Origin of the sequence: Mameliella sp. CS4 (assembly GCF_019392335.1) — a bacterium.
GTDB lineage: Bacteria > Pseudomonadota > Alphaproteobacteria > Rhodobacterales > Rhodobacteraceae > Antarctobacter.
Map to the genome: position 1 here is coordinate 1 of NZ_JAHXRQ010000025.1, position 55,123 is coordinate 55,123.

The 55,123-nt window shown below is 60.5% G+C and carries 59 protein-coding genes and 3 pseudogenes; 46 read left to right on the top strand and 16 right to left on the bottom strand.

Annotated elements, in window-relative coordinates:
* Window positions 1-274 precede the first annotated feature (274 nt).
* Window positions 275-841 (top strand): Crp/Fnr family transcriptional regulator, encoded by a 567-nt coding sequence (locus KZZ07_RS22050; RefSeq protein WP_219517317.1) that lies wholly within the window; start codon window positions 275-277, stop codon window positions 839-841.
* Between the two features lie 5 nt (window positions 842-846).
* Here KZZ07_RS22050 and KZZ07_RS22055 read toward each other — a convergent pair whose 3' ends face one another.
* The 7 genes from KZZ07_RS22055 to KZZ07_RS22085 form a co-directional block, all read right to left on the bottom strand.
* Entirely contained in the window at window positions 847-1,299 is a 453-nt protein-coding gene (locus KZZ07_RS22055; RefSeq protein WP_219517319.1) for a DUF411 domain-containing protein, read from the bottom strand.
* The gene (locus KZZ07_RS22060) at window positions 1,296-2,207 is read right to left on the bottom strand and encodes a sterol desaturase family protein (RefSeq protein ID WP_219517321.1); all 912 of its coding nucleotides are present in this window, start codon (window positions 2,205-2,207) and stop codon (window positions 1,296-1,298) included. The genes KZZ07_RS22055 and KZZ07_RS22060 overlap by 4 nt, the downstream gene beginning before the upstream one ends.
* 6 nt (window positions 2,208-2,213) lie before the next feature.
* Entirely contained in the window at window positions 2,214-3,200 is a 987-nt protein-coding gene (locus tag KZZ07_RS22065) for a cation diffusion facilitator family transporter (RefSeq protein WP_219517323.1), read from the bottom strand.
* A gap of 1 nt (window position 3,201) precedes the next feature.
* Window positions 3,202-3,864 carry a TVP38/TMEM64 family protein gene (locus tag KZZ07_RS22070; RefSeq protein ID WP_219517330.1) on the bottom strand — a complete coding sequence of 221 codons (663 nt, stop codon included), beginning with the start codon at window positions 3,862-3,864 and terminating at the stop codon, window positions 3,202-3,204.
* A gap of 3 nt (window positions 3,865-3,867) precedes the next feature.
* The gene (locus KZZ07_RS22075; RefSeq protein WP_219517339.1) at window positions 3,868-4,317 is read right to left on the bottom strand and encodes a DUF6010 family protein; all 450 of its coding nucleotides are present in this window, start codon (window positions 4,315-4,317) and stop codon (window positions 3,868-3,870) included.
* Window positions 4,318-4,478: 161 nt separating this feature from the next.
* Window positions 4,479-4,703: an ion channel gene (locus KZZ07_RS22080; RefSeq protein WP_255564515.1), complete on the bottom strand. Its 225-nt coding sequence runs from the start codon at window positions 4,701-4,703 to the stop codon at window positions 4,479-4,481.
* Window positions 4,704-4,706: 3 nt separating this feature from the next.
* Window positions 4,707-5,135, bottom strand: coding sequence for a rhodanese-like domain-containing protein (locus KZZ07_RS22085; RefSeq protein ID WP_255564516.1), 429 nt, complete (start codon window positions 5,133-5,135; stop codon window positions 4,707-4,709).
* Window positions 5,136-5,368: 233 nt separating this feature from the next.
* Here KZZ07_RS22085 and KZZ07_RS22090 point away from each other — a divergent pair, with 233 nt between their 5' ends.
* From KZZ07_RS22090 to ccmI, 7 genes are all read left to right on the top strand, one after another.
* The gene (locus KZZ07_RS22090) at window positions 5,369-6,091 is read left to right on the top strand and encodes a response regulator (protein WP_219517350.1); all 723 of its coding nucleotides are present in this window, start codon (window positions 5,369-5,371) and stop codon (window positions 6,089-6,091) included.
* Complete coding sequence (locus KZZ07_RS22095) at window positions 6,091-7,557, top strand: ATP-binding protein (protein ID WP_219517352.1); 1,467 nt, start codon at window positions 6,091-6,093, stop codon at window positions 7,555-7,557. The genes KZZ07_RS22090 and KZZ07_RS22095 overlap by 1 nt, the downstream gene beginning before the upstream one ends.
* On the top strand, window positions 7,493-7,798 hold the full coding sequence (locus KZZ07_RS27820; protein ID WP_255564517.1) for an SHOCT domain-containing protein: 306 nt from the start codon (window positions 7,493-7,495) through the stop codon (window positions 7,796-7,798). The genes KZZ07_RS22095 and KZZ07_RS27820 overlap by 65 nt, the downstream gene beginning before the upstream one ends.
* Before the next feature lie 64 nt (window positions 7,799-7,862).
* Window positions 7,863-9,863: a heme lyase CcmF/NrfE family subunit gene (locus KZZ07_RS22105; RefSeq protein ID WP_219517354.1), complete on the top strand. Its 2,001-nt coding sequence runs from the start codon at window positions 7,863-7,865 to the stop codon at window positions 9,861-9,863.
* 8 nt (window positions 9,864-9,871) lie between these two features.
* Window positions 9,872-10,438, top strand: a complete 567-nt coding sequence (locus KZZ07_RS22110; RefSeq protein WP_219517355.1) for a DsbE family thiol:disulfide interchange protein — start codon at window positions 9,872-9,874, stop codon at window positions 10,436-10,438.
* On the top strand, window positions 10,435-10,908 hold the full coding sequence (locus KZZ07_RS22115) for a cytochrome c-type biogenesis protein (RefSeq protein ID WP_219517357.1): 474 nt from the start codon (window positions 10,435-10,437) through the stop codon (window positions 10,906-10,908). Before KZZ07_RS22110 ends, KZZ07_RS22115 begins: the two co-directional genes overlap by 4 nt.
* On the top strand, window positions 10,905-12,056 hold the full coding sequence (gene ccmI / locus KZZ07_RS22120; RefSeq protein WP_219517359.1) for a c-type cytochrome biogenesis protein CcmI: 1,152 nt from the start codon (window positions 10,905-10,907) through the stop codon (window positions 12,054-12,056). The genes KZZ07_RS22115 and ccmI overlap by 4 nt, the downstream gene beginning before the upstream one ends.
* Before the next feature lie 27 nt (window positions 12,057-12,083).
* Here the strand turns inward: ccmI and KZZ07_RS22125 are convergent, their stop codons facing one another.
* On the bottom strand, window positions 12,084-14,213 hold the full coding sequence (locus KZZ07_RS22125; RefSeq protein WP_219517362.1) for a protein-disulfide reductase DsbD family protein: 2,130 nt from the start codon (window positions 14,211-14,213) through the stop codon (window positions 12,084-12,086).
* Window positions 14,214-14,497: 284 nt separating this feature from the next.
* Window positions 14,498-14,800: a DUF2933 domain-containing protein gene (locus KZZ07_RS22130; protein WP_219517363.1), complete on the bottom strand. Its 303-nt coding sequence runs from the start codon at window positions 14,798-14,800 to the stop codon at window positions 14,498-14,500.
* A gap of 156 nt (window positions 14,801-14,956) precedes the next feature.
* Between KZZ07_RS22130 and KZZ07_RS22135 the strand changes: the two genes are divergently transcribed.
* From KZZ07_RS22135 to KZZ07_RS22165, 7 genes are all read left to right on the top strand, one after another.
* Window positions 14,957-15,517 (top strand): L,D-transpeptidase, encoded by a 561-nt coding sequence (locus KZZ07_RS22135; RefSeq protein ID WP_219517365.1) that lies wholly within the window; start codon window positions 14,957-14,959, stop codon window positions 15,515-15,517.
* Window positions 15,518-15,545: 28 nt separating this feature from the next.
* Window positions 15,546-16,004 carry a c-type cytochrome gene (locus KZZ07_RS22140; protein WP_219517367.1) on the top strand — a complete coding sequence of 153 codons (459 nt, stop codon included), beginning with the start codon at window positions 15,546-15,548 and terminating at the stop codon, window positions 16,002-16,004.
* 372 nt (window positions 16,005-16,376) lie between these two features.
* Window positions 16,377-16,934, top strand: a complete 558-nt coding sequence (locus KZZ07_RS22145) for a c-type cytochrome (protein WP_219517369.1) — start codon at window positions 16,377-16,379, stop codon at window positions 16,932-16,934.
* Window positions 16,935-16,936: 2 nt separating this feature from the next.
* A complete protein-coding gene (locus tag KZZ07_RS22150) occupies window positions 16,937-17,854 on the top strand; it encodes a c-type cytochrome (protein WP_219517371.1) in 918 nt (305 codons plus the stop codon).
* A gap of 44 nt (window positions 17,855-17,898) precedes the next feature.
* On the top strand, window positions 17,899-19,293 hold the full coding sequence (locus KZZ07_RS22155) for a multicopper oxidase family protein (protein ID WP_219517373.1): 1,395 nt from the start codon (window positions 17,899-17,901) through the stop codon (window positions 19,291-19,293).
* Entirely contained in the window at window positions 19,290-19,772 is a 483-nt protein-coding gene (locus KZZ07_RS22160) for a c-type cytochrome (RefSeq protein WP_219517382.1), read from the top strand. The genes KZZ07_RS22155 and KZZ07_RS22160 overlap by 4 nt, the downstream gene beginning before the upstream one ends.
* Before the next feature lies 1 nt (window position 19,773).
* A complete protein-coding gene (locus KZZ07_RS22165; RefSeq protein ID WP_219517384.1) occupies window positions 19,774-20,505 on the top strand; it encodes a DsbA family protein in 732 nt (243 codons plus the stop codon).
* 42 nt (window positions 20,506-20,547) lie between these two features.
* Here the strand turns inward: KZZ07_RS22165 and KZZ07_RS22170 are convergent, their stop codons facing one another.
* Window positions 20,548-20,748 carry a heavy-metal-associated domain-containing protein gene (locus KZZ07_RS22170; protein ID WP_007803412.1) on the bottom strand — a complete coding sequence of 67 codons (201 nt, stop codon included), beginning with the start codon at window positions 20,746-20,748 and terminating at the stop codon, window positions 20,548-20,550.
* Window positions 20,749-20,901: 153 nt separating this feature from the next.
* Here KZZ07_RS22170 and KZZ07_RS22175 point away from each other — a divergent pair, with 153 nt between their 5' ends.
* Window positions 20,902-23,412, top strand: a complete 2,511-nt coding sequence (locus KZZ07_RS22175) for a heavy metal translocating P-type ATPase (RefSeq protein WP_219517386.1) — start codon at window positions 20,902-20,904, stop codon at window positions 23,410-23,412.
* 12 nt (window positions 23,413-23,424) lie between these two features.
* Entirely contained in the window at window positions 23,425-23,823 is a 399-nt protein-coding gene (gene cueR / locus KZZ07_RS22180; protein ID WP_219517388.1) for a Cu(I)-responsive transcriptional regulator, read from the top strand.
* 21 nt (window positions 23,824-23,844) lie between these two features.
* On the opposite strand, the pseudogene KZZ07_RS22185 reads toward cueR, so the two are convergent.
* A pseudogene (locus KZZ07_RS22185) lies at window positions 23,845-24,102 on the bottom strand (glutaredoxin); the annotation flags it as partial.
* 89 nt (window positions 24,103-24,191) lie between these two features.
* Between KZZ07_RS22185 and KZZ07_RS22190 the strand changes: the two are divergent.
* Window positions 24,192-25,208: pseudogene (locus KZZ07_RS22190) on the top strand (IS256 family transposase); the annotation flags it as partial.
* 117 nt (window positions 25,209-25,325) lie between these two features.
* Here KZZ07_RS22190 and KZZ07_RS22195 read toward each other — a convergent pair.
* Complete coding sequence (locus KZZ07_RS22195) at window positions 25,326-26,192, bottom strand: IS110 family RNA-guided transposase (protein ID WP_370631227.1); 867 nt, start codon at window positions 26,190-26,192, stop codon at window positions 25,326-25,328.
* Window positions 26,193-26,454: 262 nt separating this feature from the next.
* Between KZZ07_RS22195 and KZZ07_RS22200 the strand changes: the two genes are divergently transcribed.
* The 23 genes from KZZ07_RS22200 (at window position 26,455) to KZZ07_RS22310 (ending at window position 48,977) form a co-directional block, all read left to right on the top strand.
* Window positions 26,455-27,036: a L,D-transpeptidase gene (locus KZZ07_RS22200; RefSeq protein ID WP_012187183.1), complete on the top strand. Its 582-nt coding sequence runs from the start codon at window positions 26,455-26,457 to the stop codon at window positions 27,034-27,036.
* A 125-nt stretch (window positions 27,037-27,161) separates the two neighbouring features.
* The gene (locus KZZ07_RS22205; RefSeq protein ID WP_255564519.1) at window positions 27,162-27,374 is read left to right on the top strand and encodes a multicopper oxidase domain-containing protein; all 213 of its coding nucleotides are present in this window, start codon (window positions 27,162-27,164) and stop codon (window positions 27,372-27,374) included.
* 170 nt (window positions 27,375-27,544) lie between these two features.
* Window positions 27,545-28,120 carry an EF-hand domain-containing protein gene (locus KZZ07_RS22210; protein WP_255564520.1) on the top strand — a complete coding sequence of 192 codons (576 nt, stop codon included), beginning with the start codon at window positions 27,545-27,547 and terminating at the stop codon, window positions 28,118-28,120.
* 145 nt (window positions 28,121-28,265) lie between these two features.
* A complete protein-coding gene (locus KZZ07_RS22215; protein WP_219517390.1) occupies window positions 28,266-28,652 on the top strand; it encodes a DUF302 domain-containing protein in 387 nt (128 codons plus the stop codon).
* A 97-nt stretch (window positions 28,653-28,749) separates the two neighbouring features.
* A complete protein-coding gene (gene lgt, locus KZZ07_RS22220) occupies window positions 28,750-29,673 on the top strand; it encodes a prolipoprotein diacylglyceryl transferase (protein WP_219517392.1) in 924 nt (307 codons plus the stop codon).
* Between the two features lie 31 nt (window positions 29,674-29,704).
* Complete coding sequence (locus KZZ07_RS22225) at window positions 29,705-30,325, top strand: RNA polymerase sigma factor (protein ID WP_219517394.1); 621 nt, start codon at window positions 29,705-29,707, stop codon at window positions 30,323-30,325.
* Between the two features lie 91 nt (window positions 30,326-30,416).
* Window positions 30,417-30,731: a hypothetical protein gene (locus KZZ07_RS22230; protein ID WP_255564521.1), complete on the top strand. Its 315-nt coding sequence runs from the start codon at window positions 30,417-30,419 to the stop codon at window positions 30,729-30,731.
* Between the two features lie 10 nt (window positions 30,732-30,741).
* A complete protein-coding gene (locus KZZ07_RS22235) occupies window positions 30,742-32,496 on the top strand; it encodes a DUF3141 domain-containing protein (RefSeq protein ID WP_219517396.1) in 1,755 nt (584 codons plus the stop codon).
* A 252-nt stretch (window positions 32,497-32,748) separates the two neighbouring features.
* Window positions 32,749-33,591 (top strand): enoyl-ACP reductase FabI, encoded by an 843-nt coding sequence (gene fabI, locus KZZ07_RS22240; RefSeq protein ID WP_219517398.1) that lies wholly within the window; start codon window positions 32,749-32,751, stop codon window positions 33,589-33,591.
* On the top strand, window positions 33,588-34,190 hold the full coding sequence (gene petA, locus KZZ07_RS22245) for a ubiquinol-cytochrome c reductase iron-sulfur subunit (protein ID WP_219517400.1): 603 nt from the start codon (window positions 33,588-33,590) through the stop codon (window positions 34,188-34,190). Before fabI ends, petA begins: the two co-directional genes overlap by 4 nt.
* A gap of 39 nt (window positions 34,191-34,229) precedes the next feature.
* Window positions 34,230-34,925: a CBS domain-containing protein gene (locus KZZ07_RS22250; protein ID WP_219517402.1), complete on the top strand. Its 696-nt coding sequence runs from the start codon at window positions 34,230-34,232 to the stop codon at window positions 34,923-34,925.
* A 936-nt stretch (window positions 34,926-35,861) separates the two neighbouring features.
* Window positions 35,862-36,227: a DUF5676 family membrane protein gene (locus KZZ07_RS22255; RefSeq protein ID WP_219517405.1), complete on the top strand. Its 366-nt coding sequence runs from the start codon at window positions 35,862-35,864 to the stop codon at window positions 36,225-36,227.
* The gene (locus tag KZZ07_RS22260; protein ID WP_219517407.1) at window positions 36,224-37,606 is read left to right on the top strand and encodes an MBL fold metallo-hydrolase; all 1,383 of its coding nucleotides are present in this window, start codon (window positions 36,224-36,226) and stop codon (window positions 37,604-37,606) included. The genes KZZ07_RS22255 and KZZ07_RS22260 overlap by 4 nt, the downstream gene beginning before the upstream one ends.
* Window positions 37,603-39,111, top strand: coding sequence for a thymidine phosphorylase family protein (locus tag KZZ07_RS22265; RefSeq protein ID WP_219517409.1), 1,509 nt, complete (start codon window positions 37,603-37,605; stop codon window positions 39,109-39,111). Before KZZ07_RS22260 ends, KZZ07_RS22265 begins: the two co-directional genes overlap by 4 nt.
* Entirely contained in the window at window positions 39,108-40,055 is a 948-nt protein-coding gene (locus KZZ07_RS22270) for a ribose-phosphate diphosphokinase (protein ID WP_219517411.1), read from the top strand. Before KZZ07_RS22265 ends, KZZ07_RS22270 begins: the two co-directional genes overlap by 4 nt.
* Entirely contained in the window at window positions 40,052-42,415 is a 2,364-nt protein-coding gene (locus KZZ07_RS22275; protein WP_255564522.1) for a copper-transporting P-type ATPase, read from the top strand. Before KZZ07_RS22270 ends, KZZ07_RS22275 begins: the two co-directional genes overlap by 4 nt.
* Window positions 42,416-42,430: 15 nt before the next feature.
* A complete protein-coding gene (locus tag KZZ07_RS22280; RefSeq protein ID WP_219517414.1) occupies window positions 42,431-42,694 on the top strand; it encodes a DUF2933 domain-containing protein in 264 nt (87 codons plus the stop codon).
* A complete protein-coding gene (locus tag KZZ07_RS22285) occupies window positions 42,691-43,353 on the top strand; it encodes a methyltransferase family protein (RefSeq protein ID WP_219517417.1) in 663 nt (220 codons plus the stop codon). The genes KZZ07_RS22280 and KZZ07_RS22285 overlap by 4 nt, the downstream gene beginning before the upstream one ends.
* Before the next feature lie 20 nt (window positions 43,354-43,373).
* Window positions 43,374-43,823, top strand: a complete 450-nt coding sequence (locus tag KZZ07_RS22290) for a c-type cytochrome (protein ID WP_219517419.1) — start codon at window positions 43,374-43,376, stop codon at window positions 43,821-43,823.
* A 160-nt stretch (window positions 43,824-43,983) separates the two neighbouring features.
* Window positions 43,984-44,442, top strand: coding sequence for a c-type cytochrome (locus KZZ07_RS22295; protein ID WP_219517441.1), 459 nt, complete (start codon window positions 43,984-43,986; stop codon window positions 44,440-44,442).
* 44 nt (window positions 44,443-44,486) lie between these two features.
* Window positions 44,487-45,542 carry a hypothetical protein gene (locus tag KZZ07_RS22300; RefSeq protein WP_219517443.1) on the top strand — a complete coding sequence of 352 codons (1,056 nt, stop codon included), beginning with the start codon at window positions 44,487-44,489 and terminating at the stop codon, window positions 45,540-45,542.
* Window positions 45,539-47,602 (top strand): AarF/UbiB family protein, encoded by a 2,064-nt coding sequence (locus KZZ07_RS22305; RefSeq protein ID WP_219517445.1) that lies wholly within the window; start codon window positions 45,539-45,541, stop codon window positions 47,600-47,602. The genes KZZ07_RS22300 and KZZ07_RS22305 overlap by 4 nt, the downstream gene beginning before the upstream one ends.
* Window positions 47,592-48,977, top strand: coding sequence for an APC family permease (locus KZZ07_RS22310; RefSeq protein ID WP_219517447.1), 1,386 nt, complete (start codon window positions 47,592-47,594; stop codon window positions 48,975-48,977). The genes KZZ07_RS22305 and KZZ07_RS22310 overlap by 11 nt, the downstream gene beginning before the upstream one ends.
* Window positions 48,978-49,046: 69 nt before the next feature.
* Here KZZ07_RS22310 and KZZ07_RS22315 read toward each other — a convergent pair whose 3' ends face one another.
* Together KZZ07_RS22315 and KZZ07_RS22320 are read right to left on the bottom strand one after the other, a co-directional pair.
* Complete coding sequence (locus KZZ07_RS22315) at window positions 49,047-49,889, bottom strand: hypothetical protein (RefSeq protein ID WP_219517449.1); 843 nt, start codon at window positions 49,887-49,889, stop codon at window positions 49,047-49,049.
* 235 nt (window positions 49,890-50,124) lie between these two features.
* Window positions 50,125-50,781 carry a hypothetical protein gene (locus KZZ07_RS22320; RefSeq protein WP_255564523.1) on the bottom strand — a complete coding sequence of 219 codons (657 nt, stop codon included), beginning with the start codon at window positions 50,779-50,781 and terminating at the stop codon, window positions 50,125-50,127.
* Between the two features lie 213 nt (window positions 50,782-50,994).
* Between KZZ07_RS22320 and KZZ07_RS22325 the strand changes: the two genes are divergently transcribed.
* The 5 genes and pseudogenes from KZZ07_RS22325 to KZZ07_RS22345 all read left to right on the top strand — a co-directional run bounded on the left by KZZ07_RS22325 (window position 50,995) and on the right by KZZ07_RS22345 (window position 53,994).
* The gene (locus tag KZZ07_RS22325; protein ID WP_219517459.1) at window positions 50,995-51,333 is read left to right on the top strand and encodes a helix-turn-helix domain-containing protein; all 339 of its coding nucleotides are present in this window, start codon (window positions 50,995-50,997) and stop codon (window positions 51,331-51,333) included.
* 3 nt (window positions 51,334-51,336) lie between these two features.
* On the top strand, window positions 51,337-51,591 hold the full coding sequence (locus tag KZZ07_RS22330; RefSeq protein ID WP_219517461.1) for a hypothetical protein: 255 nt from the start codon (window positions 51,337-51,339) through the stop codon (window positions 51,589-51,591).
* A complete protein-coding gene (locus tag KZZ07_RS22335; RefSeq protein ID WP_219517464.1) occupies window positions 51,591-52,205 on the top strand; it encodes a HipA domain-containing protein in 615 nt (204 codons plus the stop codon). Before KZZ07_RS22330 ends, KZZ07_RS22335 begins: the two co-directional genes overlap by 1 nt.
* Before the next feature lie 59 nt (window positions 52,206-52,264).
* Window positions 52,265-53,492: pseudogene (locus KZZ07_RS22340) on the top strand (IS256 family transposase).
* 16 nt (window positions 53,493-53,508) lie between these two features.
* A complete protein-coding gene (locus KZZ07_RS22345) occupies window positions 53,509-53,994 on the top strand; it encodes a HipA domain-containing protein (protein ID WP_255564524.1) in 486 nt (161 codons plus the stop codon).
* 89 nt (window positions 53,995-54,083) lie between these two features.
* Here KZZ07_RS22345 and KZZ07_RS22350 read toward each other — a convergent pair whose 3' ends face one another.
* On the bottom strand, window positions 54,084-54,383 hold the full coding sequence (locus KZZ07_RS22350) for a type II toxin-antitoxin system RelE/ParE family toxin (RefSeq protein WP_219517466.1): 300 nt from the start codon (window positions 54,381-54,383) through the stop codon (window positions 54,084-54,086).
* Window positions 54,384-54,391: 8 nt separating this feature from the next.
* Window positions 54,392-54,658: a type II TA system antitoxin, ParD family gene (locus KZZ07_RS22355; RefSeq protein ID WP_219517468.1), complete on the bottom strand. Its 267-nt coding sequence runs from the start codon at window positions 54,656-54,658 to the stop codon at window positions 54,392-54,394.
* Between the last annotated feature and the right edge of the window lie 465 nt (window positions 54,659-55,123).

The following is a 55,123-nucleotide window of genomic DNA, read 5'->3' on the forward strand; positions in this document are numbered from 1 at the left end:
CCAAGGCGCCCGCCAGACCCCAGCCGTTGGGGATTATTCCACCGGTTCACTGACCCATTTTGCTCCGGGATTGACAAGCAAAGGCCGATTGCCCGGTTTCCTGCGGTCCGCCCATTGCATGGCCGACCGAGGAATGGGCGTGCTGAGCCGCAACGGGTGTGGCCATCACGATGGCGAGGAGGAGGGGAATGAGACGCATGGACGGATCCTTCAGTGGGGTGCCGTCATATTTCGGCTAGCAGGGGCGGGCGCATCGCAATAGGATTTCAATCATATGTTGCCGGCCCCCTATGATCATATCCCGAGCTCAGCCCTTCGCCCTTTTTCCGGCGCGGTTGGCGATGTGGTGTTTCATCAAGGTGGACCCACCCACGGTCTCTATGTCGTGCAAACCGGGCGCGTGCATCTCGAGCGGGTCGGCCCAGATGGCGAGCGGTTCATCATCCATCATGCCCAAGCCGGAACAAGCTTTGCCGAAGCTTCCGTGTTTTCAGAGGTCTATCATTGCGATGCGGTCTGTGTTGCAGCCGGGGCGCTGATCCGGATCGAAAAGGCTGCCGTCTTGGCCGCTTTTGCCGACCCGGCATTCGCCCGCGCCTATGGCCGTCAGGCGGCTCAACAGATACAAGCGCAGCGACAGATGCTGGAGATCGTCGGTATTCGGCGCGCAGAAGACCGGGTGATGGCGGGGTTGGTCGCGGGCCTGCTCGATGGCTCCGTGGTCGAGTTCGCCGCCCGGTTACAGCTTAGCCATGAGGCGGCCTACAGGACGCTGCGAAAGCTTGTGCAGGACGGGCGGGTCATGAACCCGTCCCGCGGGATCTATCACCTGTGCCCATAAGCCGATCAGCTGTGGCTGGCGAAGACCGAGGTCATCCCGTCGGAGCCAACAAGCAAGGAGTCGAAAGTGTCACCGGCTCCGGGACCGCCCATGCCGGGCGAACTCATCGGCATGCCGGGGACCGTCAACCCGCGCGCCACCGGTTGCTCTGCCAGCAGCCGCGTGATGTCAGCGGCAGGCACGTGGCCCTCGATGAAATAGTCGCCTATGATCGCCGTATGGCATCCAGCAAGCTCTGGTGCGATTTGCAGCCGGTCTTTGAACGCATAAAGCGCATCCTGATCGACATCCTGCGCCTCGACCGTGAAGCCCGCTTGCCGGACATGATCGACCCAGGCGGTACAGCACCCGCAGGTGGGGGTTTTCAGGACTTTAATGACTGGTTCCGTGTTGGCCAGTGCTCGCAGGGGGAGTGTGGCAGCCGCTCCGGCCAGCAAGAATGTACGTCTTTTCATCATGTGTTCCTTTTCGGGTTATCCGAGATCCTAGAATTGTGTGTTCGAGAGTCCAGAGGCTGTTCCTGCTCTGTCGACGTGAGGGCCGATGTATCCAGTGCGTGTCCGCTTGCAGGCCCGCGAACGGGCTGGATCAACATCCTGTCGACCCAGGGATCGCGGGTCGTGCGAAACTGCTCAATGCCGATCGTCATTCCCTCGTGGCCCTTCGCAGGCTGGGCAACGTAAGTACCCATGAGGCGGTCCCACCACGGCAGATTGAAGCCGTAGTTTGAGTTAGTTTCGCGCGGATCGACCGAATGATGCACGCGGTGCATGTCGGGCGTGACGACGATCCATCTGAGCCATCGGTCGACCAGTCGCGGCAGGTTGATGTTGGCATGATTGAAGAGTGCCGTGGCGTTAAGGATGATCTCGAACAACAGAACCGCGACGGCGGGCGGACCAAGCGCTGCGACCAAGACTAGCTTGATCGCCATCGAGATGAGGATCTCAATCGGATGAAAGCGTAATCCAGTCGTTGCGTCGAATTCGAGGTCCGCATGATGCATACGGTGCAGCCGCCATAAAGCTGGAACGGCATGGAACATGACATGCTGCAGGTAAATGGCGAAGTCGAGAAGCAGCATGGAGAGGATCACAACCAGCCAAAAAGGAACCTCGATATTGTTGAACAGGCCCCAGCCCCGCTCCTCGGCGATGACCGCCAGACCAACGGCCAGGATTGGAAAAGACAATCGGAGGATCGCCGTGTCGATCACGACAAGAGCCAGGTTGTTCGACCAACGGATGACACGCGGAATGTCACGCCGCCGACGCGGGGCGGCGAGTTCCCAAAGCGCCATGGCAGCCAGCACACTCAAAAACGCCGTCAGACGAACTTCCGGCTCTGCGGCAAGTATCGTGTCCATCACAGTCTACGGCCCTTCTGTGTTAGGGCTTGGGGGCGGATGCGCATCTCGCACATCAGTCTTATCTTGCGCGGTCGTGGCAGCCGCTATCTGGACTATATCAATATCCCGCGCGTGGCGCTCGTCGAGACACTCTGTTTCGAGCTGCAGCGTGACCATGTGAAACCCATGCTGCTCCGTCAGTCGAAGATAGGCCCTGTTCAGCAAGTCCGCGGCCTCGGCCGGTTCCCGATGGCGGATATGGGCGGAAAAGGCATGTTTGCCGCTGGTCAGCGTCCAGGCATGCACATGGTGAACATCCAGAACCCCGTCCTGGCCGTTCAGGTCCGCCGTCACAGCGTCGAGATCCGTTCCCTCGGGCGTGCCTTCCATGAGAATGTGGACCGCTTCTTTGATCACGCCCACAGAGGCCCAGAGGAGAACCACCCCGAACGCCATGCCGAGGATCGGGTCAATCGCCAGAAAGCCGGTGAACTCGATCACGAGAGCGGTGACGATGATCAGGAGGCTGCCGACAAAGGTCTGGATGATGTGCCAGAGCGCGCCACGGGCATTCAGATCGTCTTTGCTCGATTGCCACATCAGCCCCAGCGAGATCACTTCTGTGACCAGGCCACCGAAGGCGACCCAAAGCATGGGGCCTGTGGCCAGGTGGATCGGATTTCCGAGCCGCATCGCGCCCATCCAGATCACCAGAAGCGCCATGCCGAGAAGAAAGCCACCATTCACCAGTGCCCCGATGATCTCGGCGCGGTACCAGCCAAAACTGCGCGCCGAATCCGCTGGGCGGCGCGCAATCCGCTGGGCGATGATGGCCACGAGAACACCGCCAACCGCCGACAGGGTGTGAAACGCATCCGACAGCACGGCGATCGAGCCGGTCCAGAGCCCGACGGCGAGTTCAATCATGAAATAGACGCCGGTGAGCCAGGCAGAAATCACAAGGGCCTTGCCGGAGGTCGGCATGTGCCCGGCGTGAGAATGATTGGCCATATCAGCTATCCTCCCGTTGCGTACCGGTCTTTCGCGTCGCGGCAAAGAGAACCGACAGGCCGGTAAAGCCACCGAGCGCAAGCGCGGTCCATGTGGCGGTGCGGGCATCTCCGTTCATCGCCTGGCTGCCCATGTGAGCGAGCAAAAAACTCGCTGGAATAATCCCGGCCATCGTGGCCAGCGCGAACCTCCAAAGATGCAGCTTGCTCAGACCTGCGGCGTAGCTGATCATATCGAAGGACAGAAACGGCAGCAGGCGACTGCCGAAGACCAGGAAGGTCAGAGTGTTCTGGGACCCAAACAGGCCCGCGTTTATCTTCTGACCGAGATGACGCTCAACGAAGGGATGACCCAGGCTGCGGGCCAGACCAAAGGCGGCAAGCGCACCGAGTTCCGCGCCCAGAACGACAAAGAATGTCCCGAACGTGTGTCCATAAGCCGCTCCGGCGGCGAGTGCGATCGGCGCGGAGGGTAAGGGGCTTGCCACGATAGCGATTGTCATAAGCGCCACGATGACAATTGGTCCGGCAAGACCTGCCGCCTCGATCCAGCGGTCTATTTCCGCGCGATCCGGCAGGCGCATGTCAACGCCAAGGACGTCCGGGAAGGCCAATGCGACGACTCCCATCAGGAACACCGCAATAAGAAGAACGCGCATCATCATGGTTCAAAACACGGCGTAGAGCAGAACGAAGAACGCGGCTGCAAAGAGGTCAAAGGTCACGCAGAACGGAATATACCAGTTCGGAATGCGGGCGAGACAATAAGAATTGAGGTGTGAAATGTCCCAAAGGGCGTGCAGGACAAGGCCCAAGGGGAGGAAGGCCCAATGCCATATCAGCCCCAAGAACGCTGCTGAGCCGAACAGAAGGGCGACGGCGAGCTCTGCCCAGTCCACGTGCGCTCTGCCGTCCGCGGCGCCAAAGCCGATATAGGCACCGCCAATCAAAGCAAGCGTTATCGAAGCAAGAGCTATCGAGCTCTTCTCATCCAAAAACAGGTGAGCCGGCATTGTGAGCAAGACAAGCAACACGCCAACCCATACGGGAGATTTCACGATATCCCCGTGTCGATAGTGCAATGCGTGATCGCCTGTCTTTTCGAAAATCTGTGCCATGGCTTGGTACCTAGACATTCCAGCAACTGGAAGGTCAAGGGCTTTTCATGCACACGGGCAACGCGGCGCTCACTCAACCGTTCCACGCGGAAGTCAAAGGACCGATATCGGGACGTATTTGACGCTGACGCCCGGCTCATCTCCGCCGCACGTGGCGATTTTCAGTCATCTTTCGCCTTCTGCCAGACTTCCTGGCAGGCTGAGTAAAGAAAAGTCGCTGACCAGGTCAGCAACATGAAGCCCAAAAGCGATTGCAGCATCAGCAACAGGCGAAAGGGCCCGATCACCTCTATGGACGAATGGCCAAGGGTCGAGAACGAGATGCCCGTAACATAGAGAACATCCTGAAACATCGGCGGGCTATTGCTGAACGATTGCTTCTTCACAGGTCAGGCCAACGCGGGGGGCAACCCGTTCAGGGCGACATCCAACGGAACGGTCGGCAAGTTCGATGCGACCCATCCCGGCCCTTCGCCTGATCCCAACATCCCTTCCGAGATATCGGCGTAGCCCGAATAACCAGCTTGTCTTAACGCTCGAAGCAGCGATGCGGAGCGTCCGCCAGTGGCGCAGATCAGTCCAACAGTGCGATCACCGCTCAGTGCCTTCGCCCTGAACAAGCGGTCTGGAAAACCGGACGCGTGCATGCTTATCGGCCATACCCCAGCACCTACGCCGGTTTCTTGCCACTCTTCGCGCGTTCTGACATCGATGATCCGCGCAGTATCCGATAGCAGCGCGTCAAAGGCATTCCCTGCCGACCAAACAGATCGGCTCTGCGCCAGCAGCGGTGACGCCGTGACGGTCAGCACCGTCATATGAGCACCCAGAACGAAACGGCGCCGGTTCAAATCAAGAGCCATATTCGAATACCTCATCGTTTGATCGGTTGCGATCCCAAAGGTCGCATAACACGCCCGCGACGCTACCCGGGAGCACGACACGGTGCAGGTACAGATTTGTATCCATCTGTAGCAAGGGACTGACCTGATACAAACGGCTACAATTCTGCCCATGAAACACGATGCAACGATGATCTAGGAAGGACGCCATGGGACCGCCACCTCATATCCTTGTCGTGGATGACCACGCTCAGATACGCGAAAGCGTCGCGCGCTTTCTGGAGAAGAACGGAATGCGCACGACCGTCGCCAGGGATGCCGTGGAGATGGATGCCAAGCTGGCCACTGGTCACTTCGACCTCCTCGTGCTCGATGTCATGATGCCGGGGGAGGACGGTTTGTCAGTTTGCCGCAGACTTGCGCCAGAGGGTGATCTTCCGATCATCATGCTAACGGCGCTTGGTGAGGAAACCGATCGGATCGTGGGGCTGGAAATCGGCGCGGACGATTATCTTGCCAAGCCGTTCAATCCACGAGAACTGCTCGCCCGCATCAAGTCGGTTCTTCGGAGAAGCAACCGCGACGAACCTGCGGCCGGAAGCCTCGCCGGGAGGAAAGTTAGTTTTGCCCATTGGGTACTGGATACCGACCGGCAGGTGCTGATCGATGAGACCGCCGCCGAGACGCCATTGACGACCTCTGAGTTCAAATTGCTGGCGGTCCTGCTGGAACGCGCGAGGATGGTGCTCAGCCGTGACCAATTGCTTGACCTGACCGCTGGTCGTACGGCAGGCCCGATGGATCGCACCATCGACAATCAGATCAGCCGCCTCCGCCGCAAAATCGAGCCGGATGTACTTAGGCCCAGTGTCATCAAAACGGTGCGGAACGGCGGATACTGTCTGGCTGCCGATGTCGAGGATGCGCCGTGATGCGCCGTGCGATGAGGTCTCTGAGCGGCCAGTTGATCCTGCTTGTGGTCGCGGCACTTGTCGTGGCCCAGGCGATCAGCCTGTTCCTGTTCGCTGACGAGCGCAGCCTTGCGATTCGTGCCGCATTGGGGTTCGAGGCCGCCGGTCGCGCAGCAAATGTCGCGCGGTTGATCGAGGAGGCCCCGCCGGAGTTGCAGGACTCGATCCTCCGCGCGGCGAATTCGCCATTGATCCGGTTCGATCTGTCGGACGTTCCGAGCGTGGAACACACCGGTCATTCGGATGGCGGCATCGTGGAAGGACGCATACGCGCGCTTCTGGGCGATAGCTACAGCCGGGATATTCGCGTTGAACTGCACGAGGTCGAGGGCGCGTTGCGGCCCCTTCCCAATCTCTCGGACGAGATGACGGAAATGCATCTCGCGATGATGCGCGGAGAGTTGACGGCGGTTGAGATGAACCTGTCGATCGCCATCAAGGGAGCGCGTTGGCTGAATGTCGGAACGCGGTTCGAGCGTCCGCCAATCCAATGGCCTTTCTATTCGATGCTGACCTTTGGAATTTCCGCCGGACTGCTCCTGGTGGCGATCTTCTGGTTTGTCATGACGCGCCTGACGCGTCCTCTTCGGAACCTGTCCAAGGCGGCGGACCATCTTGGCCGGGGCGAAGATGTGGGCGAATTGACGGTCACAGGGCCAACCGAGGTCAGGGATCTGACCGTCGCCTTCAATCGCATGCAACGAAGGCTGACCCGGTTCGTCAGTGATCGGACACGGATGCTCGCAGCCCTTGGCCATGATTTGCGCTCGCCGCTGACCGCCATACGTGTCCGTGCAGAACTGGTCGATGAAGAAGAAACGCGTGAAAGCCTCATCGCATCGGTTGAAGAGATGCAGAGCATGGTCGAGGCGACACTCACCTTCGCGCGGGGTCTTACCGGATCCGAAGTGTCCGAAGTGGTCGATCTGCGCAACTTTCTGGACAGTTTGTGCAGCGATATGGCGGCACTCTGCACGTTTGCACCGAGTGATGATATTTCGGTGCGGCTTCGACCCAACGCGTTCCGCAGAGCGCTCCGGAACTTGCTTGAGAATGCCGTTCGCTACGGTGGTGCCGCACAAGTCAGTTGGGCGACCCACGAGTCGAACCTCGTGCTCAACATCGATGACAATGGACCCGGCATTCCGGCCGATCAGTTGGAAAAGGTCTTCGATCCCTTCTATCGCCTCGAGCAATCGAGGTCTCTGGTAACGGGCGGTTATGGGCTTGGGCTCTCAATCGCGAGGACAATCATCCAATCCCATGGCGGCGATATCCAGTTGGTCAACCGGAACGGCGCGGGTTTGCGGGCTATTGTCACCATCCCGTTGGATGGAAGCGAACTGATCGAAGGAGAAACAGATGAAACTGAAAAAATTGATCCTACCGCTGCTGGCCAGCTTGCCAGCCAGCGTGGCGCAGGCTGATGGTCCAGGCTCCTGGACGGGGCACATGTGGGGCAGTGGCTACGGCTTTATGGGCGGCTTCATGATGCTCGCCTTCTGGGGCGCCGTGATCGCATTGATCGTGTTTCTGGTGCTCAGGCTGCGAAACAATGGCACTCCTCCGCCGGAATCGGACGCGCGGGAAACGCTGAGGCGTCGCTTTGCGAATGGTGAAATTGACGAAGAAGAGTTTCGCCGACTGAAAGCAACGCTCGACGAATAGTCCACATTGCGGATTTGAACACCGTCCCACGCGACGCCACCAACCTTAGATAGGAAAGAACGCCATGTTCCCGGAAATCGGTCACTTCGCATTGGCCCTCGCGCTGGCGCTTGCGCTTGTTCAGAGTGTTCTGCCGATTGCGGGCGCGTCTCGCGGAAACGCCGTCTGGATGAAATCCGCCCAGGCGACGGCCCTTGGTCAGGTACTGTTTGTGAGCATTGCCTTCGTGGCGCTGATGCAGGCCTTCATCGTCAGCGATTTCACCGTCAGGAACGTCGTCGAGAATTCCCATTCGCTTAAGCCGATGCTTTACAAGGTTGCGGGAACTTGGGGCAGCCATGAGGGATCGCTTCTGCTCTGGATTTTGATCCTTGCGGTATTTGGTGCGGGGGTTGCCTGGTTCGGATCGAATATCCCGGGCGAAACCAAGGCGCGCACCCTGTCGGTTCAGGCGTGGATCAGTGTCGGCTTCCTGACGTTTCTGCTGCTGACGTCGAACCCGTTCGAGCGGGTGTTCCCGCCGCCGCTCGACGGCAATGACCTGAACCCGTTGCTTCAGGACATGGGCCTCGCCATGCACCCGCCGCTCTTGTATTTCGGGTATGTCGGCTTCTCCATCGTGTTTTCCTTTGCCGTTGCGGCTCTTTTGGAGGGTCGCGTCGATCCAGCCTGGGCCAGATGGGTCCGCCCGTGGACATTGGCCGCGTGGGTCAGCCTGACGGCCGGTATCGCTCTTGGATCGTGGTGGGCCTATTATGAACTAGGCTGGGGCGGCTGGTGGTTCTGGGACCCGGTCGAGAATGTAAGCTTTATGCCCTGGCTTCTGGGCACCGCGTTGCTGCATTCGGCCATCGTCACGGAAAAGCGCGATGCATTCAAAACCTGGACCATCCTGCTTGCCATCCTGACCTTTTCGCTTTCGCTGCTTGGGACGTTCATCGTCCGGTCCGGGCTGCTTACATCCGTGCATGCGTTCGCCGTCGATCCAGAGCGTGGGCTTTACATTCTGGGTCTGTTGGCCGTGTCCATCGGCGGGTCGCTGGCGCTCTACGCCTGGCGGGCGCCCGAAATGGAGCCGGGCGGTCTGTTTCGCCCGATCAGCCGCGAAGCCGGGCTGCTCGTAAACAACCTCATTCTCGTCGCCGCTACGGGAACCGTCCTGTTCGGAACACTTTATCCGCTGATCCTCGAGGCTGTCACCGGGGACAAGATCTCGGTGGGTCCACCTTTTTTCAATGCGGCCTTCATTCCGATGATGCTGGCGCTGGTGGTGTTCATGGGTCTGGGCCCATTCCTGTCGTGGAAGCGGGCCGATATCGCCGGGTTGCTCGATCGCATTCGGTTCGTGGCCGTGCTGGCGGTCATCCCAGCCTTGGCCGCATGGTATCTTCTGAACGGTGGGCCGATCATGGCCTATCTTGCCATCCTCGGCGCGGCGTGGCTGCTCTTTGCGACCCTACGGGAATGGGCGGTACGCATCCGTCTGTTCGAGGTTTCCTTTGCGGAGAGCGCGAGACGCGCGCGCAACCTGCCACGCGCCTCTCACGGCATGACGCTTGCCCATGCCGGCGTCGCCGTTTTGATGATGGGGATGATCGGCTCGACCGGATGGAAGAGCGAGGAGATCGTCTTTGCCGCTCCGGGGACAGAGGTCGCGATCGCCGGGTTTGACATCACCTTCGAAGGCGCGGAAAAGGTTCAGGGGCCGAACTACATCGCGGATCGCGGCACCCTGGTGGTCCGCCGGGATGGCGAATTGGTCACGACACTTTTCCCAGAACGCCGGTATTATCCGGTCGCGGAAAGCCAGACGACGGAGTCGGCCATCCGCTCCACATTGGCGGGCGATCTCTATACGTCGATTGCAACGCCAGCCTCCGATCAAATGAACAACGCCGGGGCATGGACCCTTCGGATCCTCTATGAACCGCTCGTCAACCTGATCTGGATCGGCTCGATCCTGCTGGTGATCGGTGGCTGTTTGTCTTTGTCGGATCGCCGATTGAGGGTTGGGGCGCCGCGCCGCGCCAAAAAGTCAGCCAGCGATGCTGTTCCTGCCGAGTAGGAGAGAAGATGAAACGTCTCATTGCCGGGCTGCCGTTTATTGCGGCGGTCATATTCGGGGGGTTCTTTCTTTGGGGACTCAATCCAGACCGGGACCCCAACGAAATCCCCTCAGTCTTCATCTCGCAACCGGCCCCGAAGTTCGACCTCGAAGCCATACCCGGGTTGGAGACGCCTGGCCTGTCGCGAAGCGATCTTGTTGGAAACGAACGACCTGTGGTGGTCAATGTCTTTGCGTCCTGGTGCGTGCCCTGCCGCGCGGAACATGCCGTGTTGACACGATTTGTCGAACGAGAAGGCATTCGTTTGTTCGGAATAAACTACAAAGACAAACCTGCGGATGCCGTGAAGTGGCTCAATGACCTCGGCAATCCCTACGAGCGGATCGGGTCCGACCTGTCAGGCCGGACAGGGATTGAGTGGGGCCTCTCAGGCGTCCCGGAGACCTTCATCGTCGATGGCGATGGCACCGTTCTGTTTCGCTATGTCGGGCCGGTCGTAGGTCCCGAGGCCGTCGAACGTTTCACCGAAGCCCTGAAGCAGGCAGGCGCACTTCCGAGTGGAGCAGCATCATGAGACAGTTGATTTTCGCGTGTTGCGTCGGGTTGCTCCCCTTTGCCGCCAATGCGGTCGAACCGGACGAAATGCTGACCGACCCGGTATTGGAACAGCGTGCGCGGGAGATTTCCAAGGATCTGCGATGCGTCGTCTGTCAAAACCAGGACATCGACAGCTCGAACGCGGGTGTGGCCCGAGACCTGCGTCTGCTCGTACGCGAGCGACTGGTCACGGGAGACACTGACACCGAGGTGATCGAATACATACGGGCGCGGTACGGGGATTACGTGCTGCTCAAACCGCCTCTGGAGCCTGCGACCTACGCGCTTTGGTTTGCGCCGATCGCTTTCGTCCTCATCGGGGTTTTCGTTGGTGGCGGGGTACTGATGAGTCGGCGAAAGCAAGAGGCTTTTGAAGATTTGGGCGCGGAGGATGAGAACACCGTGTCCGAAATTCTCAGACGAAACGAAGCGGGGGATGCGTCATGATCTGGGGTGTTTTCGTTCTTCTGACGCTGGTCGCGATCGGAATTGTCCTCTACCCGCTGCTGTGGTCCAGATCGAACACTCACTCCAGAGGAGATGCGGTGCCGGCAATCCTTGCCGATCAGATGCAGGAAATCGAACGAGACATGGACCGCAGTTTGATTTCTGAACAGGAAGCTCAAGCTGCCAGACACGAGATCAAGAAACGTATCCTCGCGACGACACGCAATTCGGAAGAAAAAGCCGGATCTTCCCGTAGTGGTGGCAGAGTCACACTCGTTGCCACGGCGGTGCTCGCACCAGTTATTGCAGCGGGTTACTATCTGACGATGGGATCTCCGGAGGTTCCTTCAATGGCCTTCGCGGCCCGAGCCGAGGAGCGCGCGCAGACTGTTGAAGTGACGGCCCTCGCAATACAACTTCGCGAAAGGCTTGTATCCGATCCGACTGGCGGCCCCAGCGAAGGGTGGATGCTGTTGGGCCAGACCTATCAGCGCATGGGCAGAGCATCTGATGCCGTCGAAGCCTTCGAAGTTGTCGCCGAACGGAAGGATGCCACCTCCGCGACATTCTCCATGCTCGCAGAGGCAGTCGTGGTTGCCAATGACGGCGTTGTTATTCCAAAGGCAAAATCGGCGATTGATCGCGCGCTAGAACTTGACCGATCCAATCCTGCGGCAACCTATTTCAAGTCTCTCTACCATCTTCAAAGAGAAGAGGCGCGTAAGGCCTACGACTTGCTCGTTTCACGGCTGGACCAGGAAGAGGCGTACGTTCCCTGGATGGAAACCTATACATTGCAGATCAATCGGATCGCTGCCGCAGCCGACCTCCCGATCGCCGATCTTCCCAGAGGGCCGGCGTCACAACTCGGACCAAACGCGGCGGATGTCGTGGCGGCGTCGGAGATGAGCGATGCGGATCGCGCGGAGTTCATCCGCTCGATGGTCTCGCGCCTGGCCGAGCGTCTTGAGGATGAACCGGAGGATCTGGATGGATGGATCCGGCTGGCAAACGCCTACACCGTCCTTCAGGAGCAAGATCGCGCCATTGAAGCCTACCGTAAGGCAGAAGCGCTGTTGGAGCATCAGCCCACCAATGATCCTCGGCGTGCGGCGGTCCGTGACGCGCTCGAGCGGCTTGGCGGTTGACTACCGGCGGGTGCCCGCCTGGGCAGGTCACTCCTGACCGGCAACCTTTGCGGAAACATCCCGACCGCTGGCTTGCGCCAAGGCGTCCATCACGTCCTCGGTCGTTAGCAATTCGGACAGCACAATGCCGTTTGGTGCCGACGGTCCATAGACGGCATTGAAGGGGATGCCATATCGGCCGAAACTCTCAAGGTAGCGGGAAATTCGCGCGTCCGGGCGTGTCCAATCTGCCTGCATCGGCGTGACACCTGACGCGTCCAGCGCACTGCGGACCGGCTCACGGTCGATGACAAGTGTCTTGTTCGCTTTGCAGGTCAGGCACCAGTCAGCGGTCACATCGACAAAGACGACCTCTCCTGCGGACACGCGTTTCGCTATGTCCGAACGGTCAAATGCGACCCAAGCCAATGCCGACTGTGACTCTGCGCGGGCAGGCGCTGATTGCTGCAGGAGAGGACCTGCGACAAGAGCCAGGACAAGGCTGGCTGTGGCAATAGACCATCTGAATTGGGACTGCACATTCGGGAGGGTCAAGATCAGAACGGCGAGACCTGACAACACCGCGACCGCGATGACGGAGGCCAGCCCGGCGACACCGTCGAGCACCCAGAACAGCCACACGGCGGTTGCAAACAGCAAGATCCCCATGACGCTTTTGACGATCAGCATCCATCGACCAGGCTTGGGCATGAACGCGACCAGGCGCGGGAACGCGGCGATGACGAGATAGGGCAGGGCGAGGCCGAGGCCGAGGCTCGTAAAGACGATGAGAATGTCCACGGCACGTCCGGCCAAAGCAAACGCCACCGCGGTCCCGAGGAACGGTGCCGAGCAAGGTGTTGCCATGACGGCACCGAACATGCCGGTGAAGAAGTCGGCGGAATACCCGTTGCGTCCTCCGGCCCCTGCAAGCCACGTCTGCATGCCGTGTGGCAGGGCGAACTCGAACGCTCCGAACAGATTTGCCGAAAAGAGGAGCAGAACTGCGATCATCACCGCAAGAAACAGCGGGCTTTGAAATTGCAGACCCCACCCGACGCTGAGCCCTGCCGTCTGGAGCGCCCAAAGGGTTAGCCCCAGGCCCCACATGAACGTCATGATGCCGGCGCCGGCAGCGACGAAGCCGAACCGGACACGGGTTGTGTCATGATCTGTGTGTTTGAGCACAGACGAAACCTTGATGGACAGCACCGGCAGTACGCAGGGCATCACGTTCAGGATCAATCCACCCAGCAGCGCGACCGCGGCAATCCAGAGCAGTTCCAGCATGTCCGGTGTCGTGGCGGCCAATTCGAAGGGAGCTGCGATACCTTGCGTCACGCGATCCGCAATGACGGTGAAGGCCCGGATCTCGCTATCGGTGACGGTAATCGATGGCGCCACCGTCACATCCGTATTTGAAGAGAGAATCGGGAAGCGCGCCCAAAGCAAACGATCCTCTTCTCCCAAACGGATATCGGGTTTGCCGAGCGCAACACCCATACCCAGTTCGGGAAACACATCCGGCGACTGGAGTGGTTCATCGACGCGAAGGTTGACGATCAACTCCGTGAGGTCTTCGTCGATGAAAGCAGTTGCCTCTCTGACGCCACTCGCCTTGGCCCCTTCGGGAACGCGACCGGAGAAAGCGCCAATCAGCGCAGCGGCGGAGCTGTCGATGCCGTTGCCGCGTCCGAGGCGAAGTGACAGGTCAAAATCTTCCGGAACGCAGACATCGGAACACACGAGCAGTTTGACCTGCGCGGAAAGGGTCACGGGTGCGCCGGGATCTTCGAGCGTCACGCGCAGCGGAAAGACGACTTCGTTAGCATAACCGAAGTTCTCGATACCAAAGGCGGTGAACCGCGTCGGGGCGGGCCACATGAATTCGATATCTGCAATGTTTTTTGAACCGCTCCATTCGACCGCAGGTGGCATTCCCACCTCTCCTGGCGACCGCCAATAGGTTTTCCAATTTTCGTTCAGTTGAAGGTGAAGTCCGGCAGATAGAGACCGTGTGTTTCTAGAAACGCCGTCCTGAGCGGCAATAAGATTCGCCGTGAGTGGAGCACTCTGGTATTCAACAGAGGTCGCTGCCGAGACGCTTCCGGAAGCAAGGGCCAAGAGCACGAAGCGAATTACGGAAATCCGTCGAAGGATCAAAAGTTTATCTATCAAGATACCCTATCCTCCAATTAAATTTGAGGCAGATTTCCCTAATTCGCCGGAGGCTGCATTAAAGGCTACCCACGGCAAAACCCTGACGACCATCGGAACAGACGACTTGCGCAACGCCAGTAGCAGGAGATGAAAGAATTCGACATCCATCCGGTAGTAGCCTTGACGCTTGCTTCGTCGATATTTTAGGTTTAAGATTCAGGCAGTCTGCGAGACTCCCCGCACACCCCCCTAACAAGGTAGCCGCTAACAGCAATACGCTTGCCTGTGACTTCCTACGCACATCACTGCCTATCGCGGGCAACGACGGGAATCGCGGATGCAATGAGCTCAGGCGTTTCCTCGATAGTATCCCTTGCTTTGTCAGAATGGCACGATTTACCCATGAATTTGTGCATCACGAGATGCGCCGCAACGCAAAGAAGAAGCGGGGCGAAAGCCGCTGCATTGCCCCACATGCCCGCCAGTGTGCCACCGGCAAGAAAAAACCCGGCAATGGGCAGGAGCATGACGACGCAACACTTCATCATTCCGTAATGCTTGAGCCTGTCCGCGATCGGCTTTTTTCTGTGATTCTGGTGGTCCACGACACTCTCTTTACCTAGTTTCCGGCGTCATTTGCGACCCTCCAGTAGGGTAAGGTCAAGGATACAAATGGATACACTTCTCGCGGCCTTGTCAGGTTGCCTGATGCCGGGTCTCCCGTAAAAGAGATGTAGCAAACCCGAGGCTAGGAGTGTGTCATGACGAACTCGCGAAACAACAAGGTCAATCGACGAAGGCTATTGGGATATGCGGCTGTTGCCTTGGCCGCACCGAGCGTTGTTCGGGCCGAAGTCGTTCGCCGCAACATTTCTTCTTTCCGAGTTCATGATTGGCAAGATCACTTCGATACGCTCGGAAAAGGGATCATTATATCTGATACCAATACAATGGCGCTCCAGCATTGGACGTCCGACGGAGAAATGCGAATTTACCCGACATCCGTTCCACTGACCGATGAACTGACGAAGCGCGGCTATACCGAAATCGTGGAAAAACGTAAAAACCCTAGTTGGGCGCCGACACCCTCCATGCGTGAACGCAACCCGGAGTGGCCGGCACGTGTCGCAGGCGGTGATCCGGAAAACCCCTTGGGCACCCGGGCATTGTACCTGTCATGGCAATACTACCGCATTCACGGGACAGCAGATACGCGCAAGATCGGCCGCCGATCGTCAAATGGCTGCATTGGTTTGTACAACGAACAGGTCGAGGAAGTCTACGAGCGAACGCCTGTCGGTACTCAAGTCAAACTCATCTGACCCAAAGGGTAAGGCGGAAGATACAGGCATGGATAAATTGACTGCGCTTATAGGAGCCGTCGTGATCGTGGGCGGGGGTTTGGCCGTTTGGCGTTTCGTTGGGGCCGAAGATACAGCGGCTGGCCACTCCATGACGTCACCCGACACAAGCGCGATCGCTCAGGGCGACCCGATCGCGCAGGTAAAGCTACCTGACGAACTTTCGCAGCAGGCGGCACTTGGCAAAAACATATTTGAGGCCAAGTGTTCTGAGTGCCACGGTGAAAATGCTGCCGGTCAAAATGGTGTTGCGCCGCCTCTTGTGCACAAGATTTACGAACCAGGCCACCATTCGGACATGGCATTTGTTTTGGCCGCGCAAAACGGCGTCCGTGCGCATCACTGGAATTTCGGTAACATGCCAAAGATCGAGGGACTGACCCAAGGAGACGTCAAGATGGTTGCCGCCTATGTCCGTGAACTACAGCGGGCCAACGGGATCAACTGATGCGTTGGTCGAAGACAAGCCAATGGATTCTGTCGATGATTTTCGGCCTTTTCCTCGCGGTTCTCGGGTTGCCTGAGGCACCAGCGTATCATGGCGAAGGATCCTTGGCGCAAGAAGCTCACCCTCACGAAGTTTTAGGGTCATCGACGAACGAAGCCTCTGACCACTGTCATCCGGGACTCGATTGCTCTGTCCCGGTAGCGGTTTTGCTTCAACCAAAAGTGGTTTACGAGCCTCAGTTTCTGAAGGCCGTCATGCAAGACGGCGCGACCCAACGAACCGAGTTGCGCCCCACCAGCGATCCTCCACCGCCACGACAGTGGGTCTGATTTCACATCGTTCGAAAAGCAGACCCGTATAAGGATCGAAGACATGAAAAAGACAACTATGACAGCTGCAGTGTTGATTGCAGGAATCGCGGCTACGGCATACGCTCATGGCGGTGCAACCGGTATCGTAAAAGAACGCATGGATGCTATGGCCGCCATGGGAAAGGCGGTCAAAACCGTGGCCCCGATGATGCGGGGCGAAACGACCTATGACGCAGAAACAGTGCGCGATGCAGCGCGCCTGTTCCAGCAGCACGCCGGTGAGAGCATGACAAAGCTGTTTCCCGAGGGCACAGGGGGTGTGCCCTCGGAAGCCAAAGACGAGGTGTGGACCGATTGGGACCGGTTCGCCGCATTGGCAAGTCAGTTGGAAGAATACTCTGAAGGCCTGGAACGCGCAGCCGACAATGGATTGGGCAGCATGGGCGGCAATATCTCCGCAGGTGGGGCTTCGATGATGGGCGGCGGTACAACCATGATGGGGAGCAACGCCATGATGGATGCGGCCGCGCTTGCGAAAATGCCTTCTGACGCGGCATTCGCGATGACGACCCAGGTCTGTTCCGTGTGCCATGAACGTTTCCGGGCGGAAAAAGACTGACCATGCGACAGTTTTTGACGCTAGTCGGCGGGGTCGCCGTGCTAAGTGCGGCCGGCCTCGGCGTGGTGATCGCATGGCCTGTCGGCAGTCCGGTGACTCCGATTGCAACAGAGGGCAATATCGACCGGGGCGCATATTTGGCGCGCGCCAGTGGATGCATTGCCTGTCATACCAATTTTGAAGCGGGCGGCGCGCCACTTGCCGGAGGGGCGCCGCTTGAAACTCCGTTCGGAACGTTTTATACGCCCAATCTGACGACAGATCCCGAACATGGCATGGGCGAATGGACGACAGAACAGTTCGCAAAAGCCGTGCGGCAGGGTATCAGTCCCGATGGAACGCCGTACTATCCCTCTTTCCCATATACGTTCTATGCGGATTTTTCTGACCAGGATATCGCCGACCTCTGGGCGGCTTTTCAAACCGTGCCACCCGTGGACGAGCCTGCGCCAGAAAACGACGTCGGATTTCCATTCGATCAACGCTGGGGACTGAAGCTTTGGCGGGCAGCTTTCTTCCACGATCCCAATACGGAACCGGATGAGAGAAGAAACCCTGCCTGGAACCGGGGGAAGGCGCTAGTGAATGGCGCTGCGCATTGTGCCGCCTGCCATACATCACGCAACTTCGCCGGAGGCAGAGAGCTAAGCGCCAGGTTTGCGGGTAACGACCAACTCCCCGGCGGCAGCAAGGCACCGGCAATCAGGCCAGACGATCTCGCCAAAAATGACTGGACGGTCTCAAACCTCGCCTATGCGCTCCAGACCGGTCTCACTCCTTCGGGTGACGCTTTCGGTGGTAGTATGGCTGAGGTGGTTCGCGAGGGAACACGGTTTCTGACACCAGTTGACCGCGAAGCGATGGCACTTTTTCTGTTGAACAAGGACTCGGTTGAAACGGCAGACGCAGCGTCGAACTAAATCCATGTGGGGGCACGAGGCCCCCACTTTCTTGAGGACGAAAAATGAACCAAACAAGACGGGATTTCATGCGTCACGCAACGATGGCCGGCTGTTCGGTGGCCATACCGCGGTCGGCTTTTGCCGAGAACCCGTTCGAGGACGTGGTTGCCAAGGTTGCGCGACAACAGATTCTTCCGGACAGTTACTCGGAAACAGAGATCTGGGGTTATGGCGGCCTCGTTCCGGCACCGGAAATTCGGGTCGCGCAGGGCGATCGGGTCCGCCGAAGGTTTTGCAATGAGATACCGGATCCCAGTTCGGTTCATTGGCACGGAATCCGTATCGACAATGCCATGGATGGCGTTTCCGGGCTCACTCAAGAGGCCGTGGCGACGGGGGCAAGCTTTGATTATGATTTCGTTGTACCGGACGCAGGCACCTACTGGTATCACGCGCACAATCGCTCGTACGAACAGGTCGCTCGCGGATTGCGCGGTCCGTTGATCGTCGAAGAAGCGGAGCGTCCGGACATCGATCGCGAGGAGGTCCTCATTCTGGAGGACTGGTTGCTCGACCCTGATAGCGGGCAGCTGTTCGACAATTTTGAACAGCCGATGATGATGAGCCACGGTGGACGTATCGGCAACTTTATCACGACGAACGGGCGCTATGATCTGACCTTGCCCGCGAAGCGTAACGAACGCATTCGATTGCGGATCATCAACGCAGCAAGCGCGCGGATTTTCCCGCTGAGGCTCTCGGGGTTCAGTGGCTGGACGGTGGCCTTGGATGGAATGCCAATCGGTCAACCCCAGCTGGTTGACGGCGAGTTGATCCTCGGCCCGGCACAGCGCGTCGACTTAATTGTGGATGTGACCGAAGACGAAGGCGGCACCGCCCAAGTTCTTCGCATCGGCGATGACGATCAACTGACCCCGCTAGTGAGTTTTCCCGTCGACGGCGCAGTCAGTTCAGTACCAAGAGGCAAGCCGCTGCCGCTGCCGCCAAATCCAGCAGCACTCGCCCCGGACCTTGCCGATGCGCGTGATTTGCGGCTGGTCATGTCCGGCGGCGCGATGGGGCGAATGCAGTCCGCATTGCTCGGCGGGGAACGTCTTGGCTTCCGCCAACTTGCCCAAGCGGGCAAGTTCTGGGCCCTGAATGATGTTGCCGAAATGACGGACACACCATTGGCCGATCTGTCCCTGAACGAGCCGGTGCGCTTGAAGATCGAAAACCAGACTGTTTTCCCACATGCAATGCACCTGCACGGGATGCATTTCCGCGAGCTGCGCCCCGACGGCGCGTTCGGACCGATGCGGGACACAATCCTGTTGGCTGGCAACGAGTCGCGGGAGATCGCCTTTACGGCAGACAATCCCGGCAAGTGGCTGTTCCATTGCCACATGCTCAGCCATGCGGCGTCCGGCATGACAACCTGGATGCGGGTCACATGAGGTATCTCGTTTGGTCCGTTCCCATAACTGTCGTCGTAGCCGCTTTCACATTTTGGCTATCGACCAGTGCATCCTCGGATGTCGACAGCGCGTCCAAGGCGGCGAGCTACGACATCGAAGAAGGTGCGTTGCTATACGCAGAGAACTGCGCGTCTTGTCATGGCGCGGATCTGGAAGGCCAGCCGGAATGGCGAACGCCCGGCGGGGATGGGCGCCTGCCGGCACCACCGCATGATGAGACGGGTCACACTTGGCATCATCCTGACAGCCTGCTCTTCGACTACACAAAACTGGGGGGTGCGGCGCTTCTGGCGCGTCAGGGCGTCGAATTCGACAGTGGCATGCCCGGTTTCGCAGACGTGCTGACCGACCAGCAAATTCACAACATCCTGGCCTTCATCCGGTCCACCTGGCCAGACCGCATCCGCGAAGTCCAGGCCGCGCGGACAGAAGCCGACGAACAAGGAGGAGATAACTAAAATGCGTTTCAGACAAGCGTTCACGACGGTTGCGATAGCTGCCTTGCTTCCGATACCGGCACTCGCCGACGAACTGTCAGAGGCACGGGTCAAGGAACTTGTGCTCGAAGCAATCCGCGAGAACCCGGAGATTGTTATGGAGGCCGTGGCAATTCTTGAACAAAGGCAGGCGCAGGCGCAGGAGCTCAGTCAGGCCCAAGTTCTGAATGAACAGCGCGATCTGATCGAGAAAGACCCGAATGCGCCGGTTCTTGGCAACGCCGAAGGGGACGTCACCGTTGTGGAATTCTTCGACTACAACTGTCCCTATTGTCGACGGGTCAAACCAGAGGTGCGTGCTTTGATCGAAGACGATCCCAACATTCGCCTCGTCTATCGTGAGTGGCCCATTCTCGGAGACGGATCGGTGTTTGCCGCGAAAGCGGCCTTGGCAGCGCGCAAACAGGACAAATACGAAGAGTTTCACTGGGCGATGATGGGGCTGAAGGGGCGCGCCGAAGAGGCCTCCGTGCTGCGCGTAGCCGATGAGATCGGCCTGGATATCGCGCAGTTGCGCAAGGACATGGAAGCACCCGAGGTCGAAGAGCACATTGCGACCTCCATGCAACTGACTCGAGCTCTGGGATTCAACGGCACGCCGTCGTTCGTAATCGGTGACGCACTGGTCCCGGGCTTCGTCGAAAAGGCGCGGCTTGTCGAGTTGGTCGAGGAAGCCCGAAAAGACGAAGACTGAAATTTTGTGCCCGGACCGCCCTTGGGTGGTCCAGGCACTGCATCAAGCGGCCGCAGGTTCCACGTTGTAGCCCGCATCCCGAATGATCGCTTGGACCTGATCGGCTGGTAACACGCTGTCGACATGCACCTGTCGGGCAGAAAGGTCACATTCTACGCCTGCATTCGGGTCTGCGCTCTTCACCGCGCTTTCGATTGCTGCGGTGCAATGTCCACAGCTCATGTCCGGAACACTGAACTTCATCGGAACCACTCCTTGATCTGATTTCTGTCGGTGACATGGGGTGTCCCCCCGCTGGAAGGTCAAGAGAAAATATTTATTTGTCGCCCCCCCCATTGACCCTCCAGTTACTGGAAGCCTTATATTCCACTTCGAATGGAAAAACAGGTGACACATATGCCCGAACCCAAACAGATCAGCCTGCCGATCGAAGGCATGTCATGCGCGTCCTGCGTTGGCAGGGTCGACCGCGCATTGAATGCAATCGACGGCGTAGAGGATGTGTCGGTGAATCTTGCTTCCGAAAGCGCACGTATGAGCGTGGACGCGCACAAGGGCATTCCGGAAGTCATCGAAACTCTCCGCGAGCTGGGCTACCCCGCGCGGAAGGCCAGGGCCGAACTCACGATTGAAGCGATGTCCTGTGCCTCTTGCGTCGGGCGGGTGGACAAGGCGCTTGCCGCCGTGCCTGGAGTGGTCGAGGTGAACGTCAACCTCGCCTCCGAGACGGCGACGGTGGTTTACGTCGAAGGTCTTGTCACGACATCCGATCTGGTAAAAGCAAGCGGCGTGGCAGGGTATCCAGCAACCGTGGCAACGGCCCAAGCCGGTGACGACAGGGTCGCGCGCAAGGAGGAAGAGGCTCAGGCCCTTGCCAAACGGGTCATCTTTGCCGCCATCCTCGCCTTACCGGTCTTTCTGATCGAAATGGGTGGCCACGTCATTCCGGCCGTTCATATGCTGATCGAGACCACGATTGGTCAGCAGACGAGTTGGCTTCTTCAATTCGTGCTGACGACAATCGTTCTCTTCGGCCCGGGCCGGACGTTTTACACCAAGGGTTTCCCGGCCCTATTCCGGGGCGCGCCCGACATGAACAGCCTCGTCGCGGTCGGCACCGGGGCGGCTTACCTCTATTCCGTAGTTGCGACATTCGTACCGTCGGTCCTGCCTGACACGCTGCGCACCGTCTATTTCGAGGCGGCAGCGGTCATCGTCGTTCTGATCCTTCTGGGACGGTTTCTCGAGGCGCGCGCCAAGGGGAGAACGGGCGCGGCCATCCAGAAGCTATTAGGGCTTCAGGCGCGGACTGCACGCGTGATGCGGGACGGAGAAAGCGTCGAGATCGAGATCGATGCGCTGGTTCAGGGTGACATCGTCATCGTGCGCCCTGGTGAACGCATCGCGGTCGATGGCGAGGTCATCGAGGGGACCAGCCGCGTCGACGAAAGCATGCTGACAGGCGAGCCGATCCCCGCTGAAAAAGGTGCCGGAGATACGGTGACCGGCGGGACGGTCAACGGCGCCGGAAGCCTGCAGTTCTGCGCCACGCGGGTCGGCGCCGACACGACCCTGGCGCAGATTATTCGCATGGTCGAAGAGGCCCAGGGCGCCAAACTGCCGATCCAGGGATTGGTCGACCGGATCACCTTGTGGTTCGTGCCTGCCGTGATGGCGATCGCGGCGGCGACCGTGCTGGTCTGGCTGTTTTTCGGACCTGATCCGGCCCTGACAATGGCGCTTGTCGCCGGTGTGTCGGTGCTCATCATCGCGTGCCCCTGCGCGATGGGGCTTGCGACGCCGACCTCCATCATGGTCGGTACGGGGCGTGCCGCAGAAATGGGTGTCCTGTTCCGCAAGGGCGACGCCTTGCAGCAGCTCGATTCCGTTGATGTTGTCGCTCTCGACAAGACAGGCACGGTGACCGAGGGGCGACCCGCACTGACTGACCTGATGCTGGCCGAAGGGTTCGATCGCGAGACGACGCTTTCGAAGATCGCCGCCGTGGAGTCGCTTTCCGAACATCCTGTCGCGGACGCCATCGTGCGCGCCGCCCGGGCTGAGGGCGCCCCGCTTGTGGGGGCCGAAGGATTCCAATCGGTCACCGGTTTCGGCGTGCGCGCCTTGGTTGAAGACGTGGAGGTGTTGGTTGGGGCCGACCGCTTCATGGCCCGCGAAGGCGTTGACGTCTCGGCATTGGCACAAGAGGAAACGAAGATCGCAAGCAAGGGTCGCACGGCGCTTTACGCTGCCATCGACGGGCGTATCGCCGCCGTGATCGGCGTCGCCGATCCGGTCAAACCGGCAAGCCGCGCAGCCATCGCAGCGCTGCACGAGAAGGGTCTTGCGGTTGCGATGATCACGGGGGACAAACGCGAAACCGCTGAAGCCATCGCCCGCGAAACCGGCATCGACCATGTCGTCGCGGGCGTTCTGCCAGACGGCAAAGTCGCGGCGCTCGATACGTTGCGTGAGGGCGGCAAGCGCATCGCCTTTGTCGGCGACGGGATCAACGACGCCCCGGCACTGGCGCATGCGGATGTGGGCATCGCCATTGGAACCGGCGCCGATGTGGCCATCGAGTCCGCAGATGTCGTCCTGATGTCCGGTGACTTGCGCGGCGTGGTGAATGCCTTCGAGGTGTCCCGGCGGACCATGCGTAACATACGGCAGAACCTGTTCTGGGCCTTTGCCTACAATGTCGCGCTGATTCCGGTCGCCGCCGGGGTGCTCTATCCGGCCTTCGGGCTATTGTTGTCACCGATCCTCGCGGCCGGCGCGATGGCTTTGTCCTCGGTGTTCGTTCTGACGAATGCCCTGCGCCTGCGAGGCATCGCGCCGGCGATGGACGAGCAGCGCGCAATCCCGGCAGAGCTGGCAGCCGCCACTCCTGCTCCAGCAGAATAACGGAGGTCCGACATGAACATCGGAGACGTTGCCCGACAATCGGGTGTGCCCCCAAAAACAATCCGCTACTACGAGGACATCGGGCTGATCCGCCCGAACCGAAGTGAGAACGGCTATCGCGCATTCACCGAGAACCACGTTCACAAGCTGGCGTTTTTAGGTCGCGCACGGGCCTTGGGGTTCACCATCGAGGATTGCAGGACGCTCCTCGCTCTCTACGAGGATGAAAACCGCGAAAGCGTTCAGGTGAAGGCGGTTGCGGAAGACCATCTTCGCCAGATCGAGGAGAAGATAGAGAAACTGCAATCCATGAGAACGACGCTTACCGATCTTGTGGAGAAATGTGCCGGGGATCATCGTCCGGATTGCCCGATCCTCGCAGATCTCTCACCTGTACGAATGTCCGAATAGACGGGGCCGGTTCGGCGCGTTTCAGAACCAGATTGCGCGGACCGGCATCCAGATACCCATGAAGATCATCATAAGGTTTTCCGTCAGTGAAATGAACCCCAGCGGTACGGAACTGTCACCGCCGACGCAGGCGCATTTCAACTCTCTTTTTTCGATGTAGACAGCCTTGAACACGCTGACAGCGCCGACCGTGCCGATGAACAGGGCAACCGGAGCCGAGAGCCACAGCAACGCGCCGGCAGTCATCAGGATACCTGCCAACGCTTCGCCGAAGAGATATAGCTGAAAGTTGGTGATGGCCCTGAGGGGCGGCATATCATGGCGGTGTTCACGCGCCGCAATTCTCCGAAGAGAAAGGGATATGCCACATGACGAAGTCTACCATCGCGCCGTTGCCCGATCCATCCGGATCTTCGCCCGATCCGCTGACGGAGGTTCTGCGCTCCGGTGCGCGCCGGCTGATCGAGCAGGCGGTGGAGGCGGAACTGACCGCTCTGCTTGCCGCCCATGCCGGTGAAACGACTGGAGACGGCCGGTCCCGCGTCGTGCGCCACGGCTATCTGCCGGAGCGCGAGGTGATGACCGGGATCGGCCCGGTGCCGGTGAAGGTGCCCAGGGTTCGCGACCGGGCTGCCGGGGCCGAGAAGGTTCGGTTCACGTCATCCATCCTGCCGCCCTATCTGCGCAAGGCGAAGTCGGTCGAGGAATTGCTGCCCTGGCTCTACCTCAAGGGCATTTCCAGCGGTGATTTCCAGGAGGCGCTCGCGGCGCTGCTGGGGCCGAACGCAGCCGGGCTCTCCTCGACCACCATTTCGCGTCTGAAGGCGGCGTGGTGGGGCGAATATGAACGCTGGCAGCGGCGCGACCTCGGCACCCGGCGGATCGTCTACATCTGGGCCGACGGGGTCTACTTCCGGCCGCGCATGACCGAGGACAGGCAATGCGTTCTGGTGCTGATCGGCGCCGACGAATGGGGCCGCAAAGAGGTGCTCGGTCTCACCGACGGGTATCGCGAGAGCACCCAGAGCTGGCGCGAGCTGCTGTTCGACCTCAAGCGCCGCGGCCTCAGCCGGGCGCCGGAGCTGGCGATCGGCGACGGCGCCCTGGGGTTCTGGGCCGCGCTGCGCGAGGTGTTCGGCGCCACGCGGGAGCAGAGATGTTGGGTCCACAAGACCGGCAATGTCCTGAACGCGATGCCGAAATCCGTGCAGCCCAAGGCCAAGGGCCACTTGCACGACATCTGGCAGGCCGAGACCAGGGTCGATGCGGAAGCCGCCTTCGAGTTCTTCGTCGGCACCTATGGTGTGAAATACGACAAGGCGGTAGCGAAGCTGGTCAAGGATCGCGACGTGCTCCTCGCCTTCTACGACTTCCCGGCGGAACACTCTCATGATCGCAGTCAATGATTTTGTCACGCTGGATCGACCGGCCCAATCGCCGGGAGTATTTTGTATAGATGTGCAAGGCTGGAGGTGGAACTGAGACGACGGTTGAGTATACTCTCATGCACGGGTTGGATACCGCATGATCGTGGTTGCGTCTTGGAGCTGCCTCTTTCTGGAAACGAGCGTCAGCCTTTCAAGGACTGGCTCACAATGCTTCCCAAGGGTTCTCCACCGTGTTCCACCCCCAGGTTTGCACATCAGCTGATCGGGGTGTTGTGTTTTTGATGAATGAGCGTCAGGCGGGGTGACCTCCTGCGCAATCGCCCAGATGAAGCCGGCCATCTCTCGTGCAATCGCGGTGTTGGCCACCACTGTCGGCTTGCCGCATGCCACGAGGTGCTTGTAGCGTCGGCACATTCGCATCTGGCCTTTCCAGGCGATGTCGCGCGCGCCTTGCGGGAGGCCCTCCATCCGGTCTACCTGCTTGCGACCGACACGGGGCTGCATCCTGTAGCTCCAGGCACCTTCAATCAACACGCGGCGCGCCAGGCTGCTGCCGACTTTCGTTATGCCGCCACGCCTGACCGTGTTGCCACTGGAATGTTCGGTGGGGGTTAGGCCGAGATAGGCCATAAGCTGGCGAGGCGTTGCGAACCTGCGGAAGTCTCCAACTTCTGCCACCACAGTAACCGCGACAATGAAGGCAACACCACGCATGGCCTGTATCGCCTGAACAACGGGCGCGAGGCTCCAATCCGGGAGCAGCTCGGCAATCTGCGCCTCAAGCCGCGCGACGCGTGCTTCGGCGTCGGTCACCGCGTGAATGTAATCCTGGAAAACGATCTGCTGAGCTGAATGCTCAAACCGGTTTGTCGACAACCAGCGCCGATAGGCCTTGGTCCAACTCTTCTTGCCGGGGTACTGGCGGCCATGTCTCAGCAGAAAGCTCTGAAGATGTTGGCGGGCCTGGTTTGCGACGCGCACGGCCGTCGCGCCTGCGCCCATTGCTCACGCCGCCGAATGATGGCACGCAAAAGGGGAACAAGCTCGACTTACGACTGGCCCTGAAAAAAGGGGCAGGTCACAGTCCTCTGAAAAAGAACAACATTCCAGCGCTGGAGGGTTCCAAAAGTTCGAAGTTTCGTAGTTTCAAGGCAACAAAGGCGCGTCGTTTGCCCCGGTTCACGGCTTCTTTTCTTTACCCCTGACGCGCACTGAATTTTCATGGGTCCGAGGAGATCGCGCCATGCAGAATTTCACGAGACGAGAATTGATTTGTGCCGGAGCGATGGGTTGCTTTCTGCCCACAACTGCCTGGGCCCACAAAGTCAAATTGCCCGAACGGTTCGAACCACAATTGGTAAACACCCGTCGTGGTGACTGGGTTAAAGGCGATGTCCACGTCGTTCCCGACGATTTTTTCCTTTATTTCATGCTCGAGGACGGGATGGCGATCCGCTACGGGGTCGGGGTAGGGCGCAAAGGTTTGTACGAACCCGGAGAGTTCACGGTAGCGCGCAAGGCCAAATGGCCATGGTGGCGGCCAACGAACGCCATGATCCGGCGCGAGCCACGCAAATACGCAAAGTACAAGGATGGACTGAAAGGCGGGCCAAACAACCCGCTCGGGGCCCGCGCGCTCTATCTCTACGATGCCGAGGGACGCGATACCTATCTTCGCATTCATGGAACGAACGCCCCGGAGACAATTGGGTCTGCCGTGTCGAATGGATGCGCGCGGTTGACGAATGAACATGTGAAGGATCTGTACGAACGCGTTGAAATCGGCGCCCGCGTCTTCCTGTATCCCAAAGTGACAACGGCGTGAGGAGTGTTCTGTCGCCTTGAAGTTCCTCTTCCGGAAATGGCACAAGTGCGGCAGTTGGCGAAAGCCAGTCTATCATTCATGAGGTGACGGAATTGTCTTTGAGCCGGAGGTCTTTCCTTGGCGGGATGACCCTTGCGCTGGTTGGCACCCGCTTGCCAGCAGCGACACCCGAGTTGATCCTCGCACCCCAAACGATCAAGGCGCGCTTTGCTGGGTACGACGTGTCGATGTTGGGCTTCAACGGCGGTCTGCCGGGCCCTGAAATCAGAATGCGACAAGGGCAAACCGCCCGCATTACCCTCGACAACCGATTGGAGGAGGGCGCTCTTGTTCACTGACCCATTTTGCTCCGGGATTGATAGCGCTCGCCCCGAATTGATTTGTCGCAGTTTGTAACAGGAACCGCCCTTGTGACCTAGCGATACAAAACACCGGCTCGCGTGGCATTCCGCATCTGCAGGTGAGTCCCATATGGTGGGTATCGTAACACTGACACGAGGTGATCGACATGAAACGCAACACTTTACTCGCTGCAATGACCCTGGCTGCAACCGCCTTTGGTGGCGCCGCCTTGGCGGATGCAAACCACGGGCACGGAGGTCAGCCTGGTGCTCAAGGCGGGCCAGACATGATGCAGAACGGTGGTCCCAGCATGATGGGGAACATGGACGGAATGATGGACATGATGAAGCGCATGCACGGAAACATGATGGGCGCAGGCATGGGCAGTGGTATGATGGGCCTAGGCATGGGTGGCGGCATGATGCAAATGTTCGACACTGATGGAGATGGCATAACCACGCCTGAAGAGATGCGCATGCAGCTTCAGGCCAAGCTTTCCGAGTTTGACGGCGACGGGGATGGAAGCCTCTCGATTACCGAATTCGAAGCCCTCCACAGCGCGATGATCCGCGAACTGATGGTGGATCGCTTCCAACACCTCGATGCCGATGGCGACGGCGCAGTGACGCCGGAAGAGATGGCCGCTCTGGCCGATGGGATGGAGCGGATGCAGATGATGCGGTCGAACATGGCAGATGCGCCTCCGCGGCCCGGCAACGGTTCCATGATGCAGGACAAATGAGCCGTTGGGGGCCGGTTTTTTGCTCCGGCCCCCAGCCTCATCATTTCGCCAAGACAACACGCTGATAAAACTTTGAACCGAGCTGCAACCTGACGCGTTCACCTCGCGAAGACTTACAACTTCAGAAACGCAAAGGAAGATACCGATGTTCTATACCTATAATCGCTTCTTGAAAGATGTCTGTATCGATGACGCGGAGATGCGCGTTCGGGATGCTTTGGCAGAAAAGAGCTTCGGCGTTCTGACCGAGATAGACGTAAAAGCGACAATGAAAAAGAAGCTTGATGCGGACATGCCGCCCTACCGCATCCTGGGGGCCTGTAATCCGAGCATGGCGCACAAAGCCATCGAGATCGAGCCTCGCATCGGTGCGATGCTTCCCTGCAATGTCATCCTGAGGCAAGTGGATGGCGGCACAGAAGTCAGCGCAGTCGATCCTGTCGCTTCGATGCAGGCGGTTCAGAACGGAACTCTGGACGCGATCGCAGGCGAAGTCCGCGATCTCCTGCGAGACGCCGTCGACTCCGCATGATGGAGGTTGGATGCCCTGTCGCGGATCGAGCACCTTTAGCGGTGCTCGATCAATGTCATTTGATCCCCGAATATATCCTTGATGAGGAACTCACCCAGTGCTGCCAGCGGGATTGCCATTTCCGGATATTGGAACCGACCTCTTCTCCTTCGACATCGGGGGGGTCACATTCGCACTCCGCTGGTACGCGCTATCCTATATTTTCGGTATCCTGATTGGCTGGCGCATTTGTTTGAGTGCAATAAGCCGTCCCGCGCTCTGGACGTCAGCTGGACCGCCGCTTGACCGGACGCAGATCGAAGATCTTCTGACGTGGATCATCATCGGCGTGATTGCTGGTGGTCGCCTGGGCTTTGTACTGTTCTACCAGCCCGCATATTATCTCGCCAATCCCTTGGAAATTCTGATGGTCTGGCAAGGCGGCATGTCTTTCCACGGTGGGTTCGCGGGCGTTGTCATCGCGGCCTTGTTGTTCTGCCTTCGACAGAACGCATCATTGCTCAGCACAGGCGACTTGCTGGCTTTGGCAACACCTCCGGGCTTGTTTCTGGGGAGGCTGGCAAACTTCACCAACAATGAGTTGTGGGGGCGGCCGACGGACGTTCCCTGGGCGGTGATCTTTCCCGGCGATGTCGCGCAGGCCTGCCCAGGGATTAGCGGCCTCTGCGCCCGACACCCGTCCCAGCTTTACGAGGCGGTATTGGAGGGGCTCATTCTTGGAATACTGCTCATTTATCTCGCTTGGGGCCGGGGCTTGTTGAAAACGCCCGGTGCCTTGGTCGGCGTGTTTCTGACCGGCTATGGTATTGCCCGAAGTTTCGTCGAGATGTTCCGGCAACCGGACCAGCAGTTTGTGACGGCGGACAACCCGATCGGTCATGCGCTACATTTCGGCAACTGGGGGTTGACGATGGGTCAGGTGCTGTCCGCGCCGATGGCTCTGATCGGGCTGGCTTTGATTTTGTACTCGCTCAGACACTCCGGAAACGCAGCCGACCAGAGACCAAACACCGTCGCGTGATCGAGAGGAACCGCGAAAAGGAGGAACTGAAATGAACAGCAATATGGAAGAACAAAATAGTCAAACATCGACCGCGACCGCGCTGATCGAGGGCCGTAGAGCGTTTCTCGGCTTCCTCGCGAAACGGCTTGGCAACCGCGCTGATGCCGAGGATGTGTTGCAGGACTTCTGCATCCGGGTGCTGACACGCAAGGATCAGCTACGTGACGTCGAACGGATGGATGCCTGGCTCTACACCGTCCTGCGGTCCACGCTGAACGACCACTACCGCAAGGGGAACCGGCGTAACCGGCTGGCAGCGGCGGCGGTATGTGAACCGGAGGAATGGGTTGCCGATGCGCCGACGCAGATGGCGCGGCTGTGCACCTGCCATGGCGGGCTGATTTCCGAGTTGCGCCCGGCGGACGCCGAACTGATCCGGCGCATCGATTTTGGCGAAGAGGATCGTGGAATGGTGGCGGCTGATCTGGGACTTAGCCGCAACGCACTCGGTGTCCGGCTACACCGAGCACGCACTGCTTTGCGCGATGCACTGACGACGCATTGCGGCAAGTGCTGCCAAGATGACCGCGACGATTGTTATTGTCCGCCCGAGGGCTGCGAGAATGACACACACAAGACTTACTGCGAAGAAGAGGGACAAGTATTCTGATCGAGGTGCAGTCGGGTCTGTAACGATTTCCACGATCCAGCGTCTTCTTCTGTGAGTGTGCCCGAAGGCACAACCGCAGGAGAAATTGAACATGCCACGTATCAGGTCGGATTGGAATTCAGGGATACCCCGTCAACCATCATCCGATGAAGATCTTCGCGTCTTTTTTACGCGGATGACCTGCGCAAGTGCTGAGACCTCCGCGTACGCAGATGCCCCGATGGCGCGCGCGTTGTTCAACCGTGTGGAGGTGATGAAACAACCCCGGACACTTGCGGCAAGCGCACTGGGCATTGCGCCTGGCGATGCAACCTATCTCCTTTCCGGTCTGCGCGAGGATGTGGCGAAGGATTTCGTGCTTCTGCTGGATGCGAAGAGACCGCCCACAAAGACCAACTATGAGTAGGAAATCAGCGATGAATAAGAGCTTGCGCCTTGCAACCGTGGCGCCGGAGCACCCCCCCGCAGCTGCCTCCGATGACGCGAAGACAGGCGTCCACGTTTCCTATGCTCAAGACGCCTTTGAACGCTGGGTGCTGTTCCTCGACACGCTGCGCGAACGTGCCGACAATATGGTCGCGCATGAGCGGCAGGGCATGCCGCCGCTGCTGGATTTCGACTACGAACTGCTGATGGACGCCCGCACCTTTGAGCGGCCCGCCAACTACGCGCTGCTCAGGATCACGCGGGTCGGCGACGATTGCTGGGACGATTGCGTGGACGAGGCGAAGCCGCCGGTTGTCATCATTGATCCGCGCGCCGGGCACGGGCCCGGCATCGGTGGCTTCAAGCGCGACAGCGAGGTCGGCATGGCGATGCACGAGGGCCATCCGGTCTATTTCGTGATCTTCTACCCTGAACCCATGCCGGGGCAGACCCTGGCCGACGTGCATTTTGCCCTGCGTGACTTCGTCTCCGAGGTCGCCCGCCGACACCCGGACACCTCCCCCGTGCTCTATGGCAATTGCCAAGCCGGCTGGGCGGCCACGCTGCTGGCGGCCGATTGCGACGGTCTGAACGGGCCCGTGGTGCTGAACGGCTCGCCGCTCAGCTACTGGTCGGGTGAGGCGGAAAGCAGTCCGATGCGGATGATGGGCGCCCTTACCGGCGGGGCATGGGTCGCGCATATGATATCCGATCTGGGTGATGGCCGCTTTGATGGGGCCTGGCTGGCGCAGAATTTCGAGACCCTGCAACCGGAAAAGGCGATCTGGGACAAGTACGCCAACCTCTATGCCCATGCGGACACCGAGCGCCGGCGGTTTCTCGAATTCGAACGCTGGTGGAATGGCTATTATACTCTCAGCCGCGAGGAAATCCTCGGCATCACGCAGAACCTGTTCATCGGCAACCGGCTGGAGCAGGGCGAGATGCAATTTGATGCCCATTGCACCGTCGATCTCAAACGCATCCGCAACCCGATCGTCATATTCGCGTCGGACGGTGACAACATCACGCCGCCACAGCAGGCAATGGGGTGGATCGCCAGGCTCTATCCCGACACCGATGCGCTCAAGGCAGCCGCGCAGCGCATCGTCTATATGACGCACCCGCGTATCGGGCATCTGGGCATTTTCGTCTCGGGATCTGTTGCACGGCTCCAGCATCGGGCGATCCTGGAAAGCCTGGATGCGGTCGAGGCACTTGCGCCGGGTCTCTACGAGATGGTGATCGACAACCCTTCGGGTGACCCGGACTGCAAGGCCGGTGACTACGATGTGCGGTTCGAGCCGCGCGAGGTCGGCGAGCTTGGGACAGTGTCGGACGATGCGGCGCTGAAGCAGGTTGCGCAGATTTCGCGTATCAACGAGGCGGCCTATTCGCTTCTCGCCAGCCCGTGGCTCAGAACCGCGACCTCCCCGGCCAGCGCCGAGGCCCTGCGCGCCCTGCATCCGATGCGGTGGACCAGGATGATGTTTTCCGAAAGGGTGAACCCGTGGATGGCGTTGGTCAAATCCACTGCCGACACACTGCGCGAGATGCGCGAACCTTTGCCGGACGACCATCCCGCAATCCTGGCCGAACGGGCGCTGTTGGCGCGCACGAGCGAGAGCCTGGCGGCTTGGCGCAAAGGGCGCGACGCATGGAACACACACGTCTTCGGAGCGGTCTTCGGCAAACCCTTTGGCACCCTGACGGACCATCCGACCACCTCATCGAACAAGGAGTGAACGATCATGGAATGGCTTTCTGAAAACTGGGTTCTGGTCCTCGTATTCGGCGGAATGGCTGCAATGCACCTTTTCGGGCACGCTCGCGCCAGAAAGTACATGGCCAAGCTGAAACCTATCGCAATCCCGAGGTCGAGACTTAGGAGGCATCTTCTGAAACAGGTAAGGGGACAAGAGCCGTCCGACGAGGCGTAGCTCGCCCGCGGCACCCTCGAATTATTCGTTACCGCTTCCCACAGGAGGAAATGATCCGTGCCTGACTTCGCCGAATGCTGCAATCCCGTGGAACTGCTGGATCTGTCCGGCAGGAAGGGCCTGGTCGTCGGCATCGCGAATGATCGCAGCCTGGCGTGGCCCGCCGCGATGCATTTCCGGCAGGCCGGCGCTGAGCTTGCCATAACCTACGTCGATGAGCGGACCAAACCCCATGTGACGCCATTGGCCGCGCGGCTCGACGCGCCGATCTTTCTGCCCTGCGATGTTGCGGTACCGCATGAACTCGATTCCGTTTTCGATACGATCACGGACCGTTGGGGAACGCTGGATTTCATTCTTCATGCCGTGGGCAGCGTGCCGCCCGCCGACCTTCACGGTAGCCCAACCGATTGCTCGGCCGAAGGAATTTCCAAAGCGATGGATGTTTCGGTCCATTCGCTGATTCGAATGGCACATCTTGCCGAACCCCTGATGACCGGAGGTGGCAGTCTCATCACGCTGAGTTATCTCGGCGGCGAACGTGTGGTGGAGAATTACAACGTGATGGGGCCGGCGAAGGCGGCCCTCGAAGCCACGGTGCGCTATCTGGGCCACGAACTCGGGCCATCGAACATCCGCGTCAACGCCATTTCGGCAGGGCCGGTGCTGACCCGCGCGGCGTCGGGGTTGACCGGCTTTGCGGGTCTTCTGGACGCGACCGCGCGAGTTGCCCCGTTGCGGCGCAACGTCGAGGCCGACGAGGTGGGTCGCGCCGCTCTGCTGTTCGCCAGCGACTATACCGGCGGCATCACGGGCGAGGTGCTGCATGTCGATGCGGGTGTTCACGTCGAAAGCCCTGTCGCCGCAGCCAAAAAGAACGTCAAATCGGAGGAATCATGATGCGCCAGACCAATGATGAAACCAATCAATTACCCGCAACAGAGCGCCGCGATTTCCTGTATTATGCAACGGCCTCAACCGGCGCGATTGCCGCAGGCGCGGCGGTCTGGCCGTTGATCAATTCGATGAACCCCTCGGCGGATGTGACCGCGTCCGGCACGGTCAGGGTCGATCTTGCCGGGGTCGAACCGGGCCAACGCATTACGGTGAAGTGGCAGGGGCGCCCGGTCTTCGTCTGGCGCAGGTCACCAGCCGCAATCAAGGCTGCACGGGCCGTCGATCTCAACCAGCTTCCCGATCCAGTTGACGAAGCGGGCGAGAATCCGAACGCAAGTGGCGAAGAGCCAGCACTAGATGAAAACCGCGCGGCGCGCGAGGATGACGAATGGCTGGTCGTTATCGGTGTCTGCACCCATCTTGGCTGTATCCCCTTGGGCCAGGATGGGTCGACGGTGGGCGAGTTCGGCGGTTGGTTCTGCCCGTGCCACGGATCGCATTACGATACCTCGGGCCGGATCCGGAAAGGGCCGGCACCACGCAACCTCGACATCCCGCCCTATAATCTGGGCGACGACCTGCAACTCGTTATCGGCACCTGACGTGCTGAACCAGCCAAAACTCAAGAAGGAGACTATGACATGCAAGCCAGGGATATCATGACAACATCGGTGATCTCGGTCCCGCTGGAGGGACAAATCGAGGACGCGGTACGCTTGATGCTCGACCACAATATCAGCGCGCTGCCCGTCGTTGACGCAGAGGGCGATCTGAAGGGTCTTGTCAGCGAAGGCGACCTCATGCGGCGTGTCCGCGAAACAGACAGACCACGCCGGTCATGGTGGCTCGAGGTGTTGGCCGGGGCAAGCGACTCCGCACAGGATTTCGTGAAGCTCAAAAGCCACCGCGTCGAAGACGTGATGACAAGGGATGTGGTTTCGGTAGAAGAAGACACCAATGTCGCAGAGATCGCGCGTCTTCTGGAAAAGCACCGGATCAAGCGCGTGCCGGTGGTGAGATTCGACAAAGTGGTCGGCATTGTCAGCCGGGCGAACCTGCTCCATGCGCTGTCGGCGCTTCAGGGCGGGGTGCTGCCGGAGCCGTCGGAGGACGACCGCGTGCTGCGTGCGAAGATTGAAGAGGCTCTGAAAGAAGTGCCCGGTGCAGCGGTCAACCTGATCAACTACACGGTGGAAAAGGGGAATGTCGCCGTCTGGGGTGTCGCCGACAGCAATTTCGAGGAGAACGCGATCCGGGTTGCCGTCGAAAATGTCCCCGGCGTCCGGACTGTGGATGTCAAAATGGGCCGACTGCCGGCTTGGTCCTACGGGATCTGACCATCATTGCCCGAAGCAACGCTCTGGGCAGGATGAAGTTCCCGTTACTCGGGGCGGCGATTGCTCTACCGAGGATCATTCCGCGGAGAAAGGCGATTGAGATACCATAGTACCAGGCTCGGCACGATCAGCCATTGCAGAAACCGTGAAAGACCAGTGCCAAGGAGCAGCAGTCGCGGCATGTCCGGCGCGTAGGTCCGCGGCCCAAGATTTCGGTGCTCAAGAATTCGAAGCCGATTGCGATGGCAAGCCCCCCAAAATGGTGTGGTTGCCGCCCAATCCCGGCCGCGACCAGCAACAGAGGCTGCCCAAAAGGCCGCAAGTGCAATTCCCAGATCTCCCAAGGTTGCTTGCAGGCAGATCAGGATGCCAAGGATATGACCTTTGTCCGCAAAACTCGAAAACAGAGGCGCCTGGAATAGCTCCCATGTGAAATGACCTATGAATGACAGGACGAGCAGATCCAGTTCGACGGGAATAGGTCGTTTTGGCAGGCGTGTCGGCAATGTCTTCTCCCTCGAACCATATGTTTGCCCGTCTCCAGTCGATGGATCCACCGGATCCGTCACCAGGGCGGATTGGCAGATTTCCCGTTCCTGTAATGTTTTTCGTCCGTGAACGTCTATTGGATGAAGCCAACCAATAGGAGGTCCAAATGGACGACCGTTCAACTTCGCAGACACAAGACGCGGACAAGCAGAAACAGGGCGGATGTTGCGGAGGCAAGACCGACGCGCAGCCGAAAGCAAATGTCGAACCGCAGGTCGCGGAACCCGCAAAGGCAAAACCGGTCAAATCCGGCTGTTGCTGCGGCCAGAACTGACGATGCCTCGCAGGATGGGCGTTTTGCGCCGCTCGCGCACCCATCCTTACAAGGTGCCGTCCGGCAACGGCGTTCGCGCTCCAGTTTGATCATCGACAAGAAAGGAACACGCCATGATGCCCATCCTCTATTTTACCGTCGTCACTGCGATCCTTTTCGTGGCCTTGCGCATGACATGCGGGGCTTGCGTCATGGGCGGGCCTGCCGGTGCAGGGCGTGTGCGTCTGCCCATCATGCCACTGGGTTGGGCGCTGAGCCTGTTTCTGGCGTTGACATACGTGGTTTGCGTCGTGTTCGATCTGATCTTTCCTGGCTACGCGATGTATGAGGTCTGGTCTGGTCTGCTTCCCGGTTTCGTCTGGTTGACCCCGACCGGTTTTGTCATCGGCCTGGTCGAGAGTTTTCTTTACGGTTGGTACGCCGCGTTGATCTTCGGCGGCCTCTACAACGCCATCGCGGCCAAGGGAGCAGAGGCATGATCCCGACCGCGCGTCCAAAACTGCGCTTTCTCGGTGCCGCCGGAACGGTGACAGGATCGCGCTATCTGATCGAAGCCATGGGGCGGCGCATCCTGATCGATTGCGGCCTGTTCCAAGGCTTCAAACAATTACGTGCGCGCAATCGCAAACCGTTCCCTGTGCGCGTCAACACCATCGACACTGTGCTGCTCACCCATGCCCATCTGGACCATTCGGGGTATCTGCCCGCGCTGATCCGGGCGGGATATCGCGGGCGGGTTCTTTGCACCGAGGCAACGGCGGAACTGTGCGGGCTCATTCTGCCCGACAGCGGGCATATCCAGCAAGAAGAGGCGCGCTATGCCGCCAGAAAGGGATATTCCAAGCACAAGAACCCAAAACCACTCTACACGCTCAAGGATGCAAAGGCTGCGCTGGATCGCTTTGAGCCGCACGCCTTTGACCAAAGGATCGAGTTGGGCGACGGCATCGCGGCCAGTTTCAGTCCGGCGGGACATCTTCTTGGGGCGGCCCAGATCCAGCTTGAAGTTGGCGGCAGGGTTGTCCATTTCAGCGGCGATCTGGGCCATGATCCCGATCCGCTGATGCGACCGCCGAAGCCATTCGGCGGGGCCGATGTACTGGTCTGCGAATCCACCTACGGCAACCGATCCCATCCCGACACCGACTCCGAGGCCGAGCTGGCCCCGGTCCTGAAACGCACGTTTGCCCGCGGCGGCACGGTGCTGATCCCGTCCTTTGCCGTCGGACGGGCACAGGGGCTGATGCTGCACATTGCGCGATTGATGGAGCGCGGCGATATTCCCTATGTCCCGGTGTTCCTCAACAGCCCGATGGCGGTGAATGCGACCGAGATCTATCACCGTCATCACGCCGAGCACCACGTCAGCCGCGAAGACTGCATTGCGATGTTCAAGATCGCCAAGAGGGTAAACACGGTCGAGCAGTCCAAGGAGCTGAACACCCGCCAGGGCCCGATGATCATCGTCTCCGCCAGCGGAATGCTGACCGGCGGGCGTATCCTGCACCATCTGGCCAGCTTCGGCGGCGATCGGCGGAACGCGATCTTGCTCTCCGGTTTCCAGGCCGGCGGCACGCGTGGCGCGGCGCTGGCCGGGGGCGCGCGGACATTGCGCATGTTCGGACGAGAGTTCCCGATCGAGGCCGAAGTGGCTCAGCTTAATTCTTTTTCCGGGCATGCCGATGCCGACGAGATCCTGCGTTGGATGTCTGCCGGTCCTGCCCCCGCGATGACTTATCTGACCCATGGGGAGCCGGTCGCCGCCGACACCCTGCGATTTCGCGTCGAACATGAGCTTGGGAGATCCGTGCGCGTCCCGGAGCACCTCGAGTCCGTCTATCTGGACCGGCCACGATGACCGATACGCTTGCCCTTGTCCCCTCCGGCATCGACACCTACCGGCAGCCAGTCGTCTACATGCACGAAGACTGCCATGTCTGCCGCTCCGAGGGTTTTGCCGCCCAGACTCGAATACGGATCGACCTGAAGGACCGCTGGATCATCGCGACCCTGAATGTCGTCGGCCGCGGAGCATGGCTTGCCGTGGACCAGGCGGCATTGTCCGTTTCCGCCTGGGCCGCGCTTGGCGCTGAGATTGGAGACGAAGCCGCTTTCTCGCACCCTGAACCGCCCGCTTCGGCGTCTATGATCCGGGCGAAAGCCTATGGCGAGAGGCTGGACCGGGCCGGGTTCGCGACGATTGTGCACGACACGCTCGACAGCCGGTTGTCGGATCTCGACCTTGCCGCCTTCGTGACCGCCTGCGCCGGCGACAGGCTGAACGAGGCCGAAACCGTGGCGCTGACCCGCGCCATGAAGGAAGCAGGGCAGACGCTCGACTGGGGGCAGCACACTGTCCTCGATAAGCATTGCGTCGGCGGATTGCCGGGCAACCGCACGACACCCATCGTCGTCGCCATCGTCGCGGCGGCGGGGCATCTGATCCCCAAGACGTCGAGCCGTGCGATCACATCGCCTGCCGGAACCGCCGACACCATGGAGGTGATGGCGCCCGTCGCGCTTGGCGCCGCCGCGCTGCGCCGGGTGGTCGAAGCCGAGGGCGGTTGCCTCGTCTGGGGTGGCGGGCTCGCCCTCAGTCCTGCCGACGATCATTTCATCCGTGTCGAACGCCCCCTCGATTTCGACTCCACCGGTCAACTCGTAGCGAGCGTGCTGTCGAAAAAGGCGGCCGCCGGTGCCACCCATGTTCTGATCGACATGCCGGTCGGACCAACGGCCAAGGTGCGGTCTGCCGGAGCGGCGGAGGCTCTCGGGATACGGCTGTCTTCGGTGGGCAAGGCGTTGGGTCTGAACCTGGCGCTACATATCAGCGATGGCGTGGCCCCGGTGGGACGTGGCATGGGCCCGGCGCTGGAGGCGCACGACGTACTCGCGGTTTTGCGGCGCGCGCCGGATGCACCTGGCGACCTGCGTGCGCGGGCGCTGGATCTGGCCGGGCATCTTCTGGACCTCGCACCGCACGCCGTGGCGGGGCAGGGGCGGGACCGGGCAGAGGACCTACTGGACAGCGGTGCGGCGGCGGCCAAGTTCATGGCAATTTGCGCGGCACAGGGCGGTTTCCGCGAACCCGGAACCGCAGCGCAGCAGATCGAAATACGCGCCCCTCATGCGGGCCAGTTGACCGCCATCGACAACCGACGCATCGCACGCATCGCCAAGCTGGCCGGGGCCCCGCGTCAGAAGAGCGCCGGCATCCGCCTTCTGGTGCGGATCGGGGATTGGGTGGACAAGGGCCAGCCGCTTTATGAGCTTCATGCCGAGACACCAGGCGAACTGGCCTATGCCCTGGCCTACGCGGAGTCCCAGACCGGGGTGCTGACGCTGTCCGAGGCAGTGTCATGATCCTTGTCGCGTTTCCCGAGATGAGGCCGCTTGCCGAAGACCTGGCACCCGTGCTTGGGGCGGACCTGCTCACTCTCGACTGGCACCACTTCCCCGATGGCGAAAGCCTGATTTCGCTGCCCGGCGATCTGGACGGGGCCGATGTGGCATTTCTGGCGACTTTGCGCGATCCCGACCGCCTTGCCCTGCCCTTGCGCTTCGCCGCGGCGACGGCGCGCGAGATGGGCGCGCGTCGCGTCGGATTGATCGCGCCTTATCTTGGCTACATGCGGCAGGACCGCCGCTTCGAGCGCGGGCAGGCGGTCAGCGCGCCGCTCTTTGCGCAATTCCTGGGGGAAAGCTTCGATTGGCTGGTGAGTGTCGATCCGCATCTGCACCGCATCGCCCGGCTGCAGGATGTCTTCCCGATGCCTGCCATTCGCGCCGTATCCGCCCCGCTGCTTGCGACCTGGATCAGCACGAACCTGCCAGACGCCGTTCTTCTGGGCCCTGACAGCGAAAGCCAGCAATGGGTCGCCGAGGTGGCCCGGCTGGCCGGACGGCCCTATGAGGTCTTGTGCAAGGTGAGATCCGGTGACCGCAGTGTCGATGTCAGTGTGCCCGAAAGCGCGGCGCTGCACGAAGGTACGCCAGTGATCCTCGACGACATCGCGTCTTCGGGGTCCACGATGGCACGTGCCGTAGATCGCCTGCTTGCCGCCGGAACCGCCGCGCCTGTGTGCCTTGTCATCCACGCGGTCTTTGCCGATGGCGCGCAGGACACCATCATGTCGGCAGGTGCGGCAGGGATCATATCGACCGACACCATACCCCATCCAACGAATGCGATCGGAATTGCCGGTCTATTGGCCGAAGCGATCCTTTCGGTCGTGACAGCCCTTGACCTTCCAGTTGCCGGAACAATTAGGCTGGACCCGAATCCCGCCGAGAGGACATCCGAATGAACAACCAAGCAAGCCATGCTGCACATGAAACCGAAACCAACATCTACGTCTGCCCGATGCACCCAGAGGTGCGGCAGAACGGTCCGGGCGATTGCTCGAAATGCGGGATGCATCTTGTGCCCGAGGCGGAGCTCGACAGCCATGCCGGGCATGATAACCACGGGCACCACGTTCATGAACATCACGCGGGTGCCGCCCCGGTGAACGGCAGATTCGATACCGTCCCGGCGGGCCATGAAGGCGCCGTCTACACCTGTCCGATGCACCCGCAGGTTCGCCAGGTCGAGCACGGCTCCTGCCCGATCTGCGGAATGGGGCTGGAGCTTGAGTCCGGGGTTCCGACGGACGACGGCCCGAACCCCGAACTCGTGGATTTCACTCGGCGTTTCTGGGTCGGCACGGTCCTGACCATTCCGCTTCTGATCCTCACCATGGGTCCCTATCTCGGCTTTCCAGGAGTGCGCGAGATTTTCGGTGAGCGCGCAACCCTCTGGATCGAGTTAGTTTTCGGGACCCCGGTGGTTCTTTGGTGCGGCTGGCCGTTTCTGGTGCGGGGCTGGAATTCGTTCCGGACGATGAATCTCAACATGTTCTCCCTGATCGGTATGGGGGTAATCGCGGCCTGGCTCTTCAGCGTCGTCGCCGTTCTGGCACCCGGCATATTCCCCGACGGATTTCGCGACGCCGAAGGTCATGTCGGCGTGTATTTCGAGGCGGCGGCGGTGATCGTGACGCTCGTGCTGCTCGGTCAGGTGATGGAATTGCGCGCCCGTGAAGGCACCGGCAAGGCAATCCGCGCGCTTCTCGATATGGCGGCCAAGACCGCGCGGGTCATCCGCGACGACGGGTCCGAAGAGGAAATTCCGCTGGAGGACGTGCAGGTCGGGGACCGGCTGCGCGTGCGACCCGGTGACAAGGTGCCGGTCGATGGCGTTGTTCTGGACGGCCGGTCGTCGGTCGATGAAAGCATGATCTCAGGTGAACCTGTGCCGGTCGAGAAGACCGAGGGCGACCCGCTGACCGGCGCGACGATCAACGGCACCGGCAGTCTGGTGATGGAGGCAACGCGGGTCGGGTCCGACACCATGCTGGCGCAGATCGTCGAAATGGTGTCGAACGCACAACGCTCGCGCGCACCGATCCAGAAATATGCCGACAAGGTGGCGGGGTTCTTCGTTCCGGCCGTCATCGGTATCGCGGTTCTGTCCTTCATCGCATGGGCGGTCTGGGGGCCATCCCCAGCGCTGTCCTACGCATTGATCTCGGCTGTCGCCGTATTGATCATCGCCTGCCCCTGTGCGCTCGGCCTCGCCACGCCGATGTCGATCATGACGGCAACGGGGCGGGGGGCCCGGGCCGGCGTGCTGATCAAGAACGCCGAGGCGCTGGAGCGGTTCGAGAAAGTCGATACCCTGATCGTCGACAAGACAGGCACGTTGACGATGGGCAAGCCGCAGCTTGTCGCCGTCCTGCCGCAACCCGGTCACGACGAGGCCGAGGTCCTGCGTCTCGCCGCATCGCTGGAGCGCGGATCGGAACACCCGCTTGCCGAGGCCATCGTGCGCGGCGCGGAAGTGCGCGATGTGAAGATGGCGGCCGCGGACGACTTCGAGGCGGTCACCGGAAAGGGCGTGAAGGGCGTCGTGGGCGGCAAGGCGGTCGCATTGGGCAACCTGGCGATGATCCGGGACCTTGGCCTTGAGGCGGGCGACCTGACCGCCAAGGCAAATGCCCGTCGCGACGAGGGCGAGACAGTAATGTTCGTGGTGCTGGATGGCGAGATCGCGGGTCTCGTCGCTGTCGCCGACCCGGTGAAGGAGACCACGCCCGCCGCCATCAAAGACCTGCATGAACTGGGATTCCGCGTCATCATGGCCACCGGTGACAACGAGCGCACGGCCAAGGCGATCGGCGCACGTCTCGGCATTGACGAGATCCGGGCCGATGTGCTGCCCGAGGACAAGGCGCGGATCATCAAGGAGTTGCAGCAGCAGGGCCGCAAGGTGGCGATGGCCGGCGATGGCGTCAACGACGCGCCGGCCCTGGCGCAGGCCGATGTCGGCATCGCCATGGGCACCGGGGCCGATGTGGCCATCGAAAGCGCGGGCATCACGCTGGTCAAGGGCAACCTCGACGGGATCGTGCGCGCGCGGCGGCTGGCACGGGCCACCATGCGCAATATCCGCCAGAACCTTTTCTTCGCGCTGATCTACAACGCATCCGGCGTGCCGGTCGCGGCGGGGGTGCTGTTTCCGTTCTTCGGCATCCTCATCAGCCCGATGTTTGCCGCCTTCGCCATGAGCGCCTCATCGATCTCCGTGGTGCTCAATTCGCTGCGCCTTCGCGGCGCGAAGATATAGGAACGGATATTCAGCATGACACATCAACCTGATCCCTCCCATGTTCATGACGATCAATCGGAACACGTCCCTCGGCCTCCCTCGTTCTGGCGATCGCGCGCCGGCATTTATCTGATCGTCGCCTTGGTCTTGGGCGGCCTTCTTCTTGGCTACGAGCACCGAGTACACCTTCTGAGCAGCGGATTGCTCATCTGGCTGCCATTGCTGCTCTGCGTTGGGATGCACTTCTTCATGCACGGGGGGCACGGCGGGCATGGCTCCGGAGGCGACAAGACATGACCGAACCCGGAACGGCATATGGCCTTTGGTTGCTTGTATTCATCAACTCTGCGGTCTTCATCATCTTCGCCTTCAGCTTTTTCAAGCCGCAGACTTCGCGCGACTGGCGGAGTTTCGGGGCGTTCAGCGCCTTTGTCGTGGCGCTATTCACCGAGATGTACGGGTTTCCACTGACGATCTTCCTTTTGTCCGGCTGGCTGCAATCGACCTGGCCCGATATCGACTGGCTTGCACACGATAGCGGACATTTGCCTGAAATGATGTTTGGCTGGCAGTCAAACCCACATTTCGGCCCCTTCCATATCCTGAGTTTCGCGCTGATCGGAGGCGGCTTCTGGCTAATATCCGTGGCATGGCACCATCTCTGGTCTGCACTACGGCAAGGGCGGCTTGCCACAACCGGTCCCTATGCCCGCATTCGCCATCCCCAGTACATGGGATTCGTTCTCATCATGCTGGGCTTTCTGGTGCAGTGGCCGACCATTCTGACGCTCGCGATGTTCCCGGTGCTGGTCTGGATGTACGCCCGTCTTGCCCGCGCCGAAGAAACCGACAGCCGCGAACGGTTCGGCGAAAGCTGGGACGGGTATGCAAGCCGCGTCCCAGCTTTCATTCCTAACCATCGGACCAAAAGGAGCGACGACCCTCAATACGACTGATGCAAACCCAGGAGGAAAAGATGAAGAGGCACGTAAATGTACTTGCCGCGATTGTCATGCTTTCGACGGCACCGGCAGCATTCGCCGAGTCACACGGCGAACAGATGAGTATGATGAGTCCCGGGCTCATGATCCCTCTGATGAATCCGGCCAAGGGCAGGCTGCTTTTTGCATCCAAAGGCTGCGTTGTCTGCCACTCGATCAACGGCGTCGGCGGAGAGGACGCGCCGATGCTGGATGCGGAATTCATGGACATGCCGATGAACCCGTTCGAGTTCGCGGCTCGCATGTGGCGCGGCGCCCCGGCAATGATCGCGGCGCAGGAGGACGAACTTGGTGCACAGATCGAGTTTACCGGCGAGGAGCTCGGCAACATCATTGCGTTTGTTCACGATGCTGGCGAACAGGCGAAATTCTCCGAGGATGATATCCCGCCAGAGATTCAGGAGATGATGGAGCATATGGAATGAGTCAGGGCCGAAGAGCAGCTTCCAGGCTATCGGCTTGCTCCTAGTGGCGAAGGAACAAGATGTGCCCGAAGTTGACCTGGTCTGAAGTGGCTGAGCGGAAGAGTCAGGGAACTGCGAGAAGCGAGGCATTTATCGAAATGGACCATGAGGAGTGCGTAGAATGGCCGCGAAGAAGTTCGCAATTGCGGTGCTTATTGTTGGCGGACTCGCGACAAGTATTGTTGCCCAGTCCGATAAAGGGCGCGACCGGCCAACGGTCAGCACGGAGATGCACGGCGCCGACGCCGCAAACCCTGCGCCTGACCCCGAGACAATCAACGTGCCCGAAACCCTGAGCGCGCCAGCCTATTTCGGCCAGATTGCTTTCGAACGCGCCTGCGCGTCCTGCCACGGCACCAACGGGGCCGGCGGGACCGGCAAGGGCCCGCCGCTGATCCATCCTATTTACGAACCCGGTCATCACGGTGATACGGCTTTCCTTCGGGCCGCCATGGCTGGAGTGCGGTCGCATCATTGGGATTTCGGTGACATGCCGCCCGTTGAGGGGATCACCGATGAAACCGTTGCACTGATCGTGACATATGTCCGCGAATTGCAGCGTGCGAACGGAATCCAGTGATGGCTGGTCGCCCCGCACCGCCTCGGGCTGTCCCGAGGACGATCGTGCTGATCGGCGGCACGGGCGATGTTGGCCGAAGATTGGTGCCATTGCTGCTCGATCACATATCGGGCAGTATTCTGGTGGTTTCGCGCAGTGGCATTGCACCAGATGATCGAGTAGAGACGCTGCGACTCGATATCGCAGATGCGGGTGCCGAGGCCGGGCTTCCGCCTGGCGCGACGGTGGTGAACCTGACCGAAGCCACGCCACCATCCATCGCAGCCCATATCGTTCGCACAGGCGGAAGGTTCCTCGAAACCTCGGCCTCGCCCGATTATCTGGAGGCGATCACTCGGGAAGCGGCGGCCACCGGCGGCCCGGGCGCGGCTGTCGTCTGCGTCGGAACCGCGCCGGGCCTCAGTACGTTGATGGCCGCCGATATCGCGCGTGTCGAAGGCTGCGCGACAGTCGATATCGGGTTACAGCTCGGCATGGGTCGGCACTATGGCGCGGCGGCGACGGCATGGTCGATCGGTGCCTTCGGCACCGCCTTCCGCCAATCCGGTGCGACGGGCACGACGGCGCGACCCAGAGACGTGTGCCGGTCATTTGCCTTCCAGCGGACGGGGCGGGAGCGGCCTGCGCTCGGCATCAGCTTCGCGAAGGAGGGCATCGCGGGGCGCTCCGCTGCCAGCTCGTCTACCCGGGCACGTACATTTCTGGCCTTCGATCCGGCCTATGTGACGCGCTTCGTCTGGCTCCTCCTGCGCCTCGGCCTCGGACCGGCCCTGGCGCGGCGCAAACACGGGCTGACGCGCATCCTGATGCGGTTGCCATCCCTTGGGCGCACATGTACCCGGATCGCGGTCGAGGCGCAGGGGCCGGACGGCGGCGTTCTGGCCTCCCGGCATCTCACGGCCGGCGATCAGGCCGATGTCACCGCTGCCATGATCCTGGCGACGATCCGCGCGTCCCATTCAAAGGAAGCACCTCTGAGCGGTGCGACGACGATCGTCGACCACCTGACCCTGTCCGGGGCACTCGACGCTTTGCGCGGACTGCTTCCAAACATGCCGATCGAGACGTGGTCCACCGGGACCGACGGAGAACGGACATGAGACGCGCCCGCAGCTTTCTACGGCTTGGCCGGATTCTGGCCAGCCTCTCGACGGATATTCGGGCGCTCTGCCGGTACGACCCGACCGGCGGCGACACGCGCGCGCCCGACCGATTTGCGCAGAACCTTATTGCGCTCGGCCCGGTGTTTGTGAAGCTCGGCCAAATCCTCAGCACCCGGCCCGACATTCTGCCCGAACGCTACGTCGCGCGGCTGTCCGAGTTGCAGGAGCGCGCGCCCGAGATGGATTTCGCGACGATCCGGCGCGTGGTCGAGGAGGAACTCGGTGCGCCGCTCGAGACGGCCTTTGACAGTTTCGAGTCCGCGCCCGTCGCTGCCGCGTCGCTTGCACAAGTGCACAAGGCGAGACTGAAAGACGGCACGACCGTTGCCGTCAAGGTGCAGCGCCCGGGACTGGAGTCGCTGTTCCGCCGCGACCTCGATGCACTAGAGTTCGGGCTTCGGCTCCTGCGTGTGCTGGCGCCGCGACGACTTCGCCGTACAAACCTGCGGGCGTTTCTCTCAGAATTCCGGCGTTATTCGATGGGGGAACTGGATTTTCAGGCCGAAGCCCGCGTCATGGAACGGTTTCGGTCAAATCTCGCCGGACAGGAAGGTGTGCGTGTCCCCAATGCCTTCCCCGACCACACCACGGCCCGCGTGCTAACGATGGACTGGGTCGGGGGCATGCGCTTGTCCGAGGCGGCGGCTACTTTTTCGGGATCAACTCAATCCGCACTGGTCGACCGGCTGGTGTCCATGCTGCTCAGGATGTTCGTCTCGGACGGCCTGTTCCACGCCGACCTCCATCCCGGCAACATCGTCTTTCACTCCGATGGCACTTTCACGTTGCTCGACTTCGGCATGTATGGCGAACTGAACCCGGCCGAGCGGGACCGCTTCGTGCTCTACTGGATGGCCGTGGCGCAGCGGCAGACCCGGCGCGCCTACCATCATTTCATCCAGCAGACCAAGCCGCTGCCAAGCGCGGATCACGAGCTCTTCCGGCAGGCATTCAACGACCTCGCCGCCCAGTTCTATGCGGCACCCTCGCGTGAAGCCAGCCTTGCGCGGACATACCTCGCGATGATGTGTGCGGGCTATCGCGCCGGGTTCGTCTTTCCCGCCTCGCTCATGCTTCACGCCAAGGCGCTGACCACGGCCGAGGCGCTGCTGTTCAAGCTGGCGCCGGATGCGCGCTTCGACGAACTCTCGCGACCGTTCATCGCGCGCGAGGTGGCAGCAAGGTTTGCGGCAAGCGATCCGGTAGGACGCATCACGCAGATATTGCCAGAATTTTTGCTGACAGGTGCCCTGCCACCCGCCGAGGCAATCGACGAGTTCTGGGACAGGTCAGCAACTCACGGCATGTGGAAAAATGTCCTGGGCGCGTTCGGGCCGGTGGATCAAGGCATCGGACGCGCCGCGCTAACGGCGCTGTTCCGCTGTTTTGCGCAGCGCCACCTGGGGCAGGAGACGGAGCGACTGCTTTCCGAAACCTGGGCGGCCTACGATGCTCTCGAGGCCGACCTGCCGCTTCAGCCGAACACCGGCGCGATACTGACCACACATCTCGCCGCGCTGACCCTGGCACTGCACCGAACCCTTATCTCGCACGGCCGGTCGCAGGCACAAAGCCGCGCGCTGATCCATGCGGTCGGCTGGGACATCTACCGCCGAATGGCCGATCCCCCCTGGGAACTGGCTCGCACGATCACCGCAGATCCGGCAAAACGGCTGCGGATCGCGACCGACATGTTCCGCCGCTTCCCGTTCGGACCGCCAGGTTATGGCTGGCGCGATGTCGAGGCGGGTGAGGATGTCGTCGCGTTCGACTGCACGAAGTGCCCGGTGGCCGAGTTCTTCGCCCATCACAACGACGCGGAACTTTGCACCGCGACGTGGTGCGCGCTCGATTTCCCGGTAGCCGAGAAGTGGGGCGGACGGCTCGTGCGGCCCAAGACCATTGCCGGCGGCCATGATCATTGTGACTTTCGCTGGCATTCCGGACCGGCTCTGGACAGTGCGAAAACAACAAAGGCAGGACGGAATGCAGATTGAAAATAGAAGCGACACCTACCGCGAAGGCTCGATCACCCTGGGCGGGGCTGTCGCAATGGGAACCGGCGTGATGATCGGCGCCGGAATTTTCGCGTTGACCGGACAGATCGCACAGCTCGCCGGTCCGCTGTTCCCACTCGCCTTCATCGCTGGCGCGATCGTCACCGGTTTCAGCGCCTACAGTTACATCCGAATGTCAAACCAGTGGCCGTCCTCTGGCGGCATCGCCATGATATTGCAGAAATGCTATGGCCCCGGTGCGGTTGCCGCGGGGGCCGCCTTGCTGATGGCGCTCAGCATGGTGATCGCGGAAAGCCTCGTGGCCAGAACCTTCGCGACTTACGTCTTGCGACCCTTCGATATCGATGGTGGGCCACTGGTGCCAATCCTCTCCGTGGGTGTCATCGTCTTTGCCTTCCTCGTGAACATCGCGGGCAACCGGTCGGTCGGGCTATTCTCGCTGGTTATGGCAGCGATCAAGATCGGCGGTATCGGGCTGTTCGGTATTGCCGCGATCTGGTCCAGCGGCTTTCGGTTCGCAGCGGCATCCGACCCGGCGCAGGCCTATGGAGTGACGGGGTTCATCGCCTCCATGGCATTCGCCATCCTGGCCTTCAAAGGGTTCACCACCATCACCAACAGCGGATCCGAGATTACCGAGCCAAACCGCAACGTCGGCCGGGCGATCATGCTCTCGATCGGGATCTGCGTGGCGGTCTATTTGCTGGTGGCCTTCGGTGTTGGATCGAGCCTGACAATCGACGAGATCGTCGCGGCGCGCGACTATTCTCTGGCCGAGGCGGCAGAGCCCGCGCTCGGGCAGACTGGTTTCCTTCTGACGGTCATCCTTGCGGCTGTCGCCACCGCGTCCGGGGTGCTGGCCAGCGTGTTCGCGGTGTCGCGGATGCTGGCGATGCTGACCGACATGAAGATGATCCCGCACAGCCATTTCGGAATGTCGGGCCCGATCCAACGCCATACACTGGTCTATACGGTTGTCATCGCTTCCACGCTCGCGGTGTTTTTCGACTTGGGCCGGATCGCCTCGCTTGGTGCCTTTTTCTATCTCGTCATGGACATGGTCGTGCATTGGGGTGTCTTTCGCTACCGGCGCGAGGAGATCGGGGCTGCTGGTCTCGTACTACTGACAGCGCTATCGCTCGACGCAGTGGTCCTGGTGGCCTTCACGGCGATGAAGCTGCAGAGCGACCCCACTATCGTGCTCTACGCCGTCTCAGGGATCGCGGCGGTCTTTGTCTTCGAGCGGGTCTACCTGTCGCGCTGGCTGGCGCCGCAGGCCGCTCATGAACACTCAGGGTATCATGAGCAGGTCCAGACACTCTTCAAACCGGATGGCGAACGCCTTCACCGATGAAGAACTGGCGGACCGGAATAGTTGCTGACAGGGAGACAGGCAGGGGCGCCCATGTCGGGGCAAGCTGGTTCACCTCGAAATCTCCCCTGCCAACACCGCTCGTCCGTGTACCGCCAAGGTTGCTGAAAACCTCTGGCACCCAAACTTGCGGATCACATCGAGTACCCGCGCTTCATAGGCAGCATGCCCGATCAAACGACACAGGTCGGACGCGTGGAACTGGCGGTTGGCAGTCGGCGCGGCTTGCATCTGTCTCAACAATTCGCGCTCTTTGGGGTCCGATATCCGTCTCACTGGTGGCTTTGCCGCGGGACGAGGTGGAGTTCCCGATGAATTCCGCCATCGGCGCATGAAACCAAGCAGGAAGCCGGCGGGCACCCTGCCGTTGCCTCGGGACCGGTTGAAGGCGAGGAAGCGTTCCCAGATGACCTGGGTGTCGACGTTCCAGCAGGGCAGCGTGGCCTTCGCTGCCTTGATGAGTTCCGCCCAACTGGTCTGAAAAACGTTCGAACTCGCGGAGATGTCGATCAGTCCTGAGAAGATAGTTTTGTTATTATTATCTCCAGATAGTGATGTGTCGCCTTCACCTGACACGAGATCATGAGTTTCACTCTCCTCGTCGAAGGCTGAAAATCGAAAAATCCAGGGTGCGAACTTGCCATTCGGCTTCGCCCGCTCGAGCTGCAACTCCGACGTCTCTAGTTCGTTCAGAAGAACCGATAGATACTGTCGTGAGACTCCCATTTTCTCCGCCAGGGCCGAGAGGGTGAAGGCTGCCGTTCCGCGGGACAAACCGTTGTAGCCGTCCTTCCAGGCGATGGCATCGAGGATGAGGGTGGCCAGCTTGTGCGCGGCAACAGAGAGATTTGTCTGCGTGATCCGTCGCAGGATCAGGCCGGTCGTAGGTTCCATGGTCGAGGTCTCCTTGGAGATCCGACGCCATGTCGTGATACAACACCATTCTTGCCGGCAAAACAACTTTGCTGGTTGCAGGTGTTCGAGCGGTGCGCTAAAAATCTCTTGTTCACGGAGTTTTCCAGCGCGGCGTCAGGCTTCACGGTCTGGCGTCGTCTCCTTTTTGGGGGTTTGCACAGCCTCCCGTGCAGGGTTGTCAGGAAGCGCGCGGCGAAACCGCGGGCTGGTTTTGTCAGTAGCGAACTTCTTCAGAGCCATAGTTCCCGGCGTGATCGCGCCAGTCGACGAAGACGGAACGGTAGAAGTAGCTGGCGCATCCATTCGGGATGCTCAGGCCGGATCCGGCCGGCACTTGGCCCACGTTGGATCTTGTCCATCGGTAATCGCCTTGCATTCCGTAGGACCCCAATCGTGTGGAATCGCTGCGATTGCAGTCGCCATCTCGGTTTTCATGCTGGCGGTACTGGATGTGATAGACGCGAATGCTGCGCACGAAATCGAAGGCGTCTCCCGAGATGTCGATGTCGGCTCCGTCTGTGGCCTGAACCTCCATCACCTGTCCGTCGTCAGGGAAGGACTGCCGGGGCAGGGTGGCTTGGAATGCGGCGTCGAGCAGGCGCTCGGCCGGTTCGGGGGCCTCGGTCGGCGAGAACGACGCTCCCATAGGGCAGCGCCATATCTGGAGCGGCGGCTCGATGGGCCAGGGGGTGATCCGGCGGATGAATACCGCTCGGGCATGGGCACAAGGTGCCGATGCAGGCCATCCGCCAGCAAGACAGAGCAGGATGGCGCAATCCACCTGGTAGGCACTTGCGGGCGTCGCAAGAGGAACCTGGCCCGAAAGCGTCAATGTCGCGGCCATCGCCAGCCGCACGATATGGCGTCTCATGTATCGACTCCCCACAAAACTATTTGCGCGAATACAATACCACACGTTTGACAGCAATCGGATTTCTTTGCCTGGGATATCTGGCTCGCAGGCCCAGGATCTATGGTTTGGATGCGGCAATTGCTCCATGAAGCGGGTCAGAGAGAATCAATCACTTGCCTTATGTCTTCTTATGCATACATAAAAGCGGTACAAAGACCGGGGATATAAGCATTGCCTGCGTCATACCTTCCACCCCCCGCCGCCAAGCGGGCGATCCGAAAGCTCGGGTCCGATATCCGTGACGCGCGTTTGCGCCGCGGCTTGCCGGCGTCTGTTGTCGCCGAACGGGCGGGTATTGCGCGCTCGACCTACCACAAGATCGAGAAGGGTGATGCTGGCGTGTCCGTCGGCATCTATGCAGCTGTGCTGCAAGCATTGAACCTGATGGATGGACTTGCAGACCTCGCTGATGCCAGGAACGATCCCCAAGGTGCGCATGCAGCACTTGAGCGCTTGCCGAAACGCGCGGTTCTTGCGCGCAAGAAGCCTGGCTCCAAGGAGAGCAACTAGGTCATGGCGGAACGGGTCGTCGAAATCGACATCGAGATCGATGAAGCGATAGTGGCTGTTGGGGTCATGCGTTGTGTGCCATCCCGGGCGCGCGAAACCGTCGTTTTCGAATACGCAGACGATTGGCTGAACCGGCCAGAGCGGTTTGCTATTGATCAGGGTGTGTCGCTCTCGCCCGGGCCGTTCGTGCCATCAGGCAACGGAGAGATGTTTCCCGCCCTTGGCGACGTGCCCCGGACAACTGGGGCCGCGCCCTGATGCGGCGCCGCGAACGGCGCCGCGCTGCGCAGGAGGAACGTCCGGTTCGAACCTTGTTCGAGACGGATTATCTTATGGGCGTCTCCGATGTCAGACGCATCGGAGCCTTGCGGCTGCGATGGCGTGGCGAGGCGGAATGTGCCGCACCCGTCCAGGGCGGCGTTCCGGGGTATATCGCGCTCCAACGTCTTCTCGACGCAGTCGGGCGGTTCGAAGCTGGCGAGGAACGGGACGAGGACCTCGATCTCATTTTCGCGCCCGGGGCCTCGCTCGGCGGGGCTCGCCCGAAATGCTCGTTCTATGATGTCGAGGGCAAGCTCTCGATCGCCAAGTTTTCCAAGGCTGACGACGATTACAGTAAGGAACGCTGGGAGGAGGTCGCCGCGCGATTGGCAGATCGGGCCGGCCTGACCATGGCTGACCACTCTATGGCAAACATCGGTGACCAGCCGGTCTATCTGAGCGCCCGGTTTGACCGACGCGCAGCAGGCGAACGCATCCCGTATATGTCAGCCATGACCATGACGCAGAACCGGGATGGCGTATCTGGTAGCTATCTCGAGATCGTAGACGGGTCGTGTCGCGGAAGTGGTGGAAATTCGAAGGCGGCGTAATCTCCGGGTGACCTGAAACCCACCCAACCGGCGGCGCCAACCGCCAGGGAGATCACGCCATGACCCAGATTACCGACACTTCAAGCTTTTCGCTACTGGCCGGGGAGGCCGGGTTCGACCCGATCGAGGATCGGCTGCGAGCGAACGTCCGTGCGACCATCGAAGCCGTGTTCGAGGAGGAGCTTGCCAGCTTCCTCGGCCGTCTTCGCTACGACAGGGGCGACGGAGCCGCGAAAGGCTATCGCCACGGGCACCGCGAACGGAAACTCACCGGCACGTTTGGGACCGAGACAGTCCGCGTTCCTCGCGCCCGGGTCGAGGACGACGCAGGCAAGGTGACGGAATGGCGGTCGAAGGCGCTGCCCCGTTACCAACGACTGACGAAGAAGGCCGAGGCCCTGATCGCCGCGGTCTATCTCGCCGGGACCAACACGCGTCGGGTCAAGCGGGCGCTGTTGGGGTTGTTCGAGGGCGCTGTCAGCAAGGACGTGGTCAGCCGGGCCTGGCGGAAGGTCAAGGTGGACTGGGACGCCTGGTGTGCCCGCAGTCTGGCCGATGAGGACATCGTCCGCCTGATCCTGGACGGAACCGTGATCCGGACACGGCTGGATCGGAAGGCCACGAACATCTCGGTTCTGGCCGCGATCGGCGTGCGCCGCGATGGACAGAAGGTTCTGTTATCCATCAGAAAACATGGGCGGCGAGAGCACGGCGGCTTGGCGCCAGTTCCTCGACGATCTGGACGCACGCGGCCTGAAACGACCAGAGTTCGTGATCGTCGACGGTGCCCCGGGGCTGGAAGCCGCGCTGGTGGCGCTGTGGGGCGAGGAGCTGCCGATCCAGCGCTGCACCGTCCACAAGCACCGGAACCTCCTGGCCCATGCGCCGAAGCACATGCAGGATGAGGTCACCGAGGACTATCGGGACATGATCTACGCCGACACCGCGGCCGAGATCGAGAAGCGGCGCAAGGCGTTCCTCCGCAAGTGGCGGCTCAAGTGTCGGGCGGTGGCCGACAGCCTTGAAGAAGCCGGGGCGCGGCTCTTCACCTTCACTCGGCTCGACCCGTCGCAATGGAAATCGGCCCGGACCACCAACGCCATCGAACGCCTGAACGGGGAGTTCCGCCGCCGCATCAAGACCCAAACCGTGCTGCCCTGCGCCGAGACCGTGCCGATGCTGCTCTGGGCGCTGCTCGCCTCAGGCCAGATCCAGATGCGAAAGGTCGATGGCTGGGAAACCCTCTCTCAGCCCATCGAACCGATGCCCCTTGACCTCGCCGCTTGAAAAAACGAGCCTTCACATGCCCGGAGCACGCCGCCAGGGAATTTCCACAGCATTCGCGACACGACCCGTAGACGCGATCACCAGGACTGGCAGCCAGGCAGCCAGGGATCGTGAAGAACTGAACCGTCGTCTCATCTTCACCGTTCTGGTGTCGAATACCGACGACCACATGCGCAATCACGGGTTTCTTTGGGATGGTCCCGCCGGATGGCGGTTGTCGCCGGCGTTCGACATCAACCCGACGTCCCAGTTGGAAAAGCCGCGCGTCCTGCAGACACGGATCGATTACGACGATGGCACCTGTGACATCGACCTTGTGCTGTCCGTGGCACCTGAATTCGGCCTCCGCACCAAACGCGCCCGGGAGATCGTCGCTGAGGTGGCAAGAGCGACAGCCACATGGCGTGAGGTTGCGCATCAGGTCGGCGCTCCGACACGCGAAATCGACTATCTGGAAAGTGCTTTCGAGCACGACGATCTGGAGAAGGCTTTGACGCTTTAATGTCCGCTTAAGCGGACATCTAAATAGATTTGTGTCTTCGTAACCGAACAGACCCGATGCACTGCAACAGTCTTTCCCGTACCTTCGGTTTATAGCCGGTCCTTCAGGCGCTGCACGAAATCCATCCGTTCATGTAGGACAGCGATAATGATAGGCTGCGAGGCAACAAGCCAGACGACATAGTGATGTTCGCACCGCAAGATCCTGACGTCGTCCGGCAACTGATCGAAAGCCTTCGACCGTGCCCGCCTTGTACCGATGGCGTCGCAGCAAGACTCGATCTGGCTCAGATACCGGTCGGCCTGATCTGCGCCCCATGTTTCGAACGTGTAACTCCAGATTGCGCGCAAATCTTCCTCGGCGCCGAGCGTAAGACCGTATCCAGCCATTCGGGGACTTATTGCTCGGCTTGGTTACGGGCTTCGCGCCGGATGTCATTGATCGACTTCGAGGACAGCTCGCCCTGGCGGGCCTGCTCGATGCGCGGTTCAAGGAACCGTGCCAAAGCATCGAATGCGTCTTCCTCGCTCATGCCATCGAGATGGGGCGCATCGCCAAGCGTCCGGTTCAGGACATACTCCTTGATGCTTTGCCCCTTCAGGGCCGCGATAGCCTTGAGCTTCTGGTGTTCTTCAGGGGTGATATCGATTGAGAGTCTAGGCATGTTTTCAAGATAACCGCCCTCGACCCACAAAACAACATTTGTTCACTCTAGAATCTCGGCCAGCCTTCCATAGTCCCGGCCAACCTCCTGTGCCTCGTGAAACGCGCGTTGGCGCTCGGCGTCCAAGCAGCGGAAGTATTCTTGTATGTCGGAAATGTAGCCCTCGAAATCAGAACGGAGCAGATCGGCATATTCTCGAATGTCTTCGGGCCGCTCAGGCAGGAATGGCGGTTCCGGCGCGGTGCAGGCGCTTGCGATTGGGCCAATCGACGCGAGAGGCAGAACAAGACCAAGCAAACCGTATCGAAATGCACAAAACATGCGCAGGGCAAAACTCCTTTGCCACTTCAAATTTATGGTTTCGTGCGGTAGCTACCTATTGCAGCCAAAGACGGTTCGTCAACTCAAATAAATCGTCTTGCAGTCAATTATGTTGCATTGTATCGACCGTGTGGAAATGTTCCC

Bases quoted from the DNA above. Each gene is read 5' to 3' on its own strand.
- KZZ07_RS22170 (WP_007803412.1), bottom strand. From the start codon at position 20,748: ATGAAGTTCAGTGTTCCGGACATGAGCTGTGGACATTGCACCGCAGCA.
- KZZ07_RS22285 (WP_219517417.1), top strand. From the start codon at position 42,691: ATGACCGAACCCGGAACGGCATATGGCCTTTGGTTGCTTGTATTCATC.
- KZZ07_RS22235 (WP_219517396.1), top strand. From the start codon at position 30,742: ATGAATAAGAGCTTGCGCCTTGCAACCGTGGCGCCGGAGCACCCCCCC.
- KZZ07_RS22085 (WP_255564516.1), bottom strand. From the start codon at position 5,135: ATGACGGTGCTGACCGTCACGGCGTCACCGCTGCTGGCGCAGAGCCGA.
- KZZ07_RS22160 (WP_219517382.1), top strand. From the start codon at position 19,290: ATGAGGTATCTCGTTTGGTCCGTTCCCATAACTGTCGTCGTAGCCGCT.
- KZZ07_RS22295 (WP_219517441.1), top strand. From the start codon at position 43,984: ATGGCCGCGAAGAAGTTCGCAATTGCGGTGCTTATTGTTGGCGGACTC.
- KZZ07_RS22050 (WP_219517317.1), top strand. From the start codon at position 275: ATGTTGCCGGCCCCCTATGATCATATCCCGAGCTCAGCCCTTCGCCCT.
- KZZ07_RS22090 (WP_219517350.1), top strand. From the start codon at position 5,369: ATGGGACCGCCACCTCATATCCTTGTCGTGGATGACCACGCTCAGATA.
- KZZ07_RS22215 (WP_219517390.1), top strand. From the start codon at position 28,266: ATGTTCTATACCTATAATCGCTTCTTGAAAGATGTCTGTATCGATGAC.
- KZZ07_RS22060 (WP_219517321.1), bottom strand. From the start codon at position 2,207: ATGGACACGATACTTGCCGCAGAGCCGGAAGTTCGTCTGACGGCGTTT.
- KZZ07_RS22065 (WP_219517323.1), bottom strand. From the start codon at position 3,200: ATGGCCAATCATTCTCACGCCGGGCACATGCCGACCTCCGGCAAGGCC.
- KZZ07_RS22115 (WP_219517357.1), top strand. From the start codon at position 10,435: ATGAGACAGTTGATTTTCGCGTGTTGCGTCGGGTTGCTCCCCTTTGCC.
- KZZ07_RS22200 (WP_012187183.1), top strand. From the start codon at position 26,455: ATGCAGAATTTCACGAGACGAGAATTGATTTGTGCCGGAGCGATGGGT.
- KZZ07_RS22095 (WP_219517352.1), top strand. From the start codon at position 6,091: ATGCGCCGTGCGATGAGGTCTCTGAGCGGCCAGTTGATCCTGCTTGTG.
- KZZ07_RS22225 (WP_219517394.1), top strand. From the start codon at position 29,705: ATGAACAGCAATATGGAAGAACAAAATAGTCAAACATCGACCGCGACC.
- KZZ07_RS22105 (WP_219517354.1), top strand. From the start codon at position 7,863: ATGTTCCCGGAAATCGGTCACTTCGCATTGGCCCTCGCGCTGGCGCTT.
- KZZ07_RS22355 (WP_219517468.1), bottom strand. From the start codon at position 54,658: ATGCCTAGACTCTCAATCGATATCACCCCTGAAGAACACCAGAAGCTC.
- KZZ07_RS22205 (WP_255564519.1), top strand. From the start codon at position 27,162: ATGACCCTTGCGCTGGTTGGCACCCGCTTGCCAGCAGCGACACCCGAG.
- KZZ07_RS22210 (WP_255564520.1), top strand. From the start codon at position 27,545: ATGAAACGCAACACTTTACTCGCTGCAATGACCCTGGCTGCAACCGCC.
- KZZ07_RS22290 (WP_219517419.1), top strand. From the start codon at position 43,374: ATGAAGAGGCACGTAAATGTACTTGCCGCGATTGTCATGCTTTCGACG.
- KZZ07_RS22145 (WP_219517369.1), top strand. From the start codon at position 16,377: ATGAAAAAGACAACTATGACAGCTGCAGTGTTGATTGCAGGAATCGCG.
- KZZ07_RS22250 (WP_219517402.1), top strand. From the start codon at position 34,230: ATGCAAGCCAGGGATATCATGACAACATCGGTGATCTCGGTCCCGCTG.
- cueR (WP_219517388.1), top strand. From the start codon at position 23,425: ATGAACATCGGAGACGTTGCCCGACAATCGGGTGTGCCCCCAAAAACA.
- KZZ07_RS22155 (WP_219517373.1), top strand. From the start codon at position 17,899: ATGAACCAAACAAGACGGGATTTCATGCGTCACGCAACGATGGCCGGC.
- KZZ07_RS22345 (WP_255564524.1), top strand. From the start codon at position 53,509: ATGCCCGGAGCACGCCGCCAGGGAATTTCCACAGCATTCGCGACACGA.
- KZZ07_RS22150 (WP_219517371.1), top strand. From the start codon at position 16,937: ATGCGACAGTTTTTGACGCTAGTCGGCGGGGTCGCCGTGCTAAGTGCG.
- petA (WP_219517400.1), top strand. From the start codon at position 33,588: ATGATGCGCCAGACCAATGATGAAACCAATCAATTACCCGCAACAGAG.
- KZZ07_RS22075 (WP_219517339.1), bottom strand. From the start codon at position 4,317: ATGGCACAGATTTTCGAAAAGACAGGCGATCACGCATTGCACTATCGA.
- KZZ07_RS22330 (WP_219517461.1), top strand. From the start codon at position 51,337: ATGGCGGAACGGGTCGTCGAAATCGACATCGAGATCGATGAAGCGATA.
- KZZ07_RS22265 (WP_219517409.1), top strand. From the start codon at position 37,603: ATGACCGATACGCTTGCCCTTGTCCCCTCCGGCATCGACACCTACCGG.
- KZZ07_RS22135 (WP_219517365.1), top strand. From the start codon at position 14,957: ATGACGAACTCGCGAAACAACAAGGTCAATCGACGAAGGCTATTGGGA.
- KZZ07_RS22140 (WP_219517367.1), top strand. From the start codon at position 15,546: ATGGATAAATTGACTGCGCTTATAGGAGCCGTCGTGATCGTGGGCGGG.
- KZZ07_RS22320 (WP_255564523.1), bottom strand. From the start codon at position 50,781: ATGAGACGCCATATCGTGCGGCTGGCGATGGCCGCGACATTGACGCTT.
- KZZ07_RS22280 (WP_219517414.1), top strand. From the start codon at position 42,431: ATGACACATCAACCTGATCCCTCCCATGTTCATGACGATCAATCGGAA.
- KZZ07_RS22305 (WP_219517445.1), top strand. From the start codon at position 45,539: ATGAGACGCGCCCGCAGCTTTCTACGGCTTGGCCGGATTCTGGCCAGC.
- KZZ07_RS22255 (WP_219517405.1), top strand. From the start codon at position 35,862: ATGATGCCCATCCTCTATTTTACCGTCGTCACTGCGATCCTTTTCGTG.
- KZZ07_RS22230 (WP_255564521.1), top strand. From the start codon at position 30,417: ATGCCACGTATCAGGTCGGATTGGAATTCAGGGATACCCCGTCAACCA.
- KZZ07_RS22070 (WP_219517330.1), bottom strand. From the start codon at position 3,864: ATGATGATGCGCGTTCTTCTTATTGCGGTGTTCCTGATGGGAGTCGTC.
- KZZ07_RS22165 (WP_219517384.1), top strand. From the start codon at position 19,774: ATGCGTTTCAGACAAGCGTTCACGACGGTTGCGATAGCTGCCTTGCTT.
- KZZ07_RS22315 (WP_219517449.1), bottom strand. From the start codon at position 49,889: ATGGAACCTACGACCGGCCTGATCCTGCGACGGATCACGCAGACAAAT.
- KZZ07_RS22270 (WP_219517411.1), top strand. From the start codon at position 39,108: ATGATCCTTGTCGCGTTTCCCGAGATGAGGCCGCTTGCCGAAGACCTG.
- KZZ07_RS22110 (WP_219517355.1), top strand. From the start codon at position 9,872: ATGAAACGTCTCATTGCCGGGCTGCCGTTTATTGCGGCGGTCATATTC.
- KZZ07_RS22275 (WP_255564522.1), top strand. From the start codon at position 40,052: ATGAACAACCAAGCAAGCCATGCTGCACATGAAACCGAAACCAACATC.
- KZZ07_RS27820 (WP_255564517.1), top strand. From the start codon at position 7,493: ATGAAACTGAAAAAATTGATCCTACCGCTGCTGGCCAGCTTGCCAGCC.
- KZZ07_RS22055 (WP_219517319.1), bottom strand. From the start codon at position 1,299: ATGATGAAAAGACGTACATTCTTGCTGGCCGGAGCGGCTGCCACACTC.
- KZZ07_RS22175 (WP_219517386.1), top strand. From the start codon at position 20,902: ATGCCCGAACCCAAACAGATCAGCCTGCCGATCGAAGGCATGTCATGC.
- ccmI (WP_219517359.1), top strand. From the start codon at position 10,905: ATGATCTGGGGTGTTTTCGTTCTTCTGACGCTGGTCGCGATCGGAATT.
- KZZ07_RS22335 (WP_219517464.1), top strand. From the start codon at position 51,591: ATGCGGCGCCGCGAACGGCGCCGCGCTGCGCAGGAGGAACGTCCGGTT.
- KZZ07_RS22310 (WP_219517447.1), top strand. From the start codon at position 47,592: ATGCAGATTGAAAATAGAAGCGACACCTACCGCGAAGGCTCGATCACC.
- KZZ07_RS22350 (WP_219517466.1), bottom strand. From the start codon at position 54,383: ATGGCTGGATACGGTCTTACGCTCGGCGCCGAGGAAGATTTGCGCGCA.
- KZZ07_RS22260 (WP_219517407.1), top strand. From the start codon at position 36,224: ATGATCCCGACCGCGCGTCCAAAACTGCGCTTTCTCGGTGCCGCCGGA.